Annotated in this window: 53 protein-coding genes, 3 tRNA genes, 1 pseudogene and 1 riboswitch (2 of these 58 running past the window's edge); of the genes and pseudogenes, 31 read left to right on the top strand and 26 right to left on the bottom strand. The window is 60.6% G+C overall.

Features of this window, described 5'->3' with window-relative positions:
• Positions 1–372 carry the 5' end (the start) of a hypothetical protein gene (locus WDN02_RS18210; protein WP_337294825.1) on the bottom strand. It extends 783 nt beyond the left edge of the window, so the window shows 372 of its 1,155 coding nt (coding positions 1–372); the start codon lies at positions 370–372; the stop codon falls past the left edge of the window.
• On the bottom strand, positions 369–2,246 hold the full coding sequence (locus WDN02_RS18205) for an extracellular solute-binding protein (RefSeq protein ID WP_337294824.1): 1,878 nt from the start codon (positions 2,244–2,246) through the stop codon (positions 369–371). Before WDN02_RS18205 ends, WDN02_RS18210 begins: the two co-directional genes overlap by 4 nt.
• Before the next feature lie 317 nt (positions 2,247–2,563).
• On the opposite strand from WDN02_RS18205, the gene WDN02_RS18200 reads away from it, so the two are divergent.
• Entirely contained in the window at positions 2,564–3,253 is a 690-nt protein-coding gene (locus WDN02_RS18200) for an invasion associated locus B family protein (protein WP_337294823.1), read from the top strand.
• A gap of 76 nt (positions 3,254–3,329) precedes the next feature.
• On the opposite strand, the gene hspQ is transcribed toward WDN02_RS18200, so the two are convergent.
• Positions 3,330–3,659 (bottom strand): heat shock protein HspQ, encoded by a 330-nt coding sequence (gene hspQ / locus WDN02_RS18195; protein WP_337294987.1) that lies wholly within the window; start codon positions 3,657–3,659, stop codon positions 3,330–3,332.
• 250 nt (positions 3,660–3,909) lie between these two features.
• On the opposite strand from hspQ, the gene WDN02_RS18190 reads away from it, so the two are divergent.
• Positions 3,910–5,445, top strand: coding sequence for an NAD(P)H-hydrate dehydratase (locus WDN02_RS18190; protein ID WP_337294822.1), 1,536 nt, complete (start codon positions 3,910–3,912; stop codon positions 5,443–5,445).
• Here the strand turns inward: WDN02_RS18190 and WDN02_RS18185 are convergent.
• Positions 5,442–6,773 carry a multicopper oxidase domain-containing protein gene (locus WDN02_RS18185; protein ID WP_337294821.1) on the bottom strand — a complete coding sequence of 444 codons (1,332 nt, stop codon included), beginning with the start codon at positions 6,771–6,773 and terminating at the stop codon, positions 5,442–5,444. The two genes, WDN02_RS18190 and WDN02_RS18185, sit on opposite strands and share 4 nt — an antisense overlap.
• Before the next feature lie 143 nt (positions 6,774–6,916).
• Between WDN02_RS18185 and WDN02_RS18180 the strand changes: the two genes are divergently transcribed.
• From WDN02_RS18180 to WDN02_RS18145, 8 genes are all read left to right on the top strand, one after another.
• A tRNA-Leu gene (locus tag WDN02_RS18180) sits at positions 6,917–7,001 on the top strand.
• Positions 7,002–7,101: 100 nt separating this feature from the next.
• Positions 7,102–8,505, top strand: a complete 1,404-nt coding sequence (gene tig / locus WDN02_RS18175) for a trigger factor (protein WP_337294820.1) — start codon at positions 7,102–7,104, stop codon at positions 8,503–8,505.
• 95 nt (positions 8,506–8,600) lie between these two features.
• Entirely contained in the window at positions 8,601–9,260 is a 660-nt protein-coding gene (locus tag WDN02_RS18170) for an ATP-dependent Clp protease proteolytic subunit (RefSeq protein ID WP_337294819.1), read from the top strand.
• 415 nt (positions 9,261–9,675) lie between these two features.
• Positions 9,676–10,941, top strand: a complete 1,266-nt coding sequence (gene clpX, locus WDN02_RS18165; RefSeq protein ID WP_337294818.1) for an ATP-dependent Clp protease ATP-binding subunit ClpX — start codon at positions 9,676–9,678, stop codon at positions 10,939–10,941.
• A gap of 310 nt (positions 10,942–11,251) precedes the next feature.
• Complete coding sequence (gene lon / locus WDN02_RS18160) at positions 11,252–13,675, top strand: endopeptidase La (RefSeq protein WP_337294817.1); 2,424 nt, start codon at positions 11,252–11,254, stop codon at positions 13,673–13,675.
• A gap of 77 nt (positions 13,676–13,752) precedes the next feature.
• A tRNA-Val gene (locus tag WDN02_RS18155) sits at positions 13,753–13,828 on the top strand.
• Positions 13,829–13,973: 145 nt separating this feature from the next.
• A complete protein-coding gene (locus tag WDN02_RS18150) occupies positions 13,974–14,699 on the top strand; it encodes a hypothetical protein (RefSeq protein ID WP_337294816.1) in 726 nt (241 codons plus the stop codon).
• 89 nt (positions 14,700–14,788) lie between these two features.
• A tRNA-Asp gene (locus tag WDN02_RS18145) sits at positions 14,789–14,865 on the top strand.
• Positions 14,866–15,007: 142 nt separating this feature from the next.
• Here WDN02_RS18145 and WDN02_RS18140 read toward each other — a convergent pair.
• The 12 genes and pseudogenes from WDN02_RS18140 to WDN02_RS18085 form a co-directional block, all read right to left on the bottom strand.
• Entirely contained in the window at positions 15,008–15,787 is a 780-nt protein-coding gene (locus tag WDN02_RS18140; RefSeq protein ID WP_337294815.1) for a hypothetical protein, read from the bottom strand.
• 104 nt (positions 15,788–15,891) lie between these two features.
• Complete coding sequence (locus WDN02_RS18135) at positions 15,892–16,725, bottom strand: TonB family protein (RefSeq protein ID WP_337294814.1); 834 nt, start codon at positions 16,723–16,725, stop codon at positions 15,892–15,894.
• Positions 16,709–17,150, bottom strand: a pseudogene (gene exbD, locus WDN02_RS18130) (TonB system transport protein ExbD). The gene WDN02_RS18135 and the pseudogene exbD overlap by 17 nt, the downstream one beginning before the upstream one ends.
• Positions 17,150–18,061: a tonB-system energizer ExbB gene (exbB, locus tag WDN02_RS18125; RefSeq protein ID WP_337294813.1), complete on the bottom strand. Its 912-nt coding sequence runs from the start codon at positions 18,059–18,061 to the stop codon at positions 17,150–17,152. Before exbB ends, exbD begins: the two are co-directional and overlap by 1 nt.
• A complete protein-coding gene (locus WDN02_RS18120; protein WP_337294812.1) occupies positions 18,058–18,744 on the bottom strand; it encodes a Fe2+-dependent dioxygenase in 687 nt (228 codons plus the stop codon). The genes exbB and WDN02_RS18120 overlap by 4 nt, the downstream gene beginning before the upstream one ends.
• Positions 18,745–18,751: 7 nt before the next feature.
• A complete protein-coding gene (locus WDN02_RS18115; RefSeq protein WP_337294811.1) occupies positions 18,752–19,369 on the bottom strand; it encodes a TonB-dependent receptor in 618 nt (205 codons plus the stop codon).
• 395 nt (positions 19,370–19,764) lie between these two features.
• Positions 19,765–20,859 (bottom strand): TonB-dependent receptor plug domain-containing protein, encoded by a 1,095-nt coding sequence (locus WDN02_RS18110; RefSeq protein WP_337294810.1) that lies wholly within the window; start codon positions 20,857–20,859, stop codon positions 19,765–19,767.
• A gap of 543 nt (positions 20,860–21,402) precedes the next feature.
• Positions 21,403–21,654 (bottom strand): hypothetical protein, encoded by a 252-nt coding sequence (locus WDN02_RS18105; protein ID WP_337294809.1) that lies wholly within the window; start codon positions 21,652–21,654, stop codon positions 21,403–21,405.
• A 494-nt stretch (positions 21,655–22,148) separates the two neighbouring features.
• Positions 22,149–22,568 (bottom strand): hypothetical protein, encoded by a 420-nt coding sequence (locus WDN02_RS18100; protein ID WP_337294986.1) that lies wholly within the window; start codon positions 22,566–22,568, stop codon positions 22,149–22,151.
• Positions 22,453–22,929: a hypothetical protein gene (locus WDN02_RS18095; protein WP_337294808.1), complete on the bottom strand. Its 477-nt coding sequence runs from the start codon at positions 22,927–22,929 to the stop codon at positions 22,453–22,455. The genes WDN02_RS18100 and WDN02_RS18095 overlap by 116 nt, the downstream gene beginning before the upstream one ends.
• A gap of 185 nt (positions 22,930–23,114) precedes the next feature.
• Complete coding sequence (locus WDN02_RS18090; protein ID WP_337294807.1) at positions 23,115–24,191, bottom strand: DUF4331 family protein; 1,077 nt, start codon at positions 24,189–24,191, stop codon at positions 23,115–23,117.
• Between the two features lie 168 nt (positions 24,192–24,359).
• Positions 24,360–24,803: a hypothetical protein gene (locus WDN02_RS18085; protein ID WP_337294806.1), complete on the bottom strand. Its 444-nt coding sequence runs from the start codon at positions 24,801–24,803 to the stop codon at positions 24,360–24,362.
• A 235-nt stretch (positions 24,804–25,038) separates the two neighbouring features.
• On the opposite strand from WDN02_RS18085, the gene WDN02_RS18080 reads away from it, so the two are divergent.
• Positions 25,039–25,932, top strand: a complete 894-nt coding sequence (locus WDN02_RS18080; protein WP_337294805.1) for a LysR substrate-binding domain-containing protein — start codon at positions 25,039–25,041, stop codon at positions 25,930–25,932.
• Positions 25,933–26,791: 859 nt separating this feature from the next.
• Here the strand turns inward: WDN02_RS18080 and WDN02_RS18075 are convergent.
• Together WDN02_RS18075 and WDN02_RS18070 are read right to left on the bottom strand one after the other, a co-directional pair.
• Positions 26,792–27,355 carry a cytochrome b gene (locus WDN02_RS18075; RefSeq protein ID WP_337294804.1) on the bottom strand — a complete coding sequence of 188 codons (564 nt, stop codon included), beginning with the start codon at positions 27,353–27,355 and terminating at the stop codon, positions 26,792–26,794.
• The gene (locus WDN02_RS18070; RefSeq protein ID WP_337294803.1) at positions 27,352–28,380 is read right to left on the bottom strand and encodes a catalase family peroxidase; all 1,029 of its coding nucleotides are present in this window, start codon (positions 28,378–28,380) and stop codon (positions 27,352–27,354) included. Before WDN02_RS18070 ends, WDN02_RS18075 begins: the two co-directional genes overlap by 4 nt.
• A 237-nt stretch (positions 28,381–28,617) precedes the next feature.
• On the opposite strand from WDN02_RS18070, the gene cbiB reads away from it, so the two are divergent.
• Positions 28,618–29,598, top strand: a complete 981-nt coding sequence (cbiB, locus tag WDN02_RS18065; protein ID WP_337294802.1) for an adenosylcobinamide-phosphate synthase CbiB — start codon at positions 28,618–28,620, stop codon at positions 29,596–29,598.
• On the opposite strand, the gene WDN02_RS18060 is transcribed toward cbiB, so the two are convergent.
• Together WDN02_RS18060 and cobO are read right to left on the bottom strand one after the other, a co-directional pair.
• A complete protein-coding gene (locus tag WDN02_RS18060; protein ID WP_337294801.1) occupies positions 29,582–31,045 on the bottom strand; it encodes a cobyric acid synthase in 1,464 nt (487 codons plus the stop codon). The genes cbiB and WDN02_RS18060 overlap by 17 nt on opposite strands.
• Complete coding sequence (gene cobO, locus WDN02_RS18055; protein WP_337294800.1) at positions 31,045–31,668, bottom strand: cob(I)yrinic acid a,c-diamide adenosyltransferase; 624 nt, start codon at positions 31,666–31,668, stop codon at positions 31,045–31,047. The genes WDN02_RS18060 and cobO overlap by 1 nt, the downstream gene beginning before the upstream one ends.
• Positions 31,669–31,725: 57 nt before the next feature.
• A riboswitch (cobalamin riboswitch) is annotated at positions 31,726–31,931 on the top strand.
• A 163-nt stretch (positions 31,932–32,094) separates the two neighbouring features.
• Here cobO and cobW point away from each other — a divergent pair.
• From cobW to cobJ, 6 genes are read left to right on the top strand one after another with little or no spacing between them, the layout of a single operon-like run.
• Positions 32,095–33,132 (top strand): cobalamin biosynthesis protein CobW, encoded by a 1,038-nt coding sequence (gene cobW, locus WDN02_RS18050; protein WP_337294799.1) that lies wholly within the window; start codon positions 32,095–32,097, stop codon positions 33,130–33,132.
• 6 nt (positions 33,133–33,138) lie between these two features.
• Entirely contained in the window at positions 33,139–36,468 is a 3,330-nt protein-coding gene (cobN, locus tag WDN02_RS18045; protein WP_337294798.1) for a cobaltochelatase subunit CobN, read from the top strand.
• A complete protein-coding gene (gene cobG / locus WDN02_RS18040) occupies positions 36,465–37,706 on the top strand; it encodes a precorrin-3B synthase (RefSeq protein ID WP_337294797.1) in 1,242 nt (413 codons plus the stop codon). The genes cobN and cobG overlap by 4 nt, the downstream gene beginning before the upstream one ends.
• The gene (locus WDN02_RS18035; RefSeq protein WP_337294796.1) at positions 37,703–38,329 is read left to right on the top strand and encodes a precorrin-8X methylmutase; all 627 of its coding nucleotides are present in this window, start codon (positions 37,703–37,705) and stop codon (positions 38,327–38,329) included. Before cobG ends, WDN02_RS18035 begins: the two co-directional genes overlap by 4 nt.
• Positions 38,326–39,054, top strand: a complete 729-nt coding sequence (locus WDN02_RS18030; RefSeq protein ID WP_337294795.1) for a precorrin-2 C(20)-methyltransferase — start codon at positions 38,326–38,328, stop codon at positions 39,052–39,054. The genes WDN02_RS18035 and WDN02_RS18030 overlap by 4 nt, the downstream gene beginning before the upstream one ends.
• Positions 39,051–39,815, top strand: a complete 765-nt coding sequence (gene cobJ, locus WDN02_RS18025) for a precorrin-3B C(17)-methyltransferase (protein WP_337294794.1) — start codon at positions 39,051–39,053, stop codon at positions 39,813–39,815. Before WDN02_RS18030 ends, cobJ begins: the two co-directional genes overlap by 4 nt.
• Here cobJ and WDN02_RS18020 read toward each other — a convergent pair.
• Positions 39,797–40,552, bottom strand: coding sequence for a cobalt-precorrin-6A reductase (locus WDN02_RS18020; RefSeq protein WP_337294793.1), 756 nt, complete (start codon positions 40,550–40,552; stop codon positions 39,797–39,799). The two genes, cobJ and WDN02_RS18020, sit on opposite strands and share 19 nt — an antisense overlap.
• A gap of 19 nt (positions 40,553–40,571) precedes the next feature.
• Between WDN02_RS18020 and cbiE the strand changes: the two genes are divergently transcribed.
• Genes cbiE through WDN02_RS17995 form a run of 5 tightly spaced genes read left to right on the top strand, consistent with a single transcriptional unit; the run spans position 40,572 to position 45,037 of the window.
• A complete protein-coding gene (cbiE, locus tag WDN02_RS18015) occupies positions 40,572–41,786 on the top strand; it encodes a precorrin-6y C5,15-methyltransferase (decarboxylating) subunit CbiE (RefSeq protein WP_337294792.1) in 1,215 nt (404 codons plus the stop codon).
• On the top strand, positions 41,765–42,163 hold the full coding sequence (locus tag WDN02_RS18010) for a cobalamin biosynthesis protein (RefSeq protein WP_337294791.1): 399 nt from the start codon (positions 41,765–41,767) through the stop codon (positions 42,161–42,163). Before cbiE ends, WDN02_RS18010 begins: the two co-directional genes overlap by 22 nt.
• Positions 42,160–42,918: a precorrin-4 C(11)-methyltransferase gene (gene cobM, locus WDN02_RS18005; RefSeq protein ID WP_337294790.1), complete on the top strand. Its 759-nt coding sequence runs from the start codon at positions 42,160–42,162 to the stop codon at positions 42,916–42,918. Before WDN02_RS18010 ends, cobM begins: the two co-directional genes overlap by 4 nt.
• A 23-nt stretch (positions 42,919–42,941) precedes the next feature.
• Complete coding sequence (gene cobA, locus WDN02_RS18000; RefSeq protein WP_337294789.1) at positions 42,942–43,724, top strand: uroporphyrinogen-III C-methyltransferase; 783 nt, start codon at positions 42,942–42,944, stop codon at positions 43,722–43,724.
• Positions 43,721–45,037, top strand: a complete 1,317-nt coding sequence (locus WDN02_RS17995) for a cobyrinate a,c-diamide synthase (RefSeq protein WP_337294788.1) — start codon at positions 43,721–43,723, stop codon at positions 45,035–45,037. The genes cobA and WDN02_RS17995 overlap by 4 nt, the downstream gene beginning before the upstream one ends.
• Here WDN02_RS17995 and cobD read toward each other — a convergent pair whose 3' ends face one another.
• The 4 genes from cobD to serB form a co-directional block, all read right to left on the bottom strand.
• On the bottom strand, positions 45,038–46,075 hold the full coding sequence (cobD, locus tag WDN02_RS17990; protein ID WP_337294787.1) for a threonine-phosphate decarboxylase CobD: 1,038 nt from the start codon (positions 46,073–46,075) through the stop codon (positions 45,038–45,040).
• A 2-nt stretch (positions 46,076–46,077) separates the two neighbouring features.
• Complete coding sequence (cobF, locus tag WDN02_RS17985) at positions 46,078–46,836, bottom strand: precorrin-6A synthase (deacetylating) (protein WP_337294786.1); 759 nt, start codon at positions 46,834–46,836, stop codon at positions 46,078–46,080.
• A 166-nt stretch (positions 46,837–47,002) separates the two neighbouring features.
• A complete protein-coding gene (locus tag WDN02_RS17980; RefSeq protein WP_337293870.1) occupies positions 47,003–48,097 on the bottom strand; it encodes an IS5 family transposase in 1,095 nt (364 codons plus the stop codon).
• Between the two features lie 73 nt (positions 48,098–48,170).
• The gene (serB, locus tag WDN02_RS17975) at positions 48,171–49,058 is read right to left on the bottom strand and encodes a phosphoserine phosphatase SerB (RefSeq protein WP_337294785.1); all 888 of its coding nucleotides are present in this window, start codon (positions 49,056–49,058) and stop codon (positions 48,171–48,173) included.
• A 74-nt stretch (positions 49,059–49,132) separates the two neighbouring features.
• Here serB and WDN02_RS17970 point away from each other — a divergent pair, with 74 nt between their 5' ends.
• The 3 genes from WDN02_RS17970 (at position 49,133) to WDN02_RS17960 (ending at position 52,854) form a co-directional block, all read left to right on the top strand.
• A complete protein-coding gene (locus WDN02_RS17970; RefSeq protein WP_337294784.1) occupies positions 49,133–49,477 on the top strand; it encodes a hypothetical protein in 345 nt (114 codons plus the stop codon).
• Positions 49,478–49,934: 457 nt separating this feature from the next.
• A complete protein-coding gene (locus WDN02_RS17965; RefSeq protein WP_337294783.1) occupies positions 49,935–51,146 on the top strand; it encodes an aminotransferase class V-fold PLP-dependent enzyme in 1,212 nt (403 codons plus the stop codon).
• Positions 51,147–51,300: 154 nt separating this feature from the next.
• Positions 51,301–52,854, top strand: coding sequence for an AAA family ATPase (locus WDN02_RS17960; protein ID WP_337294782.1), 1,554 nt, complete (start codon positions 51,301–51,303; stop codon positions 52,852–52,854).
• Here WDN02_RS17960 and WDN02_RS17955 read toward each other — a convergent pair.
• A complete protein-coding gene (locus tag WDN02_RS17955; RefSeq protein WP_337294781.1) occupies positions 52,832–53,827 on the bottom strand; it encodes a zinc-dependent alcohol dehydrogenase family protein in 996 nt (331 codons plus the stop codon). The two genes, WDN02_RS17960 and WDN02_RS17955, sit on opposite strands and share 23 nt — an antisense overlap.
• 205 nt (positions 53,828–54,032) lie before the next feature.
• Here WDN02_RS17955 and WDN02_RS17950 point away from each other — a divergent pair, with 205 nt between their 5' ends.
• From WDN02_RS17950 to WDN02_RS17930, 5 genes are all read left to right on the top strand, one after another.
• Positions 54,033–54,344 (top strand): phasin family protein, encoded by a 312-nt coding sequence (locus WDN02_RS17950; RefSeq protein ID WP_337294780.1) that lies wholly within the window; start codon positions 54,033–54,035, stop codon positions 54,342–54,344.
• Positions 54,345–54,612: 268 nt separating this feature from the next.
• On the top strand, positions 54,613–54,978 hold the full coding sequence (locus tag WDN02_RS17945) for an NADH-quinone oxidoreductase subunit A (RefSeq protein WP_337294779.1): 366 nt from the start codon (positions 54,613–54,615) through the stop codon (positions 54,976–54,978).
• Positions 54,969–55,538 carry an NADH-quinone oxidoreductase subunit B family protein gene (locus WDN02_RS17940; RefSeq protein WP_337294778.1) on the top strand — a complete coding sequence of 190 codons (570 nt, stop codon included), beginning with the start codon at positions 54,969–54,971 and terminating at the stop codon, positions 55,536–55,538. Before WDN02_RS17945 ends, WDN02_RS17940 begins: the two co-directional genes overlap by 10 nt.
• A gap of 12 nt (positions 55,539–55,550) precedes the next feature.
• On the top strand, positions 55,551–56,192 hold the full coding sequence (locus WDN02_RS17935; protein WP_337294777.1) for an NADH-quinone oxidoreductase subunit C: 642 nt from the start codon (positions 55,551–55,553) through the stop codon (positions 56,190–56,192).
• Positions 56,189–56,253, top strand: partial view of an NADH-quinone oxidoreductase subunit D gene (locus tag WDN02_RS17930; RefSeq protein ID WP_337294776.1) — the start only. It continues 1,123 nt past the right edge of the window; 65 of the gene's 1,188 nt are visible here — the first part of the coding sequence; it begins with the start codon at positions 56,189–56,191; the stop codon falls past the right edge of the window. The genes WDN02_RS17935 and WDN02_RS17930 overlap by 4 nt, the downstream gene beginning before the upstream one ends.

The following is a 56,253-nucleotide window of genomic DNA, read 5'->3' as shown; positions in this document are numbered from 1 at the left end:
CGGACCGGCGATGGCCGCCGCCTCGATCGCCTGCCCGTAGGCGGCTAAGGCCGTGGCGTCGAGATCGACCGGCGTCAAGGCTGGCACGAAGCCGCCGCGCAAGGCGGCAATTGCCGCCGTTACCACCGAGACTTCCGCGCCGCCGACGATGAGGATGCGCTCACCGGGCTGCAGGCCGCACTCAGCGAGAATGCGCGCCAAAGCCGAGACCTGTGCGGCGACGATTCCGAAAGGCCACGGCCCGAGGCGATCGGCGAAGGCAAGGCCGTCCGGCCGCAGCCGCGCCGCGCCCGTCACGAGCGTGTCGAGACTATAGGGCGTCAACGCCTCTCGCCGGGCGGCCAAGGCTTCGAGAGGTTGGGCAATGTTCACGGCTTCTTCCTCCACCAGGAATCTAGCGCGTCATCGAGTGTTGGAGAACCGTAGGCGGGCAATTTCACGGGTCTTGCAAGCGTCGTGGAGGTCGCAATCCACTGATTTCGCGCGTGGTAGAGAGGGACGATATAGAAACCGGACAAAAGCACCCGGTCCAGCGCCCGCACACTCATCACAAAATCGTCCTGCGATTGGGCTGCGAGCAATGAGTCGACGACTGCATTCACCGCCGGTGATTCGACCCCGGCAAGGTTGTAGGACGCCGGCTCGTCCGCCGCCTCCGAACCCCAGCGGGTGCGCTCTTCGCTGCCCGGCGAGGCAGAGGCGAGCCATGAGCCGATCATCATGTCGAAATCGAAATTCTGCCGCCGGCGCTCGTATTGGACCTCATCGACCAGACGCACGCGCGCATCGACGCCAATGCGGGCGAGAGAATCCGCATAATTGAGGGCGAGACGCTCCTGCAACCGATCCTGAACCATGATCTCAAATCGAAGTTGCTGGCCGTTGTGGATTAGCTTGCCGTCGGCCACCTGATAGCCCGCTGAACCGAGCAGCGTCAGGGCGCGAAATGGCCAGATCCGATCGTGTCCCGAGCCGTCGGTTTGCGGCGGCTGCCAGAGACCTTCGAGAAAGTCTGGTCGCACAGCGCGCGGGAACGGCTTCAGAAGCGCACGTTCGGCGAGGCTCGCGGGACGCTCGGTCGACATGAAGATCGAATCGTCGAAGAAGCTTTTCGTGCGCGTGTAGAGACCGCAGAAAAGGTTGGCGTTGACCCATTCAAAGTCGAACGTCATGCCCAGCGCCTCGCGCACGCGAATGTCCTTGAACAGATCGCGCCGCAGATTGAAGACAAAACCATCCATGCCTTTCGGGCCGCCGATTGGCAGGCTTTCAATGGCGTCACGATGCGCACGCACGGCGGGGAAATCGTATCCCGTTGTCCAGCGCAAAGGATCGGTCTCGATGCGGAAATCGATGAGGCCGGTGCGGAATGCCTCAAAAAGGCTTGTCGGGTCCCGATAATAATCGATCTCGACCGCGTCGAAGTTGAAAAACCCGCGCTGGCTGGGCAGGTCCTTCGCCCAATAATTGGGATTGCGCTTCAAAATGAGCTTTTGGCCCGGATCGACAGTCGCGATCCGGTAGGGGCCCGAGCCGATGGGAATATCGAAACTCGCGGATTCGAAATTGGCGGCGTCGGTCGCCTTGTGCGAAAGCACCGGCATCAATGCGAGGATCAGCGGAAGTTCACGATCGCCGAGACCGGGAAAATCAAAGCGGATCGTTTCGTCGTCCGGCGTTTCCACGCTTTTGACGAGCGCATAGGCGCTGCGTTGTTGCGGGCGCCCCTTCGTCTTCAGCAGATCGAAGGTGAAACGCACGTCCGCCGCATTGATTGGGCTGCCATCGGAAAAACGCGCGCGCGGATCGAGATGGAAGAGCACGTAATCGCGCGCGGCGTCGGTCTCGACGCTTTTGGCGATCAGCCCGTACATCGTGAACGGCTCGTCCATCGAACGCGTCATCAGGCTCTGGAAAACGTCAGGAACCAAGCCTTCTGCCGCCGAGCCGGATTTGACGTTGAAAGGATTGAGGCTGTCGAATGTGCCGAGAACGCCGAGCGTCAGCCTGCCGCCTTTCTGCGCATTGGGGTCGGCATAAGGAAAATGCGTATAGTCCGCAGGAAGGGCCGGATCGCCGTGCATGGCGATGGCGTATGACGACGCAGCGCGCGCGGGATTGGCGAACGTCATGACGCTGGCGGCAATCGCCGCGAGCGCTGGCGCGGAGCCCGCACGCGACCGGCGCGTTGCATAAGAAACCCGGCCCCCCAACAGGCCGCGCGGACGAATCGTTTCGGCACGCATCTGATTAGTCTAAGGCGGGGGCCGCGAAAGCGCGATGCCTTGACGACCCTGCGCCTAACATCCGGAAATTTCACCATTTGCAGCGCTGAAGTCCCGCTTTTCGCGCCTTTTCGCGAGAAATTCTCCAAAAAGGCCCACGAAAGCGGTCGTCTTGAAGCCCTAGCCAATTTGTCGCCTTATTCCCGGGCGACTTCCGGCTCCAGTTCTTGACTGACGGCCAAGCTTCGCATCTTTGTGGCCCGCAGCCGACAAATGCTGTATTCACCCACCGCGCCGGCGCATCCCAGCCGGACGTTGACCACTGGAAAGGTTTCTCTATGGCGTCCCCGTTGATGCGTCTTGGCGTCGCTGGCTTGACTGGCTTTTTTCTCCTCGCCGCCGCAGCCCAGTCCTCGGCCCAGACTCAGCAGGCGCAGGGCCCGATCAAGCTCGATCTGATCGGCACACAGAGCAAGTGGACCAAGGTTTGCGGCCATGATCAGGCGGCCAATCGCGACGTTTGCTACACGACGCGCGATTTCAGCGCCCAGGCCAATCAGGCGCCGGTGATCGCGGTCGCGGTTTATGACATCAAAGGTGACGACACCCGCATCGTCCGTCTGCTGATGCCGGTCGGCCTCATGTTGCGTCCGGGGTTCCGCTTCTGGGTCGACAAGGGCGAGACGCTCGACGGCTCCTTCGAGATCTGCTTCCCCAACGGCTGTTTCGCGGAATCCAAGATCAAGGGGCCGACGGTTGACGATATGCAGAAGGGCACGACGCTCAGCATTGCGGTTCGCAACCAGGCCAATAACGAAGTCACCTTTGCTGTCCCGTTGGCGGGTTTTGGCGATGCCTTTACCGGCCCGGCCGTCGATCCCAAGGTTCTTCAGGCCGAACAGCAGAAGTTCCAGGACGAGTTGAAGAAGCGGGCTGAGGAAGAGCGCAAGCGCCTTCAGGCCTCCAAGGCCGGCGGCGGGAGTGACGCATCTGGCGGCGCGACCGGCGGCGCTTCTCTGGGTAAATAAACGCAGATCAGTGAGGGGGAGTATGCAACTCCCCTTTTCGCCGCACGAATTCCGAAGATTGACAGGAGTGTGGCGCCTAATTCAGGCGGCCGCCCTTGACATGATATCCACCGTCTTCGGCGCGGATGAACATTTCGTCAACCTGCGGGTGACGAACCGGCGTGCCAGACGTGTCCGGGAGCAAATTCTGCTCCGAGACATAAGCGACATATTCCGTATCGGCGTTTTCGGCGAAGAGGTGATAGAAGGGCTGATCCTTGCGCGGCCGCACTTCTTCCGGAATGGCAAGCCACCATTCATCCGTGTTCGCGAACACAGGATCGACATCGTAAATGATCCCACGGAAGGGATATTTGCGATGCCGGACAACCTGGCCGATACCGAACTTGGCTTTGCGGGGCTTCATATTCACGCGTTGCGCTCAGAACAGCGAAATACGTCCGCCGAAACGAAACTATATTCCACATTTGGGTAATCGGCTTGGTTAGCCGCCGGACCCGGCGATGTCAACTAAACGACGCCCCGCAGAAGCGGCATAAATATGTTGCTGCGCCACGGCGATGTCTCGATTTTCTGCGAGTTTGCGGTCGTCTGCACAAGGCTGGGTGATCATGTTGTCGCGTTTTTTCCCCCCTGAATTATTGACGACGCGCGAAATGAGCGAGGCGGACCGCCTCGCTGTCGCGTCAGGCGTGCCGAGCACGACATTGATGGAACGCGCCGGCGCGGCTGTTGCCAAGGCGGCGGCGCGGTTGATCGGCGGCCGGTCCGCGCAAGGGGCACGCATCGGCGTCTTCTGCGGCCCAGGCAACAACGGTGGGGACGGGTTTGTCGCCGCGCGGCATCTGCGCGCGGAAGGCTTCAATGTCTCCGTCGGTCTCCTCGGCGCGCGATCGCAGCTCAAAGGCGATGCCGCGTGGGCGGCGGAAGCCTGGGGTGACGCTATTCTACCATTCGATAAAGTTCCATTGGACGAAGCGAACCTTGTCATTTCGGCAATCTTCGGCGCCGGCCTTTCGCGCGACGTTGACGGTGACGCGCGTACCACGATCCTGCGGCTTAACGATTGGACGCGGCGCACGCGCAAACCAATCCTCGCCATCGACATACCCTCGGGTATCGATGGGTCAACGGGGCTGGTGCGTGGCGTGGCTATCGAAGCAACACAGACGATCACGTTTTTTCGACTGAAGCCCGGACATCTTTTGCTGCCGGGGCAGATGCATTGCGGCGAAATCAGTCTCGTCGATATCGGTATCCCCGAGTCCGTGCTCGCGACGATCAATCCGCAGACATTTGCCAATGGCCCGGCACTCTGGGGGGCGCATTATCCGCAACCGAATGTGGATGGACATAAGTATAAACGGGGCCACGCGCTCGTCCTGTCCGGCTCGCTCGCGCATACCGGCGCGGCGCGCTTGTCCGCGCGGGGTGCATTACGCGCTGGTGCCGGTTTGGTAACTGTCGCGACCCCGACAGATGCGCTGGCGGTTCATGCGGCTGCCTTGACCGCGATCATGACCCGCGTTTGCGACAGCGCTGCAGATTTGACCGAGCTGCTTGGTGACAAGCGCAAGAACGTTGTTGTGATGGGCCCGGGTCTCGGCGTTGGCGAAGCGACGCGCGAATTTGTGCTGACCGCTTTGGCGCAACCCGATGCGCCGGGCGAGCCGCGTGCGGTCGTTCTCGACGCCGATGCGTTGACGAGTTTCGCAGGCGACGCGATGACGCTTGCGAGCGCGATCAAGGCTTCGGGAAAAATCGTCGTGTTCACGCCGCACGATGGCGAATTCGCGCAATTGTTCTCGACCAAGGAGGGTGAATTGCGCGATCATCCGCAGGTCGAACTGCTCGCCTCGCCCTCCAAGCTCGATCGCACCCGCGCCGGCGCTACCTTGATGGGCGCGATCCTTTTGCTGAAGGGGGCGGATACGGTGGTGGCGGAACCCAATGGGCGCGCCTCGATCAATCATGGCGCGCCGCCGTGGCTCGCGACCGCGGGTTCCGGTGATGTGCTGTCCGGCATTATCGGCGGTCTTTTGGCGCAGGCGATGCCCGCGTTCGAGGCTGCGAGCGCCGGAACGTGGCTTCATGCCGCCGCAGCGCGCGAATTCGGTCCCGGCCTTATTGCCGAAGATATCCCGGAATATCTGCCACCGGTGTTGCGGCGCCTGCTCGAAAACGATCTTTAACTCACCTCAAACCACGTCACCATGTCCGCCGCGGGCACATCGAGCGGCAGCATTTCGATCGCCCATTTTCCGGAATTGTCGGCGACGAAGGCGATGTGTTTGGTGTGGCCTGGCGGCGCGATCACGCTGTCGCGCCAATAAGGGTCCCAGCCGTCGTCAAGGTCATGCAGGATGCGCAGCGCGTGGCCGTGAACGCGCATCTGTTGCGCGGCGCTACTTTTATTGACGAGCGCGAGTGTCGCGGGCGCCCCGCGCTTGATCGAAAACAGCGGCGCTTTGTCGAAGTCTTTCGCCGCCGTGCCGTTGAGACTGAACGGCGCCGCACCCCCGCCGGAGACGTTAATTTGCACGTTCCTGGCCGCCTCCAGCTGAATCTTTGCCGGCAAAAGCGGATTTGGCGGCAGATTCGGGATCGGATCTATGTCTGGCCATTTATTGCCCTCCGTCCGGAAGACCATGAGCGGCCGGTCGTGCGTGGCATCCTCGCGCAGGAGCAGGCGCGCCGTGCCGGACTTGTCCGGCAGATCGAACATCACGTCGAAGCGGCCGCCCGGTCCGATCGGCAGCAAATTGCCGCCCGGTGAAAAGGCCGCGCATGGCTGGCCGTCGATCGCGAGCACATGCGGGCTTACATTTTCAAAAGCGACAAAGAGCAGGCGCGAAGCGGCCGCATTTAACAGCCGCAAACGGATGCGGCTGCCGGGCTTGTAGGTCTCTTCCGTTGCCAGCGGCCTTGAATTGAGGGTCGCAAGCGACATCCCGGCTTGCGCAGACGCGAGGATCTGGGTTTTGGCGTCAAGCTGCCAATCGCTCAGAATGGCCACGATATCTTTGTCGGCCGGTGGTGGATCGACTTCATCCACGATCAGTGCGCCATAAAGTCCGTGTCGGAGCTGGTTCCCGGCGTCAGGGGCGACAAAGGAGCGATAGCCGAAAAGGCCGGCGTCCACCGGCTTGAGCGTATAATCGTAGCTGTTGCCTGGCGGAACGGGCTTTTGCGTTAGCGGGGCAACCCCGTCGAGAGCATTTGGAATGCGCAGGCCCCAATTCGCCAGGGTCAGCGGCTGGTCCGTCTGATTGACCAGCCGAATCGCAAGCCCGTCGCCGAGCTTGCACCGCAATAATGGGCCGGGCGCGGTGCCGTCGAAACCAAGAATGTCGGTTTCGGGCGCGGCTGTCGGCATCAGGCGGACCTGTGCCTTCTGGGCGACGAGCCGACGCGGCGGGGCCTCGGGTACAGGGGGCTCTGACGGCGCGCGGCGCTCAGGATGATGGGCAATCAAGGTTGCGAGCGTCGAGCCGAGCAGCACGCGGCGGGAAAGGATCATGCGAGGGTTCCACTCATGGCCCTTTTGCTAGCCATGATTCCGGTAAAACGATAGGCGGCGTAAACGTCACTTTTTTGCTGCGGCCGCCATCGGGCGTGCTATAGACGCGGCCCGAGCGGTAAACGCCGCGCTCTGCGGCGCGCGCGGGCGTGGCGGAACTGGTAGACGCGCCGGATTTAGGTTCCGGTGGTGAAAACCGTGGGGGTTCGAGTCCCTCCGCCCGCACCAATCGCATGATTTCTCGCGCCCTGTCCGAAGCTTAACGGCGCCGGTCGCGGCTTTTGTTTTGAAGGCAGCGGTCGAAAATTTAAAGAAGGTGGATGAGCCGATGCAAGTGACGGAAACACGCTCCGAGGGCCTGAAGCGCGAATATAAGGTCGTGCTGCCAGCGGGCGATCTCGCCTCACGGGTCGAGAACCAACTCAACGAGATCAAGGCCAAGGCGCAGATCAAGGGTTTCCGTCCCGGCAAGGTGCCGGTCACGCATTTGCGCCGCCTTTACGGCCGCTCGATCATGGCCGAGGTGATGCAGGAGGCCGTCAACGACGCCAATCGCAAGATCATCGAAGACAATTCGCTGCGCCTCGCCGGCGCGCCGCGGATCGATCTGCCGAAGGATCAGGACGAAATCGAAAAGGCCTTCGAATTCAAGGCCGATCTCTCCTATGTCGTGGCGCTTGAAGTTCTGCCGAAAGTTGAAGTCGGCAGCTTCGACGACGTCCAGATCGAACGTCTCGTCGCCGATATTCCCGATGTCGACGTCGATGCCGCGATCAAGACCATCGCCGAGCGCAACCGCCCGTTCACGCCCAAAGAAGGCGAGGCAGTTGCCGAGAACGGCGACAAGGTAACGATTGATTTCGTCGGCAGGGTCGGCGGCGAGGAATTCCAGGGCGGCAGCGCGCAGGATATCGACATCGTCCTCGGCGCTGGCTCGTTCATTCCCGGCTTCGAGGAACAGGTGGTCGGCCTGAAGGTCGGCGAACAGCGCACGATCAACGTCACCTTCCCCGAGACCTATGCGGAAGCCACGCTCGCCGGCAAGCCAGCCGAATTCGACGTGACGCTGAAGGCCGTCGCGGCGCCGGGCATGCTCGACATCGATGATGAGTTCGCCAAGGGCCTCGGCTTCGAGGATATCGAAAAACTGCGTCAGCAGATGCGCGGCTCGCTTGAGCGTGAAGCGAGCGTCGTCTCGCGCCGCAAGTGGAAGCGGGAACTGCTTGACGCGCTCGACAAGAAATATTCGTTCGAACTGCCGCAGGAACTGGTCGACCGCGAGTTCGACGCGATCTGGCAGCAGGCCGAGGCCGAGCTGAAAGCTTCGGGGCGCACCCTCGCCGATGAAGGCACGACCGAAGAGCAAGAGCGCGCCGCCTATCGCCGCATTGCCGAACGCCGTGTGCGGCTCGGCTTGGCCTTGGCCGAGATCGGCGACAGCGCCGGCGTTAAAGTTTCGGATGAGGAAGTTGCTCAGGCACTTTATGAGCGTGCGCGCCAATATCCCGGAATGGAAAAGCAATTCGTCGATTTCTACCGCAACAATGCCGACCGCCTTTCCGAGATCCGCGGGCCGCTGTTTGAGGAAAAGGTCATCGATCACGTCCTCGGCCAGGCCAAGGTCGCAGACCGTCATGTCAGCAAGGACGACCTGGTGAAAGAGGTCGAGGCGGCGGAGAAGGCGGCCGAAGAAGAGGCTCAAAAGGGGCTGGCACCTGCGGCTGCGGGTTAAGGCTCCCGCAGGCGTTGCGAAAGCGGCGGAAGCGATTATCTTCCTAAACCGAAGCGTCTGACGTCTAGCCGAGACGGCATAGAAAAGGTTCTACGATGCGCGATCGCGATCCCGTTGAAATTTATGATAATTACCTGATTCCGCAGGTCATCGAGAACACGAGCCGGGGCGAGCGCGGCTTCGACATTTATTCGCGTCTCCTGCGTGAGCGGATCATCTTCCTGACCGGCCCGGTCGAGGACAACATGGCCTCGGTCATCGTGGCGCAATTGTTGTTCCTTGAGGCGGAGAATCCGAAAAAAGAGATCTCGATGTACATCAATTCGCCGGGCGGCGTGGTGACCTCGGGTCTGGCGATCTACGACACGATGCAGTTCATCCGTCCGAAGGTTTCGACGCTCTGCATCGGGCAGGCGGCTTCGATGGGCTCGCTGCTCCTCGCCGGCGGCGAGGCGGGTATGCGCTATGCGCTGCCGAACGCCCGCATCATGGTGCATCAGCCGTCTGGCGGCTTCCAGGGCCAAGCATCGGACATCCTGCGCCATGCCGAGGACATCATGAAGATCAAGCGGCGGCTCAACGAGGTCTATGTTCGCCACACTGGCAAGGATTATGACACGATCGAAGCTACGCTCGACCGCGATCACTTCATGACGGCTGACGAGGCGAAGTCCTTCGGGATCGTCGACCAGGTGATCGAGAAGCGGCCGGACGAGACGCCGGCTGGCAAAGCCGCGGCGGCCGCAGCCGCTTAAGCGCGGCTTTTACGCTGAATTGTGTCCACAGGAGTCGAGCGTCCCCGGACGGGAATGCTCGCCCGTATCGGCAGCATGTATGTGGAGAAGCGGCAGCAAACCTTGGCAACTCGGCCACTGGCACATAGATTGCTGCTTGGCGGCACACTCGCCCGCTTAACTTAATAAACGCAAATTGATGACAGTGTGAAGTCAGTTGGATGCGCCGATGTGGCATAAAAGCCGCGTCCGACGCGTCAAATTGGACCGGGGCTTGATCCCGGGCCTCCCGCGTGATGCACTTGCGTTTACCAAAAACGACGCAGATGCGAATGGGCGGGGGGCGTAAAAGGCGGGCGAGAGGTTCGAGATCGAGCTTTCGCCCGGCGCAAGAAAACAGGGTCCGGCTTCGGTCTGGCCCATAAGGAGATAGGCCATGACGAAGGTCGGCGGCAGCGACTCGAAGAACACGCTCTACTGCTCATTTTGCGGCAAGAGCCAGCACGAAGTCCGCAAGCTGATCGCGGGTCCGACGGTATTCATTTGCGATGAATGCGTTGAACTCTGCATGGACATCATCCGCGAGGAAAACAAATCCGCGCTGGTGAAGAGCCGTGACGGCATCCCGACACCCAAGGAAATCTGCAAGGTCCTCGACGATTACGTCATTGGCCAGGCGCAGGCGAAGCGTGTCCTCTCGGTCGCCGTCCACAACCATTACAAGCGCCTCAACCACGCGACGAAGCACAACGACGTCGAGCTGGCGAAGTCCAACATCCTGCTGATCGGCCCGACGGGTTCCGGCAAAACGTTGCTGGCGCAAACGCTGGCGCGCATTCTCGATGTGCCGTTCACGATGGCTGACGCAACGACGCTGACGGAAGCCGGCTATGTCGGCGAGGACGTCGAAAACATTATCCTGAAGCTGCTCCAGGCGTCCGACTACAACGTCGAGCGGGCGCAGCGCGGCATCGTCTATATCGACGAGATCGACAAGATTTCGCGCAAGTCCGACAATCCCTCCATCACCCGTGACGTCTCGGGCGAGGGCGTGCAGCAGGCCTTGCTCAAGATCATGGAAGGCACGGTTGCGTCCGTGCCGCCGCAGGGCGGCCGCAAGCACCCGCAGCAGGAATTCTTGCAGGTCGATACGACCAACATCCTGTTCATCTGCGGTGGCGCCTTCGCCGGTCTCGAAAAGATCATCGCCTCCCGTGGCACGCAGACCTCAATTGGTTTCGGTGCCACCGTCGTATCGCCGGATGAGCGCCGCACCGGCGACATCCTACGCAGGGTCGAGCCGGAGGATTTGCTGAAGTTCGGTCTCATTCCGGAATTCGTCGGTCGTCTGCCGGTTCTGGCGACGCTCGAAGACCTGGACGAGGAGGCGCTGAAGCGGATTCTGGTCGAGCCGAAGAACGCGCTGGTCAAGCAATATCAGCGTCTGTTCGAAATGGAGAATACGGAGCTGACTTTCCAGGACGAGGCGCTGAACGTCGTTGCCAAGAAGGCGATCGATCGCCGGACCGGCGCGCGCGGCCTGCGTTCTATCATGGAAGCGATCTTGCTCGACACCATGTTCGAGCTGCCCGGTCTCGACAGCGTCGAGCAGGTCGTCATCGGACCGGATGTGGTCGAAGGCAAATCGCGGCCGCTCTATATCCACGCCGAGCGGAACGAGAAGAGCGCCACCAGCGCTTAAGTCTTGGTTGAGTTTGCAGCGAGGACGACGCCCTATGTCGTCCTCGATTCTGTCTCCCCTTTTTCCTTTTAGTCGGGTTCGTTTGAGAGAGCTGCATAGCAGGCAGCGGCGTTGGAGTGGCGACGCTTGAAAGCTGGCTACTCCCTCGCCATCTTGTTTTTACGAAAGCCCCTTGGGGGCCTCCAGAATTGCGGAGTGTAGAACTGCGGAGCCGACTTGTTCGCGTGTCGTAATGAGCGCAAAATCAAGTCGGGCTCAGGATACGTCTCGGATTCTGACTTTTGAGCGAAAGCTCGGATAGGATAAAGCGATGACAAACAAAAAGCGCGAAAGCGTGCCACCGGGAAAAATCGAGACTTATCCGGTTCTGCCGTTACGCGATATCGTCGTTTTCCCGCATATGATCGTGCCGCTCTTCGTCGGCCGCGAAAAGTCCATTCGCGCGCTGGAAGAGGTGATGAAGGCTGACAACCTTATCCTTCTCGCGACGCAGATCAATGCTTCCGACGACGATCCCAATCCCGATGCGATCTTCAAGACGGGAACGCTGGCCTCTGTTCTACAGCTTCTGAAGCTGCCTGACGGCACTGTGAAAGTGCTCGTCGAAGGGCAGGTGCGCGCCCGTGTCCATGGTTATACCCGCACCGCCGATTATTACGAGGCGGAAGCCGAAGTGCTGGTCGAGGACGCCGCCGACAAGGTGGAAGTCGAAGCTCTGGCGCGTTCGGTGATGGCCGAGTTCGAGTCTTATGTGAAGTTGAACAAAAAGGTCTCGCCCGAGGTGATCGCGGCGGTGAATCAGATCGACGACTTCTCCAAGCTCGCCGATACGGTCGCTTCGCATCTTGCCGTCAAGATTCTCGACAAGCAGGCCGTGCTGGAGACAAGTTCTGTCGCCAAGCGGCTCGAGAAGTGCCTCGGCTTGATGGAAAGCGAAATCTCCATACTGCAGGTTGAGAAGCGCATCCGCACGCGCGTCAAGCGCCAGATGGAGAAGACGCAGCGCGAGTATTACCTCAACGAACAGATGAAGGCGATCCAGAAGGAACTCGGCGACGAGGACGGCAAGGACGACCTCTCCGAGATCGAGGAACGCATCAAGGCGACTCGTCTGTCGAAAGAGGCGCGCGACAAAGCCACAGCCGAGTTGAAGAAGCTGCGGCAGATGTCGCCGATGTCGGCCGAGGCTACGGTCGTTCGCAATTACCTCGACTGGCTCTTGTCCATCCCGTGGAACAAGCGCAGCAAGGTGAAGAAGGATCTGACCATCGCCGAGGAAATCCTCGACAGCGAGCACTTCGGCCTGGAGAAGGTCAAGGAGCGCATCGTCGAGTATCTCGCCGTGCAGAGCCGCGCGAACAAGCTCACGGGCCCGATCCTGTGCCTCGTCGGTCCGCCGGGCGTCGGCAAGACCTCGCTCGGCAAGTCGATCGCCAAGGCGACAGGGCGCGAGTTCGTGCGCATGTCGCTCGGCGGCGTGCGCGACGAAGCGGAAATCCGCGGCCATCGGCGTACCTATATCGGCTCGATGCCTGGCAAGATCATCCAGTCGATGCGCAAGGCCAAGACGTCCAATCCGCTCTTCCTGCTCGACGAGATCGACAAGATGGGCATGGACTTCCGCGGCGATCCGTCTTCGGCGTTGCTTGAGGTGCTGGATCCTGAGCAGAATTCGTCGTTCAACGATCATTACCTTGAGGTCGATTATGACCTCTCTGACGTGATGTTCGTGACGACGGCGAATACGCTCAATATTCCGCCGCCTTTGATGGACCGTATGGAGATCATCCGCATCGCCGGTTACACCGAGGATGAGAAGGCCGAGATCGCGAAGCGTCACCTGATACCGGCCGCGCTGAAAAAGCACGGTCTGGCGCCGGTCGAGTGCGAGATCGAACAGAGCGCGCTCGTGTCGATGATCCGCAGTTACACGCGGGAGGCGGGCGTTCGCAACCTTGAGCGCGAAATCTCCAATATCGCGCGCAAGGCGGTGAAGCAGATCGTTACCGGCAAGACATTGGCGGTGAAGGTGACCGGGGAGAACATCAACGACTTCCTTGGCGTGCCGCGCTATCGGCATGGCGAGGTGGAGGCTGAGGATCAAGTCGGAGTGGTCACCGGTCTCGCCTGGACGGAAGTCGGTGGCGAGCTGTTGACGATCGAAGGCGTCATGATGCCGGGCAAGGGTCGCATGACCGTCACCGGCAACCTGAAAGAGGTGATGAAGGAATCGATCTCCGCGGCCGCTTCGTATGTGCGGTCCCGCGCCGTCGATTTCGGCATCGAGCCGCCGCTCTTCGACCGGCGTGACATCCACGTCCACGTGCCGGAAGGCGCGACGCCCAAGGACGGCCCTTCGGCGGGCGTGGCGATGGCAACAGCCATCGTCTCGACGCTGACCGGCATTCCGGTGCGCCGTGACGTGGCGATGACGGGCGAAATCACGCTGCGCGGCCGCGTGCTTCCGATCGGCGGCTTGAAGGAGAAGCTGCTGGCGGCGTTGCGCGGTGGCATGAAGAAGGTTCTCATCCCGGAGGAGAACGCCAAGGATTTGGCGGAGATTCCGGACGCGGTGAAGAACAATCTCGAGATCGTCCCGGTCTCGCGTATGGACGAGGTGCTAAGGCACGCTCTCCTGCGTCAACCGGTGCCGATCGTGTGGGAAGAGGATGTGAAGCCGATCAAAGGGTCGGTTGCGGCCGATGACGAGGCTTCCGGTCTCATCGCCCACTAAGCGCGGCAATATCTTAAATACAGCCGGGTCCGGAATTTCCGGGCCCGGTTTTTTATGTTAGATGGGCGCGCCTGATGGGGCGGTTAGCTCAGTTGGTAGAGCGTCTGCTTTACACGCAGAATGTCGGCGGTTCGAGCCCGTCACCGCCCACCAGTTTTCGGACCGCGATCGGACCAGCGCGCCCGGCTATTTTCCATTAATTCTGCGTGCATCCGTCGATTGCGTTGGCCGCGCGAAACATTATCCTGTGAGGCTCAGGCAGCGTCGTCCGGATCGGACAAGGACGCGAGGGCGGATCATGACGGAACGTGCCGGCAAAAGCTTCTTCGTTGATTCCAGAGCTGTGAAAGCGTTTTGCGGGCTTTGCGCCGGCGTTCTCGCTCTTCTTGGATTGGTGATGCCGTTCGCAGCCGCGCACGCCGACGACATGACGTTTTCTCTCATTTCGGTTGGCAATCCTGCGCAATGCGGCCGACGCTGCCCCGCTGTGATCGAGGCCGAAGGCGAGATCGGCGATCAAACCCCGGCCCAATTTCTTGAATTCGTGCAGGAAAACGTCGGCCAGGGAAATCTCCACGCCGTCGTCTTTCTCGATTCGCCGGGTGGCAAGGTCGCTGCCTCCATGGAACTTGGCCGCGCCTTCCGGCGAATCGGCGCCGCGGTCATCGTCGCTCGCGCCGATCCTGATGGCTCGCACGGTCTCAACTCCTTCGTTGGCGCGCGCTGCCTCTCCGCCTGCGTCTATGCTTTGATCGGGGCTCGGAAACGCGTCATTCCGCCGGAAAGCTTCGTCGGCATTCATCGCATGTTCGCCTATGTCGATGGCGTCGATGCGCGTGGCGACACGGAGCGCTATCGGCTCTACGACAATGGCGCAATGCGTACGGTGCTCTCGCGCTACACCGGAATGATGGGGGTCAGCCCGGCGCTTATCACCATGGCGGAGCACATCTCCTCCGACCATATTCACATCCTGTCCCGCCGCGAAATCGCGCGTTACCGGCTAGGTTCCTCGCGATTTTGAGCGGCCTCGGGGTAGCAGGGTTTTGCGGGGTTGACTTGCCGGACCGGCTCCCTTATCCGGCATGTCTCCGCCGGATACGCGCGATCCGCGGGGGAGTAGCTCAGCTGGTTAGAGCGCCGGCCTGTCACGCCGGAGGTCGCGGGTTCGAGCCCCGTCTCTCCCGCCATTAAATCAATGATTTAAAGGCTGTTAGTCGAAACGGTTTCACTTTTGTTTGGAACCAGTTTCAACTTTCTGAACTCATTCTGTTTCGATGCGAGCTTGCGGCGGCCTAACAGCCTGACTGCATCATTCTCGCCACGCTTGCGTCATGACGCGAAGTCCCTCAGCACATGAACGAGCGGCGTCGGCGCTTCTTTGACGCCGCCCGCGAACGGCCTTTCGATCGCGATGACGATGACCAATTCGGAAAAAACCAGAAATGCCAGCAGCCCGGTCATCAGTGTCTGGGCGCGCAGATTTTTCGTTCCGAAGAAGAAGGTGAAGCCGATAACCAGAAACGCGCATATGAAAACGATCGCCCAAACCGGATCAGGGACGACGCCGTCAGCGGCCATGAGCCTGGCCCGGCGTGCCTGTGTTATGATTGAGAGCTGATTGAAAACTTCCGACTTTATCGACACATCGCTTTTATCAACGGCTTCCGGCGTAAGCATCGCGGCGTAGAGCCCGCCGAGAGCCTCCCATGTGGGCTTGTTGGCGTGGCCCTTTTCCATCGCTGGCCATTCATCGTTGATCGTGGACGTGAGATATTTGGTCATAGCGATCCTAACGGCCGTGCTCTTCGGCGCGCCGAGTCCATCGGACAAGCGATAGATTGTCGCCGCGGCGCCGGCCTCTTTTTCGACCGTTGATTCGGCGTCGCTGGCCTTCTCCCAGACGACCACGATCGAAAAGGCGAGAAGGACGGCGTATGTCACGCCAATGGTCGCAAACTTGAAGCCGGCGACTTCGTTATTTATGGCCAGATGTTCGAGCTCTACGAAACGTCGGATCAATACGGGTCCGAGCATCGCGAGCGTGGTCGGCACGATAACCACGAGCAAAATTTCGACCCAAAGCGGCGCGGTTGTCAGAAAATCAATCATGTCAGGCCACCCAGTTCCAAGGGAGGCCAATAAAGCACCGCTTACGCTAACTCGGCAATTCCCGAATGTGTGTCTATTCGTCGGCCGAAAAAGCTCGCTCGCGACTAATTCCTGTCGTGTGCTTTGAAAATAACCGGCAGCGTGAATGTCAGGCCCTTATCGGCCACGACTGCGGGCGGGGCAGGGACTGGATCGGAATTGTGCATCATCACCACGGCAGCCTGATCGAAAGCGGGATCGCCCGAACTCGTCACGACGTTCGCTGACATGAGATGGCCGAGGCGGTCGATCGTGAAGCTCAACGTCACTTGCACGTTCCGGCTCTTGGCGCCCGTCGGATAGCGCTTGTGCTTGTTGAGATGGATGCCGAGTTCGCGCTCCCAGGTCATCGCGACGCGTGTCTCGCTTTCGCCGGTGCCCTCGACCGGCGCGGTCGATTGCTGAGATTCTTTGGCAGCATCGGCAACGGGCGGCGCCGCGGCCTCGGAGGCAATCGATTCCTCCGACGGCATCGCCTCCACCGCCTTGATCGTCGGATCGTCCTCCTTGGGCTTCGACGAACTATCGGGTGTCACGAGGCGGTCCGGATCGTCGCTCTCGATCGGCTGGTCTGTGGGAAGCTGCGTTTCCTCGACGTTGGCCTTTTGCGCGACCACTGCCGGCGTTGCCACGGCATCGTCTGCCGGTGGCCCGGGTGGTAGATCGACGGGTTGAAGGTGCGGCGCGGCGAATTCGATCCCGACCTCGACAGCCGGTGCGCCGAGATCGTCCTCGACCTCGGCGGGTTTCATGTAATAGGCTGCCGTCGCGATCGAACCGGCATGAAGTGCGAGCGCCGCGCAGGCCGAGATCAGCCAGATCGGCAATGCCGTCGCCGCCTGCAGGCCATCGGGTTCATCTTCGCCAGGATTGCGCAGTATCTCACTTCGACTGGGCATCTGGCACGCCTTCGAGTGCGACGAGCGAAACCTTGAGGTAGCCGCCCCGGCGCAGGATTTCGAGCACACTCATCATTTCACCGTAAGGCACGGTGCGGTCGGCGCGCAAAAAAATGCGATGATCCTTGGAATTATTGACGGCGGTATCGACCGCGCCGATCAAGTCTTGCCGTTTCACCGCTGTTTCGCCGAGCGCCAGGCTCAGATCGCTTTTAATGGTGAGATAAGTCGGTTTATCCGGGCGCTTCAGCGGATCCGCGGTCGATGTCGGTAGATCGACCGGCAGGTCGACCGTCGACAAGGGCGCCGCGACCCATGAAGATAATGAGCAGTACCAGCATCACGTCGATGAACGGCGTGACGTTGATCTCGTGCGCCTCCTCCAGATCGTCGTCGAGGTCGGAATCGGCGAGGGTGACGCCCATTATTCCGCCGCCCGGCTGATCGGCGCGCCCATATGCCGTCGCTCAAGATCGCGCGACAAAAGCCGCGTCAGCAGCCCCGAGGCGCGGGCGACGAGTTCGAGATAGCTTTTGGTCGACCGCGTGAAGTGATTGTAAATGATGACGGCGGGAATGGCGGTGACGAGGCCGATTGCGGTGGCCAGCAGCGCTTCGGCGATGCCCGGCGCGACGACGGCAAGATTGGTCGTCTGCGCTTTCGAAATGCCGATGAAAGAGTTCATAATGCCCCAGACCGTGCCGAACAGGCCGACGAAGGGCGCCGTCGCGCCGATGGTTGCGAGCAGCCCAGTGCCGTGACGCGCCGCGCGCGCATCGGTGCGGACCAGATCAGTAAAGGACGAAGCGACACGTTCTTTGACACCCTCGTCGTCCGGCAAATCATGCGATTGCGCGATCTCGTGCAAAGTGGCGCGGAGCAAGCCAGAGACAACACTGCGATCTTGCGCAAGTGCCGCTTGCGCGTCCTCAAGACTACTGACGCCGCGCAATCGCTTCAGCGCATTTGCGACACGGCGGCGCGCGCGACCAAGCTCGGCGGATTTGGCGAAAAAGATGGTCCAGGTCGCCAGCGACGCCAGAGCGAGGCCGATCATCACGGCTTTCACGACAATGTCCGCCGCGAGGAACATCGACCACGGCGATAATTCATGCGGCAGCGTGTTCGCGCGCGGCGCATCGTCTTCGTCGGATGCGGACGTTTGCGGGGCAGGCGGCGTCAGGACCGCCTTCGGCATCGGTGTTGCGGGAGCGGCCGGCGCTTGCGGCGGCGTGGCGAGCGATGCCGGTGCCGCCGCGGGCGTAGCCTGTTGCGCGGCCGCCGGGAAGGCAACCAGCAGCAGCGGAATGCAAATAACAAACCTCACGCGAATCATAGCTCGGCCCAATAGCGGATCAGGTTGTGATAGACATTCGTCAACCGCCGCACCTCCGGATCGTTGCGGCCAAGGCGCGCAACAAGTTCCTGAATCGAATTATCGAGATCGAAGATCAGGCTGCGCGCCTGCGCATCGCGTATCATACTTTGCAGCCAGAAAAAGGATGCCGTCCGCACACCGCGCGTGATTTCGGTAACGAGGTGGAGGCTCGTCGAGGGGTAGAGCACGAGGTCGCCGGCCGGCAATTTGACCTCCTGCGTGCCGTAATGATCCTCGATGACGAGATCGCCGCCGTCGTATTCGTCCGGTTCTGACAGAAAGAGCGTCACTGAAAGATCGGTCCGGATTCGCGCGCCGCCCGTCAAATGATCGCCGCGAATGGAATTGTCGACATGCGATCCGAAATATTGCCCCTCGCCATAACGATTGAACAGGGGCGGAAAAATCTTGAGCGGGATCGCCGCCGAGACGAAGAGTGGGTTGGCTGTCAGCGCGGCGACGATTCGTTCGCCAAGTTTGCGCGCCAATTCGCCATCGGGTGGCAATTGTTCGTTTTTCTTGACCATCGCGGATTGAGAGCCGGCCGTCGAGCGGCCGTCCTCCCAATCTGCTTTGTCCATGATGCGGCGGAAGTCCGCCACATCGCTTTTGCTCAATACTTCAGAGATACAAACCAGCATACCGACCCTAAAACTTCACGTCCGCGATTAAGGTAACTGTGCGGCCCGGCGCAACACGAATGAAGGGCACACCACTCTGATAGATCGAATCGTAATAGGTACGATTGAAGATGTTCTGGCAGTTCAGTTTGAGGCTCGAATAGGGTCCGATCTTGGCTTCGACGAACCCGTCAAAGCGCCAGTAAGACGGCAGGACGGTCGGGTCAGGTGCTTGACCATAAGCGACGCCACCGTTTGCCGCCAACAGAGAGCCGCCAAGGATCTTCGAATTGTAGACTGCCTGGCCGCCGACCGCGAACCAATCCGTGAACTGGTAACGCGTGAGGAGATTGAACGATTGATTGGCGATATTGGCGAGCGGTAGTCCGATGTTGGTCGGCACGATCGAATTGGTGACTTTGGTCTTCATCAAGACGAGGCCACCCATCAGGCTCCACTTGTCGGTGATCTTGCCCGAAGCTTCGAGATCAATGCCCTGGACACGATAGGCAGCGCCCGGAATGACTGTACCAGAGACGTAGCCGGTCGAGGCGGGAATGCCGTTTGGCGCTGTTTCACGCGCATTTTCGACATTGGTCTGGACAGTGCGCCGCTTACCAACAGACGGCGATCGAACAATTCCCACTTGTTGCCGAGTTCAATCGCTTGGCTTCGCACCGGACTAAAGACCTGGCTCGCCGGCTGTGTCGGGCTCAGACCGCCGTAAGAGCTCGCCGTCGCGTCGAGTTCGTCGCCAACAGGATCGGCCGCCGTTGCATAGGCGACTAAAAGGCTCGTGATGGGAATGGGCTTGTAAACAAGACCGGCATTGAACGTCGGGATGTTGGGATGTGTCTTCAGCCGAACTCGTATTGTTCGTCGAAGTGATCTGATAATTATCGAATCGAATGCCGGCGTTGGCGATCAGCCAATCATTGTAATTGGCGGTTTCGAGCAAATAGACGGCCTTGGTATCGACATTGTAGATTTGCGGGTTGCCGCCAGGTGGGCGTGCTGAGGCCGTTGAGGTAATTGGTCGGATCATAGATGCTGACGATCGGCGCGCCGGTCGATGAGACAAGACCCTCCGAACCGAGACCCTCGGAGGTCAGGCCAGTATAGCTGTTGATACTGATTGCGTTCGTGGTCGAAATCACCGCCGAAGACGACAGCGTTTTTGACCGGGCCTGTGTAGAAGTCAAAATTCACCTGCGGGTCATCCGCAAGCACGGCGACCGTTTCAAAACGGCTTTGCGCATTGAGCTGCGTGTAACCGGAGAGGCAAGTCGGCGTCGAGCTCGCCGTTCCTCCGCAACCGCCCGGCGCACCCGGCGGCAAGAGCACAGTGGCGGCGGGGTTCTCCGGAATCGTCCCAATATAATTCAGGATCGAATATTCTTGACGCATCTTGTTTTCGAGCGTGACCACGTCATTGACGTGATATTGCAGATCGATCGTGCCGATGTTCTGCGTCGTCTTGGTGAAATCGCGATTGACGATGCCGTAATAAGTATTGCGGGGCACGGTGCCGTTGGTGACCGGCGTTTCAGCGGGCAGATTGTAGGGGACGCCGAAGTCGGGCAGACCCGAGAGATAGGTGTGCGAATAATCCGCCTTGATGGTCAGGTTCGACAGCGGCCGGAAAGTTAGGGCGCCCCCGAGGCCGTTGCGATCGTCGGTGGTGAAATCGCGTCCAGCAATGCCCGCGCCCTGGATTAGGCCGTCGAGGCGCACGTCAAGGATCGAGCTGATCGCCTTGTTGACATCGAAGGTGAAACGGCGCGTTTCGTCGCTGCCAAGTTGCGACTGTGCCGAGTAAAAGTCATCGTCCTCAGCCTGTTTGGTGACGATGTTGATAGCGCCGCCGGACGTCCCGCGGCCGGCATAGCTCGAAGCCGGTCCGCGCAGAATCTCGACTTCTTCCGTAAAGAAATTCTCGCGAATGCTGACACCTGGGTCGCGGATGCCGTCAACGAAAATGTCGTTGCGGGCGTCAAAACCGCGGATGAAGAATCGATCGCCGAAGGCGTTGCCGCCTTCGCCGGAGCCGAGCGTCACGCCCGCCGTTGTGCGGCCGATATCGCGGAGCGATGTCGCGTTTTCATCCTGCAGCACCTGTTGTGTAAGAACGGTCACCGAGCGCGGTGTATTGAAGATCGGCTCGCTGAATTTGCTCGAGGAAAAGCGCTCGGCCTGATAGGGCGCGTTCGGATTGGCGTAGGGATCGCTGCCAGGAACGTGTCCTGTCGTCTGGCCCGCAGCGCTGGCGCCGGGATTAGCGGGTGATTGCGCGTCGTCGTTTCGCGCAGCTTGTGGCGCAACGCTGTGCGTGCCCGCAGATGCGCTTTTGCCGGCTTGGCCGCGACGTGACGATGATGCGCCACCGGCGCTGTGACCGTGACGGGCGCGAGCGCAGGTGCGGCGCCAGTCGCCTGTTGGGCTTCTGCCGCGCTCACCGAGCCTGCCGCCATCAGAAAGGCCGTTGTAAGAGTCGCGCCGTCTTTGACGTCAGACCGCTTTCTTGTCCTCGCCCCAGAATCGCGCATGCGTAAAGAACCCGGAACTTTCACTCCGCTCATTTCAGCCCCCATTCCCGCGCTTGACGCGCGCCCCAGATAAATTTCGAACTTCGGTTGTTGTCGTTTTCTTATTCGTCGCTTCGATTGATGCTTATCGAAGTCAGTCTTCCGCTTCGGCGGTGCTTGGCGGTTTCATCAATCCGAACAACTCGTCGGCTGTCGCCAAAGCTGATTGCCGGACCCGCGTTGTGTCGTGGGAGCCCGAAATCCGAATCTGGTTGATGACCGCGCGAACCTCATCGCGGAATTCCGTCAGAAACCGCAAAGGCTCGGGGGAATTATTCGCGACTTTAGCGATGAGCCCTGTCAGAAGAATCTGACATGCGATCATCCGCCCATTGAGTTCGTCCAAAGCCCCACGTCCACTACTTAGAATAATTATAGAAATGACTTTTTTGTCAGGGGCGTTTTGACTCGGCTGGTGAGGTTTAACAACACGCGGCCGCTAAATAGTAATTAGAATAACTCTAGTTTTGGGGCGCTGGCCTACTGATATAGAAGCCGTTTCGGTGGTAGTTTAGAAAGAATTGCCGAGGTGCATCCATCCTTTGATGGGGGAGTGTGGCTGATTGCCCACATGCTCGCGGCTATCTCAGCTCCGCGAGCCCGTCTGTATCAGGGCGCTGTAAGCCGATCCTCGATCCGGCCCCATTTCCAGGTCGCCACCGCGACAATCCATGTGACGACGAATAGCCCGACAATGACGAAGCCGATATTGCCGAGATCGGCTGTCCTGACCCAAGCCCAGATGGCGCCGTGAGATCCAGCGTATCGCCGAGCAGACCCATGATCTCGATCGTGCCAATGACGAGCGCCACGGCGATCGAAAGACCGGTAATGACAAAATTATAATAGACCGCGCCGCACGGGCTTTGTGAGCGCCCATGCGTAAACGACAGTCATGAACGATCCATCGATCGTGTCGAAAAGCGACATGCCGGCGGCGAAAAGAACGGGAAGGCAAAGGATCGCGTACCAGGGCAGTCCGGACGCGGCGCCCGATCCCGTCAATACGAGGAGTGCAATCTCAGTCGCCGTGTCAAACCCGAGGCCGAAGAGAAGGCCGACGAAATACATCTGCCAGGGTTCGTTCACGAAGTTCATCACGCGCCGTAGCAGCGTGCTCATAATGCCGCGCACATGATGCGTGTCAGAAGCGCTTTCCGACCATTGGCCGCGCCGCATCTGGCGAAACACTCTGATGATGTCGAATAGAACCATAAGATTGAAAATGGCGATCACGTAAAGAAAGCCGCTCGAGACAATCGTGCCGATCAGGCCCGTGATTTGATGAAGCTGAGAATTTGTCGTCGAGAACCGGCGCCGCGATGCTTTTCACGCCGAATGCAAGCAGCAGCGCCAGCACGAAGACGACGGTCGAATGGCCGAACGAAAACCAGAAGCCGACCGAAAGAGGACGTTTGCCGGTCTGCATGATCTTGCGGGTGGTATTGTCAATGGCTGCGATGTGATCGGCATCGAAGGCGTGGCGCATTCCCAGCGCGTAGGCGGCAAGGCCGATACCGAAGCCGAAGACAGAATTGCCGATGCTCAGATGCTGGCGTGCGACGATCCCCAGCAATGTGCCCCAACCGGCGACATGCAGAAGCAGAATAAAGGCGCCCATGGCCGACCATGCTCCAACGCGCGCGATTGCTTTGACTTGAATCCGCACGCGGTTGGGATGACGAGGACTCGTTAATCCCGGCTATCGGCATAGCCGCTCCTTCGGTTTATGTCGCTGAGACAAAAATCGGCAATTTGGCGCGCGAACCTAGAAATTCGGCCTGGTTCGCGCGCCGATACTCGCGTTTACGACGCGCCCACCGGTGCGCCGTGGATCGGTGTGTGCTCTCTGCCCACATCGGGAACATAGGGGAAAGTCGCCGACGGCTTTGGCGAAACCGACTCCTTGCCGATCTCGAGTCGGACGGCCGCGTTTGCCGCAATCGAGAACATCACGTCGGGCGCATTGTCAGCGAGCGAGCGGCCGTTCCATTCGGCGAAGCCGAATGTCGCGGATGTCCCGATCTTGTAAGGCAGCACGTTAGGGAAGAAGCGCCGCGCAACCCGTTCGCCATAGGCCTGCGGGTCCGCGGACGTGCCGATCGCCGACACGGCCCCCGCGATGGACTTCGCGACGAGCGCGCCGTAGGTCGCAAAATCTTCGGACGGGTGTCCGGCGTTGAGCCGATTGCCGAGGTCCTCATTATATTGCGTGAAGAGCGGGTGAATCATAGGCAGGCCGATGCGGTTGATCGAGCGCCAGCCGCCGGCGTCCGTTGCCAGTGTCGCGACCGCCCAGACGCCGATTTTATGCTCGCCATGCGTGGCGGCGAGTAGCTCGGCGTCCGGCACTTCCAGCACGATCGAATAAATCGTGTGGCCGGCAAACAAGTTCTTTGCCTTGCTTGGCGTCCAGTCGCCGAGGTTGATCGTCGTGCCATCCTGGAAAGCATGACCGACCGCGTGCAACACATCGGGTTCGATCCAGAACGGGTCACCGGCCTTACCGGCCCAGACACGCAGACCGGAGTCCGTCGTGGTCGTTTTGTCGGTTGTGCCCTCGGCGATCAGAGTGCCGGGCGCGTGCGGATCTGTTGCCTCCGCGCCGGTGATCCGACGCAAAACGTAGCGTTGATTGCCCTGCGGGTCGCGCTTGTAGAACTGAATGCGATAAGTAATCTCTTCGCTGGCATCGCCATTTGAATCGATTTTGAATTCGTACATCCCCTCGGGATGATAGCCCGGTTCGGGAATAGGGCCTGCGATCGAGTGGCAGACGTTGATGACGAACACAGTCCCTACTTCGCCGCGGAATAGGTAAAGGTCGGTAATATCGAGACGGATGTCCTGGCGTGCGATGGGTGAGTCGAGATGATGTGACATGGCTGGTCTCGCGTTAGATGGAGCTGGAAATTCTCTTAGCTTTGCCGACAGCGATCATGTGGGCCTCGCGCGAACGATGGCCCGTTTCCATGTTTGCCGCGTTCTTCTTGCGCGGCTGTCTTCTTGCTCTTCGCTGTTTATATGCTGCGCCGACCGCGTGAGCCAGTGTTATTGCAAGCGTGAGATCATCTGGTGAAGGTAATCGGTCGCCTGGTCCGCGGGGATCATAACCATCATATGGCCGTTGATATCAGCGGCCGCGACGGTCATTTCCTTGCCACTATGTGTCATAACTGTGAATGTCATTTGGTGTAGGAAGTCAGGCATCTGGTCGTCCGGCACCATTAGCATCATGTGGCCGTTCACGTTCGTTCCGACGAGCCGAAAGTGCTTGCCGCTCGCATTCATGACCTCGAAAATCATTTGATGGAGATAGTCCGGCGCCTGCTCGGCCGGCAGAAGCGCCATCATGTGGCCGTTCATGTTCTCCACGTCGAGACGCACCTTTTTGCCGCTGTGCGTCATGGCGGATATCGTATGATCGGTTGCAATCGCCAGGACGGGACTGAGAGCGAGAGCAATCGCCAGTGCGGCCTTCGCGGAAAATTTCATAGTCAGTTTCCCTCTATAATCATGCGTTCCCGGCCGGGAACTTAAACATTACGATTCAGAACGCGGCCGACGAAGAAATATTCGCGCCGTTCAGTCCGCCAATTTGGCGGCCGGACCATAAGGGGCCACTGCACGCTCATCTTTCAAAATCCAACGGCGCGTTTCATAATCGAACGATGCAAGGAAGATGACCGTCCGGTGACTTGCGCGCGCCGATGTATTAAAGACTAGGTTCATGACTCTTGAGCAGCTCCGTATTTTTGTCGCCGTTGCCGAGCGTGAACATGTGACGCGGGCTGCCGAGGCGCTTAATCTCACGCAATCCGCGGCGAGCGCCGCGGTTGCTGCGCTGGAAGCGCAGCACGGCTCGAAACTTTTCAATCGTGTCGGGCGTGGGATAGAACTGACCGATGCAGGGCGGATTTTCCTGGACGAGGCCCGCGCCGTGCTGGCCCGCGCTGAATTGGCGGAACTGAAACTCGCCGAACTTGCCGGCCTGAAGCGTGGACGCTTGCTCATCCAGGCGAGCCAGACGATCGCGAGCTATTGGCTGCCGCGTCATCTCGTCGATTTCCGTCACGCGCATCCGGGCATCGAAATCAGGTTGAGTGTTGGCAATACCGCCGATGCGGCGGAAGCCGTCAGTACGGGCGCGGCCGAACTCGGGTTCGTAGAAGGGCCTGTCGAGCGGCCATTACTCAAGGTCACCGAGGTCGCGCGTGACCAATTGATCATCGTTGTCGCGGCCGATCATCCGTGGGCGATGCGCAAGAAGCTCACGGCAGACGATTTCGTTAAAACGGAATGGGTGCTGCGCGAGCCGGGTTCTGGCACGCGCTCTGTTTTCGAAGGCGCGCTCGCCAAATTGGGCGTCCCAGTTGCCGCCCTCAATGTCGCGCTCGAATTACCGACCAATGAAGCCGTCCGCGCCGCGGTTGAGGCGGGCATGGGCGCGACAGCGATTTCGGCTTCGGCCGCTGTATCGAGCCTCGAAGCCGGCTTGCTCAGCCGGGCGCCGTTCGATCTGCCCGCGCGGCCGTTTAATCTGATCCAGCAAATAGAACGACAGCCGGGGCACGCCGCGCAGGCGTTGACCGCAACGATCACGCGAAAACGCAAAGAGCGCTAGAGCCGCGTGAATGGACCGCCGCGACCTCGTTATTTTTCGGGCAAAGAGGGCCGGGTAAACGAAACGGCCCTCCACCCCAATGGAGAGCCGCCTAGGTCAATAACGCATCCCCGGCTAATGAGCACCGGATGCAGCACAAATATACCCAAAGCTGCTTGTGCCGAGGTGACAAAAATCACACTTGAATAAGCCCCAAAAGAAACGGCCCCAAGAGAGCCGTTTCCCAACCAGCTAAATATAAAGCGATCCTTGGCTAGCTAAGGCCAAGCCGCGTCCAAGTCCTAAAGGTGGTTTGATAAAACTGTAAATAGAATGATTTTCCAAATTCTACTCTTGGTAAAGCAGGAAGTGTTTGGCATTGTTTCCTTTACCGCTTTTACTGATCAAATTCCGCTCTCTATACAGATAACAAAGAAAAGACTTCCGGCTTTTGCATCTTGAGATCGCGTTACTGATCTGAAACCGGGAAGCTAAAAGGGTCGTCATGCGTCGGCGAGGGCATGCGGAGCCTTGCGGCATCCGCCGACGCCGAAGACGAGCTCTGCCCGACAAGCGCATAATAATGGTTCATGTGCTGCGCGCTTTCGCGATGGTCTGCGTGGTGCGTCCCCGCGAACGCTGAGGAAGCGGAGAGGCTCGCCAGAAGGATGGCCGCACATGCTGCAGGAACGGAAAATGACTTGATCATAATAATCTCCTTCGCTTTGGAAGACGCACGTGAGCGCCGTTGCCGCTGCTTATGCGCCGCGGGCGCGCGCAACCAACGCGAAGATCAGATCATATCGTTCCAGATTTTTTGTTGATTGAATGCCGTGCGCCTAAAGCCACGCGCGGGCGCCGCAGGCTTAATCAATTGCGATCACTCGGCCGGTACGCCGTCATCGCTGAAGGACGCGGACGCCATCGTCTCGAAAACACCATCGCGCCGGATCAGTGCGTGGAACAATGCGGCGGCGATATGCATGAGGATGAGCGCAAAGAAGGCAAAAGCCAGATAGTAATGCGCGTTCCAGAGTAGAGTATGTACGTCATCGCTGGGTGGGAGGATCGGCGGCAAGTGGATATCGCCGAAGAGCACGACTGGGTAAGAACCGGCCGACATCATTCCCCAACCGAGCAGAGGCATGGCGATCATTAATGCGTAAAGCCCGTAATGCGATAGATGCGCTGCAAGCTTCATCGGTTCGGGCAAATTCGGTGGCAGCGCAGGCGCGCCAAAGCGAGCGCGCACGCCGAGCCTGATCAGTGCGAGAGCAAGGATCGCAATGCCGAGCGTTTTATGTGTTGCAAGCAAAGGTACATATTTCGGCATGACGGTCGAGACCATGCCAACGCCAATGAAGAGCATTGCGAGAAGGCAAAGTGCCATCAGCCAGTGCAGCACGCGCTGAAGAACGGTGAAACGCTGACGGTCTGTGCTCATGGGTGCGAACTCGATTGGGTATACGGATAATACTTAGCCTCCGCCGTGCGGGCGTCGTAGGAGACCGCATATGCGGAGGAGCGCGCGGCCGGAAACGGATCATCGGAGACCGTGACGCCGTTTGGCAGGATCGTCGGATCGAAATTGATATCTCGGCAAGGGCCGTCTGCCTCGGCCTCGACCTTCTGCACAACAAGCTCTCCGGCTGTGATCGTTCGGCGTCCCTTCGGCCAGGGCTTGCTCGGGTCGGCTGTCTGATCGCTGGAATCTGCAACGGTCAACGTCAATGTCCAACGCTGCGGTGCCTTGCCGACGCGCTCTGCGATTTCCTGTTCGAGATAATTGGGGCCGCGTTTGCTAAGTTCGGCTTGCGTGATCGGTACGGCTTGCGCCTGTGGACTATATGACCAGCGCACCGCGCGCTTTGCACTCGACTCGTCTGTAAAGATGAAGGAGTCTAAGCTATTATAGGGCTCTTCGGCGTAGCTTCCTGTCCATGGAGTGCTCTTTGCCCAGCCGCCAAAAGCTTTGACTTCCGGATGCGACGCCACAAATGTCCTCATCGCGCTGGGATCTTTGCTTTTCGACGCTAATTGCAGAGCATAAAAACCTTCCACCGTGGCGACGGGAAAGAAGGGTGGGTCGATCATGGCCGAGCGCCAGACTTCGCCGTTCGGTGCTGAAATCTGAAGTCCAAGGCCTCTCACGCGAACCATCGCATCGGCCGCGTTCGCGTTCGGAGTCGCGAGGTTGAAGCGCCCGAGCGCCGGATATTGCCCGCGGGTGAATATCTGCGATGAAGAGAGTACCGCGCCGTTGCCGTTCGAGTCGAACACGCCAGTAAAACAAATTCCCTTTGCGTGGTTACGCCGATGCCCGAGCGCGGGGCCGCCAGGCGGGGCTAAAGCGGCGATGATTTTACGAGCGGTGAGACGGTCGGGGGATAGCCAGCCCGCCGTATAAGCGAAGGCGCCAGCACTCGCCGCGATAATCACGGCGATGAGCGCGAATGAGCCGAGAGGCAATGGAGAGGATCGGCTCGGAACGGACAATGCTCTACTCCAGAAAAATACTTGCCGAACATGCAATGCGCGTTACACGAATTCAACCATAACATTTTAAAATCCATGTCATGCCCCTTCGAATACGGTCAATCCTGCATCGGCACTTATTCATCACCAGTCTCGGCAAGCTTGACCGCACGGTATCCGATCGGCATTTAGCGGACGTCGTCATGTCGATTTCGCCAACCGGACATAAGAATGACGTTCACGAGTACGTTTGGTCTCACGGCGGCGGTACTCGCGCTTGAAGCGATCTTCGGCTATCCGGCATTTTTATTGCGCGTGATCGGCCATCCAATCATGTGGATCGGCGTGTTGATTGGTGCGACGGAATCGCGGCTCAATCGGCAATCTACAAACGCGCAAATTCAAAAGCTCTCTGGCGTTGTTGCTTTGGTCTTCTGGCTGGCTTGCGTCGGAATTTGTGGCGTCGTCGTCACGCGGCTGCTCGGCACGTCAATCTTCGGCGAACTAGTGCTCGCGCTCCTCGCAACGAGCTTGCTGGCGCAACGCTCTCTCCACGATCATGTGCGAGCCGTCGCCACAGCGTTGGAGCGCGAGGGGGTTGAACCGGCGCGCGCGGCGGTCGGCCGGATTGTCGGGCGCAATGCGGCTGACCTCGATGAAGCGGGCATTGCACGGGCCGCGATCGAAAGTCTCGCCGAGAATTTCTCCGATGGCGTCGTTGCGCCGGCGTTCTGGCTCGCTGTTGGCGGTCTCACCGGCGCGATGCTCTATAAGACAATCAACACTGCCGACAGCATGGTCGGGCATCGCACGCCACGCTTTGCAAATTTTGGCTGGGGGTCGGCGCGGCTCGACGATCTTGTCAATCTTCCAGCGGCACGGCTTGCGGCATTGCTTTTCGCCGCTGCCGCTGTCTTTGGCGGGTTTGCGTCCGCGCGCGAGGTTTGGCGTGCTACGCGGCGCGACGCACCCAAGCATCTGTCGCCCAATGCCGGATGGCCGGAGACAGCGATGGCCGGGGCTCTCGGCCTCAAGCTCGGCGGTCCGCGAGTCTATGGCGAAAATGTCGTTGATGGCGCCTTCATGGGCGATGGCCGTTGTGACGCGAATGCCAAAGATATTTTCCGCGCGCTCGAATTGTTTCGACGTGCCGCCGCGATTCAGATTTGTTGCTATGCGGCGCTGGCACTCGTCTTCATTTGGCGAGGCTGAGCAAAAGATCGAGATCAAGGTGAGTTTCGAGATGCGTGGCAAGGCCGTCGAGCGTTCGCTCGATCTGGTCTTCATAGGCGAGATCGGAGCCATTGCCGCCCAGCGACGTGATCCATGCGCGGCGTTGATGATCGTCGGCAAAAAGGCCATGGACATAGGTGCCGGCGACGAGGCCGCTCGCTGAACGCGCGCCTTCAACGCGGCCGTCATCAAGTCTGTGCATCGGGCACATACAATCCGGTCCATAAGTTTGGCCGATGTGCATTTCATAGCCTTTGAACGGCGCGCCGTCCGCCGTGTCATGACCGGCGACAGCCAAAAGCGCCTTGTCGCCGCCGAGCACGGTCTCGACATCGAGCAGGCCGAGGCCTAGCGTTTCGCCGGGTGCGCCTTCAATACCGTCCGGGTCGGCAATCCGCCGCCCAAGCAATTGAAAGCCGCCGCAGAGGCCGAGAACTTTACCGCCGCGCCGCACATGCGCCTTGATATCGATGTCCCAGCCTTCTGCGACGAGCGCATCCATGTCGGCGCGCGTCGCTTTCGATCCTGGCAGGATGATCAGGTCGGCATCGCCGGGGAGGGGCGTGCCATGCCGCATCATCATGAAATTGATGTTAGGCTCCGCAGCGAGCGGATCGAGATCGTCGAAATTCGCGATATGCGGCAGAACCGGCGTCACGATCTTGAGCGGCCGGTTTTTGCCGCTTGGCATAAAACGTTGGTGCGGAACACTGTCCTCGGCAGGCAGAAGGGCAGCATCGGCGAAATAAGGAATGAGTCCGAGTGCCGGCCAACCTGAATAGGTTTCGATGTCGCGCATCCCGGCTTCGAAGAGCGTCGGATCGCCGCGAAATTTATTGACGATGAAGCCCCGGATCAGCGCCGCATCGTCGGCATCGAGCACCGCTTTCGTGCCAGCGATCTGGGCGATGACGCCGCCGCGGTCGATGTCACCTATGAGAACGACGGGACAATCTACAGCCCGGGCGAAACCCATGTTTGCGATATCGTTGGCGCGCAGATTGATTTCGGCGGGGCTCCCGGCGCCCTCGACGAGTACCAGATCCGCCGCAGCCGCAAGTGTCGCAAAACTTTCGAGCACGGCGGCGCGCAGTTTTGGTTTCCAAGCCTGATATTCGCGCGCTTTGGCGGTCCCCACGACGCGGCCTTGCACCACGACTTGCGAACCGACATCGCTTTGCGGTTTCAATAAGACAGGATTCATATGCACGCTTGGCGCAAGCCCCGCCGCGCGCGCCTGCAAAGCCTGCGCCCGGCCGATCTCGCCGCCGTCTGCCGTCACGGCGGCATTGTTGGACATGTTTTGCGGCTTGAATGGCGTGACCGCGAGTCCGCGTTTGCGATATGCCCGCGCAAGCCCGGCGACGATCAGCGATTTGCCGACGTCAGAGCCCGTGCCCTGAAACATCAGACGTCGCGCTATCATTAAAACTCGATTCCGGCCTGAGCTTTGACGCCCGCCGCGAAATGATGCTTGACCGCATTCATTTCGGTCACGAGATCGGCGGCGTCGATCAGGGTCTGCGGCGCATTACGTCCCGTGACAACGACATGCAGGCCGGGACGCCGCTGGGTCAGCGCCGCGACGACATCATCGACCGGCAGATAATCGTAGCGCAAGGCGACGTTCAGTTCGTCGAGGATGACAAGTCCGATCTGCGGGTCTTCCATCAGCGTTTTCGCCTTCGCCCAGGCGGCTTCGGCGGCGGCGATGTCGCGGGCGCGATCCTGCGTTTCCCAGGTGAAGCCTTCTCCCATCGTGTGCCAGGAGACGAGATCGGCGAAGCGCGTCGCCAAGATGTCGCGTTCGCCCGTCGACCACGCGCCCTTGATGAATTGCACGACACCGACGCGCCATCCATGTCCGATTGCGCGCAGCAGGAGGCCGAAAGCCGCCGTCGATTTGCCTTTGCCACGTCCGGTATGGACGATCAGCAGACCTTTTTCGATCGTCTTTGCGGCGACTTCTTCGTCCTGCGCTTCCTTGCGCTTGCGCATCTTTTCCTTGTGCCGCGCGCCGGAATCAGGCGCATCTTGCGCAATTGTCATGGGAAATCTCCAGCCGCCGCGGCGGAAGGCGCTGTTTTGACAAGGCTGCGGGGCGATGGCAAGGTGCCAAACGACGGTCCTTCTTCGGAAGGAAAACAGGGAATGCGGTCTGAGCGTCTGCTCAAAGCCGCAGCTGCCCCCGCAACTGTGAGCGGCGAGCTTTCGCCCGAAGCCACTGGATTGCCGAAAGGCGATCTGGGAAGGCGGGCGACATATGTGTTGAGCCGCGAGCCAGGAGACCTACCGTCTTCGTTGACCGTTTGCGTCGGGCGGGGTGCCCCGGGCGAATGCTGCAGCCTTTGCTAAGCTGCGTTGCGCTGAAGTGCGCCGGTCCTTTCACCCCACGGAATAGAGCGTTTTCGAGCGAAGTGGATTCCGGTTCGCGTGAAGAAAACGCGTCGAAGCAAAACTGACGCGGAGCATGGAATGGCGGCGCTCGACACGCATAAAATCCCGACAACGATCGTCACCGGCTTTCTGGGCTCCGGCAAGACGACGCTGATCCGCCATCTGCTCGAACGTGCGCAAGGCCGCCGCCTGGCTTTGATCATCAATGAATTCGGCGATGTCGGCGTCGATGGCGAAATCCTGCGCAGCTGCGGTGTCGCGTCATGCCCCGAAGAAAATATTATCGAGCTCGCCAATGGCTGTATCTGCTGCACGGTCGCAGACGATTTCGTGCCTGCCATTGAGGCGTTGCTCGGTCGCGGCGAGAAGCCCGACCACATCATCATCGAGACGTCGGGTCTGGCCCTGCCCAAGCCGCTGGTGAAAGCCTTTGATTGGCCGACCATTCGTTCGCGCCTCACGGTGGATGGTGTGATTGCCGTGGTCGATGGCGCTGCCGTGCTCGCAGGCACATTTGCCGATAATCCGGAAATGATCGCAGCACAGCGCGCCGCCGATCCTTCGCTCGATCACGATAATCCGCTTGAGGAAGTCTTCGAGGATCAACTTCTGTGCGCTGATATGGTCGTGCTCAACAAAAGCGATCTGCTGACAGACGATGAGAAGATGCAGGCGCGTGAACAGATCGCCGCAGTTCTGCCGCGCGCGGTCAAAATTGTTGTCACGAGCGAAGGCAAGGTCGATCCCGAGCTGCTGCTTGGGCTTGAAGCTGCGGCGGAAGACGAGATCGACGCGCGCAAGTCGCATCACGATGACGAGCCCGAGCATGATCACGACGAGTTCGAAAGCTTCGTGCTCAATGTCGGTCCGGTCAGCGATCAGGAGCAATTCATCGCCAGGCTGAGTGCTATCGCCGAGCAGCATGACGTGTTGCGGATGAAAGGCTTTTTCGAGGTCGCGGGCAAGCCGATGCGTCTTCTGGTGCAGGGCGTCGGACGGCGCTTCCGGCAGAATTTCGATCGTCCGTGGCATAAGGACGAATCCCGCCAGGGCCGGCTGGTCGTCATCGGCGAGACGGGGCTTGATCGCGCGGCGATTGCCGCAGCGGTCGGCTGAGCGCCCATGCATCTTCTGCGCACGACGACGCGGACGATCGACGAAGCGGAGAGCGCTGTCGATCTTGGCCAGACGCCGGGCGCGATCGTCTTTTTGTCTTTTTCCGATAGCGATCTCGGGCTCGCCGCGGCGGCGCTGGAAGATCGCCAGACCGCCGATGTACGCCTCGCGTCATTGGCGGCGCTACGCCATCCTTATTCGGTCGATCGTTATATTGAATCTGTCGCGGCTCATGCGCGCTTCGTGCTGGTGCGTCTTCTCGGCGGTCTTGATTATTGGCGTTATGGCGCGCAAGAGCTTGCGGCAGCCGCGCGTCGGCATCGCTTCGATCTCGCTCTCATTTCGGGTGATGGCCGCGCTGACCCGCGGCTCGACGATCTCTCGACGTTGCCCGTCGAAACGCTCCGCGCGATATCAAGCAGCTTCGATTGCGGCGGTCCCGGCAATCTTGCCAATCTTTTTGCCTGGATTGAACGGCGCAGCGAGGGCGAGACAGGCCAATTGCCCGAGCCGCAATCGACGCCAGCCTGCGGGTTTTTCGCCGCCGCCTGCCGATCTGGTGCGAGTGATGCGCCGCTCGCAATCATTGTGTTTTATCGCGCCTATCTTCTCGCCGGGGATGTCGCGCCAATCGTAGCTGTCGCCAATGCTTTGGTCTCGCGTGGCCTGCGCGTCTTGGCGGCGTATGTGCCCAGTCTCAAGGATGGCGAAGCAGGAATCTGGCTTTCCGAGCTTCTGACGAAAGAGAGGCCCGACGTTATTCTGAATTCGACGGCATTCGCCGCGCGCATGGATCAAGCGCACAGCCCGCTTGAATCTGCGGACGCGCCGATCCTGCAAATGATCCATGCCAGCAATTCGCGCGCGTCCTGGGACAGCGATATGCGCGGGCTCGGCGTGGCTGATCTTGCCATGAATGTCGTCCTCCCGGAGCTTGACGGCCGCATCATCACGCGGACGATTTCCTTTAAGGAGGAGACTGAACGCAGCGTGGCGTTACAATTCACGCGCGTCGTTCATCGGCCGGACGCTGCACGGATCGCATTCGTCGCTGATCTTGCCCAAGCATGGGCGCGTTTGCGCCGCACCCCGCGCGGCGGCCGGCGGCTCGCCTGCATATTGTCCGATTATCCGGCCAAGGCCGGGCGTGCGGCCTACGCGGTGGGGCTCGATACGCCCGCGAGCCTTGTCGAGATCGCAACGCAGCTCAGGGCGGCAGGTTACGATATTGAGGCGATCGATGACGGCGACGCGATCGTCCGCACTTTGGCGGAAGGCGCGCCGTGCGAATTCTTATCTCTGGCAATGTATGAAGAAGCATTCGCCGCGCTGCCGGAAACATTGCGCGCCGCAATTATCGCCGCGTGGGGCACACCGGATGCCGATCCGCATGTCGAGCGTGGTGCTTTCCAGTTTCGCGCCATGCGGCTCGGCAAGATGATCGTCGCGATCCAGCCGGATCGTGGCGGCGCGGCGCAACGCAAGGCGGATTATCACGACGCGCGGCTGCCGCCGTCGCATTTCTACGTCGCGTTTTATCTGTGGCTGCGTCACGTCGAGCGGATCGATGCGATGATCCAGCTCGGCACGCATGGCACGCTCGAATGGCTGCCGGGCAAAGCGACGGCGCTGTCTGAATCTTGTGCGCCGGAAGCGCTTCTCGGGCCGGTGCCGCTGATTTATCCGTTCATCGTCAACAATCCCGGCGAGGCAGCGCAAGCCAAACGCCGCGCTGGCGCAGTGATCGTCGGCCATTTGACACCGCCGCTCGGGCCGGCCGGGAGCGCTGGCGATCTTGCGGAATTCGAGGCGCTCTTCGACGAATATGCCTCGGCGCAGCAAATGGACCCGAAACGCGCCGCTTTGCTCGCCGAGACGATTTTGGCGCGCGCCGGCGAAACGGGACTCGCGGCGGAAGGCGGCATCACGCTTGACGCGCCGCAGGAGGAAGCGTTGGCCAAGCTCGACGCATGGCTTTGCGATATCAAGGATATGCGCATCGCAGAAGGTCTGCACACATTTGGGCGGCCGCCAACGTCCATGGCGCGCGTGTTGGCGGACACGCAGGCCGATGCGGCCGACTTAGCGCGGCTCGATGCTTGTGCAGAGCGCGAAATGGCGGGACTTGTTGCTGCGCTGGACGGTCGCTTTGTCGAACCCGGTCCATCGGGCGCTCCGGCGCGCGGGCGGCTCGATGTCTTGCCGACCGGCCGCAATCTCGTGACTATCGATCCGCGCATGGTGCCGACGCGCACGGCGTTCGAGATCGGCAAGCGCGCCGCGGCGGCCGTAATCGCCCGGCATTTGCAGGATCACGGTGACTGGCCACGGCGGCTTGTGATCGATCTTTGGGGTTCGGCGACGATGCGCACCGGCGGCGAGGAGCTGGCACAGATTTTCGCCTATCTCGGTGCGGTTCCAGTCTGGAACGACGCGTCGGGCCGTGTCACCGGCTTCACCATCCTGCCCCCGGCGGCGCTCGATCGTCCACGCATCGACGTGACGTTGCGGCTCTCGGGGCTTTTCCGCGATGTGTTTCCGTCGCAAATCGCGTTGATGGAACAATTGATCGACGCGGTTGCTTCGCTTGACGAAACTGCGGACGATAACCCGCTCGCTGCCACGCGCGCGACGAGTGGCGACATGCGGCGCATTTTCGGTCCCGCCTCCGGCACTTACGGCGTTTCGCTTGGCCGGATGTTGGCAGAAGATGCGGCTGTAGCCGAAAGCGCTCTCGCCGGCGCTTATCTCGCTGACAGCGGCACGGCGCTCGGGCGCGACGAGCGTGCAGCGCCGGATGTGTTCCGCGCACGTGTCGCCAGCGCTGACGCCTTCGTGCATGTCCAGGATTTGCCGGGTCAGGACGTGCTCGATTCGAGCGCCTTCTTCGAACATGAAGGTGGCTTTGCGGCGGCAGCAAAACAAACCGGCGGTCATGCGAGCCTCTATCATCTCGACGCGACACGTACTGAGAGGCCAGTGGTTCGCGCTCTCAGCGAGGAAATTGCCCGCGCGGTGCGCGGCCGCGCGTCCAATCCGAAATGGATCGCGGGCCAGATGCAGCATGGCTATCGCGGCGCGGCGGAAATCGCCGAAACGGTCGATAATCTCTACGGTTTCGCGGTCACGAGCGGCAGCGTGACGCCGCGCCAATTTGATCTCGTCTTTGACGCGACGCTCGGCAACGACGACGTTCTGGCCTTTCTTAAGCAGGCCAATCCGGAAGCGGGAAGGGCGATCGCGCAGAGATTCGATCAGGCGATGCGGCGCGGACTTTGGGCCTGCCGGCGCAATTCTGTCGCGATGCGCCTCGCAAACCTCCTGGAGGCCGCATGAGCGCGCTTCGCAAAGGCTGGTGCCCGAGCGTGCTGCGGCCGATGGCGAGCGGCGACGGGCTGATTGTGCGCGTCAGCATAAAAGACGGGCGCGTTTCGCCCACGATTGCACGAGCGCTGGCCACGCTATCGCGCCGTTTCGGCAATGGACTCCTCGATCTCTCGGCGCGGGCGAATTTGCAATTGCGGGGTGTCAGTGACGCAACGCTCGTGCCTTTGCAGACGGAGCTTCGGGCGCTGGGTGTCGCCGAGGCCGATGGTGAGCCTGCCGTCGCGCGTAATATTATCTCACATCCGCTCGCCGGAATCGATCCGCAAGCCGTCGTTGATACAGGGTCGTGTGTCCGTGTGCTGCGCGATCGGCTGGCGCAGGACCCGATCGTGCACCAGCTTCCGCAAAAATTCGGCTTCGTGATTGATGATGGTGGCGCACTCTCGCTCGCCAATGAAAAGACCGATGTCAGTTTTCTCGCGCAGCGTGGGGCGGACTGCCCTCGCTTTCTCATTCGCCTTGCCGGCCAAATTGCGGGTGAATGCGCGATTGGGGAACTTGCAGATGTCGGTCTGCGCATCGCGCATGCATTTCTGCAACTGCGCGATGAACCTGCGGAACGTATGGCTGCGCTTGTGCGGCGCGTCGGTATCGAGAAAATTATTGCAAGCGCTGGGCTAACCCAAACAGCGCTGATAATCGAAAATCACGCACCGCACCCGATCGGCACGTACCGCGTCGGGGCAAATTGCGTACTCGGCGTGGGTATTCCGTTCGGACGGCTCGACGCGTCCACGCTGAAACGATTGGCGGATCTTGCCGAGGCAAGTGGTGGCGAGATGCGTCTGACGCCCTGGCGCGCAATCCTGATCGTCGGGGCCGATCAACCCGATGCCGCGCGTCTCAGCGATACAGGATTGATCTTCAACGAGGACGATCCTCTGCGGTCTGTCGCCGCCTGTCCGGGGGTGTCCGGTTGCAGCAGCGGGACGACGGCGACACACACGGACGCACGGCGGCTTGCGCCCTTCGCCCGACAATTGCACACACACGGCATTTCTTTGCATGTCTCGGGCTGCGCTAAGGGCTGCGCCCATCCGGCGGCTGTGCCTTTTACGCTGGTCGGCCACGACGGCCGCTATGATCTTGTGCGCGACGGAACGGCGGCCGATAAGCCAATTGCCACCGGCCTCGAAGTCCATCAATTGGATCTCGCTTTGCAGCAATTCGCGGAAATCGACGCATGAGCTATTCCTATATCCGCGACGGCGCCGAGATTTACCGCCGTTCCTTTGCTATCATCCGCGCCGAATCCGATCTCGCCCGCTTTACCGCCGAGCAAGAGCCGGTCGCGGTGCGCGTCATCCATGCGAGTGGCCAGGTCGAAGCGGCGCGCGATCTTGTCTTCTCGCCCGATTTCGTCAGCGCGGTACGTACTGCCCTGCAAAATGGTGCGCCAATCCTCTGCGACGCGAAAATGGTCGCGGGCGGAGTCACGCGCACGCGGCTGCCCGCCGATAATCAAATCATTTGCACGCTCGCCGATCCATCGGTCCCCGTGCTCGCAATCGAGATCGGCAACACGCGCTCCGCCGCCGCGCTTCATCTCTGGAAAGAGCACATCGCTGGCGCTGTCGTCGCCATTGGCAACGCGCCGACGGCCTTGTTCCACCTGCTTGAACTTTTCGAGGCCGGCTGGCCGCAGCCCGCGGCCATCATTGGCATGCCCGTCGGCTTTGTCGGCGCGGCGGAATCGAAAGAGGCCTTGATTGAGTTCGACGAAGTACCATTTCTCGTTGCGCGCGGGCGCCGTGGCGGAAGCGCCATGACAGTGGCTGCGATCAACGCGCTCGCGAGTACCAAGGAATGAGCGCCGGAAAATTGATCGGCGTGGGGCTTGGGCCGGGTGATCCCGAGCTTTTGACCGTGAAGGCGGTGAAGGCAATCAAATCTGCGCCGGTCGTTGCCTTCTTTGCGAAGGCCGGGCGCCGCGGCAATGCGCGCGAAATCGCCGATTGCTGGATCGTGCATGAGCAGACGGAAGTGCCACTCTATTATCCGATGACGACGGAAACACGGTTCGATCATCCCGTCTATATCGAAACATTGCGCGCGTTCTATGAAACTTCTTGCGCAACGCTCGCCGCGCATCTCGAAGCTGGCCGCGATGTCGCGTTGTTAGCGGAGGGCGATCCGTTTTTCTACGGTTCCTTCATGCACATCTATGTGCGCTTGCGCGAACGGTTCGAGACCGCAATTGTCCCCGGCGTGCCCGGCATGGCCGGCTGCTGGAGCGCGGCGGAAACGCCAATGACCTGGGGCGACGACGTCCTTATCGTCTTGCCAGCGACGCTTTCGGAAGATGAGATCGTCGAACGCCTGAGCCATTGCGATGCCGCCGTCGTCATGAAGCTTGGCGCCAATCTTCCGAAGGCGCGCAACGCCGTTCTTCGCGCGGGCCGCGCCGCAAATGCGCTCTATGTCGAACGCGGCACGATGTCGGGGGAGAAAGTGCTGAAGCTTGTTGAGAAGACCGACGATTCCGCACCGTATTTTTCGCTGATCCTCATTCCGGGCAAGGGCCGGCGGCCATGAGCGCAGGTCATCTCGCCATCGTCGGTCTTGGACCCGGTCCACATGATCTGATGACCTTTGAGGCCGAAGCGGCTTTGCGCCGTGCGACCGACCTCGTAGGCTATGGACCTTATGTCGATCGGCTCTCGCTCGCGCCGGGCCAAATACGCCACGGAAGCGACAATCGCGTTGAAATCGACCGGGCGCGCCACGCGCTCGATCTGGCGCTTGGCGGCGCGCGCGTTGCGGTCGTATCGGGCGGCGACCCAGGTGTCTTCGCGATGGCTGCGGCGGTCTTTGAGGCGATTGAGCAGGGCGATCCGCGCTGGCGCGATCTTGATATCGAGGTGCATCCTGGAATCTCCGCGATGCTTGCCGTCGCGGCACGTCTCGGCGCGCCGCTGGGTCATGATTTTGCGGTGATCTCGCTCTCGGACAATCTGAAACCGTGGGCGGCGATCGCGAAACGGCTGACGGCGGCCGCAGAAGGCGATTTTGTGATGGCATTCTACAATCCGGCCTCGAAGGCACGGCCGTATCTCATTCACGATGTCTTCGAATTGCTGCGCGGGCTGAAAGCGCCGGACACGATAGTTGCTTTCGCGCGTGCCGTCAGCCGGCCGGACGAAAAGATCGAATTGACCAATCTTGCAGAGGCCGATCCATCCATAGCCGACATGAGCACGCTGATCCTTGTCGGCTCCAGCGAGACGCGGCGCATCGCTCGCGGCGATGGCGGATATTGGGTCTATTCGCCGCGCAGCTATGGCATCGCGCGATGAAGTTGAATCTCAAGAAATCGCAGAATGGCATCGAGCGTCTCGAACGCCGGGACATTAGGGCTTTGCGGCCGCGCGATCATGTAGACCTCAATGCCAAGCGCACGCGCGGCGTCGAGCTTGGCGCGCGTCGCTTCGCCGCCGCTGTTCTTGGTGACAAGAATTTCGATGCCAGCGTTGCGCATCAGCGCTTGCTCGTCTTCGAGCGTGAAGGGTCCCCGCGCCAACAGAAGTTTGGAGTGCGGCAATGCGGGCAAGGGCTCGGGCGCGTCGATGCAGCGAATGAGATAATCGTGCTGTGGCACGATTTCGAACGCTGCGAGTTGTTGGCGACCGATTGTGAGAAAGACGCGCCGTGGCTTCTTCCCGAGGGAGCGTGCGGCGCTTATCGCGTCGGGAAAGTCACGCCACTTGTCGCCTGCGCCGGGCTTCCAGGCAGGGCGCGTGAACACGGCAAGCTGCGTATTTGTCTCGCGCGCAGCGATGAGGGCGTTCGCCGAAATCTGCTCGGCGAAAGGATGTGTGGCATCGATCAGGACATCGATCGCTTCCGCGTGCAGATAATTTGCCAATCCCGCGCTGCCGCCAAAGCCGCCGATGCGATGGCGAAGATCCGGCAATGTTGGATTTTTGGTGCGTCCCGCAAGCGACAGAATCGCGTCGTAACGCCCATCGCCCACAAGCCGCGCCGCCAGGGCGCTGGCCTGCGTCGTGCCGCCGAGAATCAAAACGCGCAGCATGATTTTGCCGGGTGGCTCCATGGATAGTTCGTCACCGACGCGCTGGCTCAGGATCATCGGCATCGGCGAGGACGGGCTCGATGGCCTTTCTCCTGCCGCGAGACGGCTTTTGTCGCAAGCAGAATTCATTATCGGTGGCGCGCGCCATCTTGCCTTGCTCGGCGAGACAAAGGCCAAGACTCTGGTGTGGCCGACGCCATTCGAGCGCGGCATTGACGAGATTGTCGCGCGTCGCGGCACGCCGGTCTGCGTGCTGGCATCCGGCGACCCGTTTTATTACGGCGTGGGCGCGACATTGGCTGGGCATATCAGCCCAGACGAAATGATCTGCCTCCCGGCGCTGTCCTCGCTCTGTCTCGCGGCAGCGCGATTGGGTTGGCCGTTGCAGGATTGCGATGTGATTTCGCTGCATGGTCGCGCGTTTGAACGGATCATCCCGCATCTACGTCCGAACGCACGTCTCCTGGCTCTCTCCTGGGATGCGTCCACGCCGGAAAAACTTGCGCGCCTTCTTGTCGCGCGCGGGCTCGGCGGGTCGCGGCTTGTCGTGCTGGAGGCGTTGGGCGGCCCGAAGGAACACATTCGCGAAAGTACCGCGGACGCTTTCAAGCCACGCGAGATCGCGGCACTCAATCTCATTGCCGTTGAAATCAACGCGGCGCACGGCGCAGCCTTCATTCCTTTGACGCCGGGCCTGCCGGACGAATGGTTCGAGTCCGACGGGCAATTGACCAAGCGCGAGATTCGCGCGGTTACGCTTTCGGCACTCGCGCCATGGCCGGGTGCAAGGCTTTGGGATATCGGTGCCGGTTCCGGTTCGATTGGTATCGAGTGGATGCTGGCGCATCCGCGGAATAGAGCTGTCGCCATCGAAGTTCGCGAAGATCGTGCTACACGCATTGCCCGCAATGCGGCCGCGCTTGGCGTTCCGGACTTGGAAATTTTGACAGGCGATGCGCTTACGCTGATGCAGAATTTGCGATCCCCCGACGCGATCTTTGTCGGTGGTGGCGGCGGCGCAATGATCGACGCGGCGTGGACTTATCTTGCAAGCGGACGCCGTTTCGTCGCCAATGGCGTGACGATCGAAACGCAATCGCGTCTTGCAGAGCTTCATACGCAAAATGGTGGAGAACTTGTTTCCTTGAGCGTCGCGCATCCGCAGATCGTCGGCGGCTATCGAAGCTGGCGCCCCGCGATGCCGGTCGTGCAATGGGCGGTGACGAAATCATGATCGCCATCGGCATCGGCTGCCGCCGCGGAATTGCCAAGGAATCCTTCGTCGAGATGATACAACGAGTGCTATCGCAAATCGGAGACGCGGCCGAGGTGATCGAATTGTTCACGATCGAGGATAAGCATGACGAAGCGGGATTGCTTGCGGCGGTGGCGGATTTGCGCCTGCCAATCCGGTTCTTATCCCGCGCGGCCCTGCAAAGCGTCGAGGCGAGCGTCATGACACCATCACGCAAGGCCGAAACGGCGCTCGGTGTCGCCTCCGTTTCGGAAGCGGCCGCACTGGCCGGCGCCGGGCGCGATGGCGTGCTCGTGATGTCGCGCATCGCCAGCGAGGGCGTCACATGCGCGGTCGCGCGTGGAGCGGGTAGATGACGATACATTTCATCGGCGCCGGGCCGGGGGCGCCCGATCTCATCACCGTGCGAGGTCGCGATCTCATTGCGCGCTGCAACGTCTGCCTTTATGCCGGTTCACTGGTGCCGCGCGAGCTTCTCGCTTATTGCCCGCCGGGCGCGCGCGTCATCGATACCGCGCCACTGGCGCTCGACGCGATTGTCGCGGAATTCAAGCGCGCGACCGACGCCGGCGAGGATGTCGCGCGGCTTCATTCCGGCGATCTCAGCATCTGGAGCGCGATGGGCGAGCAATTGCGGGAATTGGATGTGCTCGGCATCCCCTATACGGTGACGCCGGGCGTGCCGAGTTTTGCCGCCGCCGCGGCGCTTCTCCAGCGCGAACTGACGCTGCCGGAAGTCGCGCAATCTCTGGTGCTCACGCGGACCGGTGGCCGCGCCTCATCCATGCCACCGAAGGAAACCTTGGCCAATTTCGCCGCGACTGGCACGACGCTGGCCATTCATCTGTCGATCCACGCGCTCGACCGGGTCGTCGAGGAGCTTTTGCCCTATTATGGCGAGGCGTGTCCGGTCGCCATCGTTTATCGCGCGAGCTGGCCGGACGAGCGCGTGATCGAGGCTGAGCTTGGCACGATCGGCATGGCAATCGGTGCTGAAAAACCGGAGCGCACCGCGCTGATCCTTGTGGGCCCTGCGCTTGCCGCGCGGGATTTTCGCAACAGCGCATTGTATGACATCGACTATCAGCGCCGCTTCCGTGGTGCGCAGTAAACAGATATGGGTACACGGCCAGAATGAGCCAGGGTGAATACGAAGATCTGCCGTTCGAGCCGGGAACGGTCTGGCTCGTCGGCGCCGGGCCGGGTGATCCGGGGCTGTTGACGCTCCACGCGCTGAGCGGTCTGCGGCGCGCCGACGTTATCGTGCATGACGCGTTGGTATCAGATCATGTGCTGACTCTTGCGTCGCCGAGCGCAAAGCGCGAATTTGCCGGCAAGCGCGGCGGACGGCCTTCGCACAGCCAAAGCGATATTTCATTGCGGCTTGTCGCACTCGCCAAGCAAGGTTTGCGCGTGCTGCGATTGAAAGGCGGCGATCCTTTCGTTTTTGGTCGCGGTGGCGAAGAAGCGCACGCGTTGGCGGAGGCGGGGATTCGTTTTCGCATCGTGCCGGGGATTACGGCGGGCATCGGCGGTCTCGCTTATGTCGGCATTCCGGCGACATCGCGTGCGACCAATCAGGCGCTCGTTCTTGTGGCCGGTCATCCCGCCGCGGATGGCGAAGACCGCGTCAATTGGGAGGCGCTCGGCGCGCTCGGCCAGCCGTTGGCGATCTATATGGGCCTGTCGCGCTTGCGCGAAATTGGCGCACGCCTGATCGCCGGTGGTCTTTCACCGGTGACAAAACTGGCGATCGTGACCGATGCGACTCTGCCGAGCCAAAATGTCGTCGAGACAACGCTCGCGGCAGCGATGGATATTTATCAGGACGCGCATGCGACGTCGCCAACGCTTGTCGTCATCGGCACAATCGTCGATCTGCGCCAGGCCTTGTTGCCAAATCTGATTTCGCTATGAGCGCGCGCGGGCTGATTGTCGCGGCGCCGCGCTCGGGGAGTGGCAAGACAACGCTGACGCTCGGCCTCATGCGCGCACTGCGCCGCCGTGGCATCGCTGTGTCGGGCCTGAAGTGCGGACCGGATTATATCGATCCTGCCTTTCATGCCGCCGCGACGGGCCGCCAAAGCTTCAACCTCGATTCATGGGCTATGTCGGCGCCTCTGTATCGGGCGCTGGCAGGGAAGGCGGCTGAGCACAGCGAGCTTATCATCTGTGAAGGTTTGATGGGCCTGTTCGATGGGGTGCCCACGCCGACCGGCTCGACAGGTTCGACGGCGGATATTGCCGCGGCTTTCGGATGGCCGGTTCTCCTTGTGCTCGATGTCAGCGGCCAATCGCAATCCGCCGGCGCGCTGGCCTTAGGCTGCGCTCGTTTCGATCCACGTGTGAAAATCGGCGGTGTGGTGCTCAATCGTGTGGGCAGCGAGCGGCATCGAAATCTTGCGTCGCGCGCGATCGAGCAGGTGGGGTTGAACGTGCTTGGTGCTTTGCCGCGGTCCGGCGAGATCGCTTTGCCGGAGCGTCATCTCGGTCTGGTGCAGGCGGGGGAAACCGCGGGCCTTGATGCCGCGCTGGACAGACTCGCCGACTTTGTCGAGGCGCATGTTGATCTCGACAAAATCCTCGCCGCCGCGGCGCCCGGTGCGGGTGATGCGTTGCCTGCCGATGCGAGTTTCACACCGCCGGGACAGCGCATCGCGATCGCGCGCGACGACGCATTTTCATTCCTTTATCCGCATGTTCTCGAAGGCTGGCGCGCGGCCGGTGCGGAATTCTCGTTCTTTTCGCCATTGGCCGACGAAGCGCCGGATGAGGCTTGCGATGTGTGCTGGCTACCGGGGGGCTATCCAGAGCTTCACGCTGGCTGCCTCGTGCAGGCGACGAATTTTCTCTCCGGCGTCCGCAGCTTCGCCGCCACGCGGCCGGTCCACGGCGAGTGCGGCGGCTATATGGTTCTCGGCCGCGCGCTCATCGATGCTCAGGGCGTGCGGCACGAAATGCTTGGCCTGCTCGATCTCGCGACATCCTTCGCTGTACGCAAGCTGACGCTGGGCTATCGCGAGGCGCGTCTGCTCGGCGATGGCATTTTAGGTGCGGCAGGGACGCGCCTGCGTGGTCATGAATTTCATTATGCGACGATTGCGGAATTGGGCGCCGATGTGCCACTCGCCGAAGTCACCGATGCTTACGGCTCACCTGCCAAGGCCAGCGGCAGCCGTCGCGGCCATGTTTCGGGAAGTTTCTTTCACATGATCGCGCCAGTGGCCTGATCACGACTTGAGCGCTTCCGCCAGACGCGCCCAATCCGCTTCGGCGCCGGGAAGGCCGAAGCGCAACCAATCGGGGCGTTCAGGAAACGGCCGCGTCAGAATGCCGTGACGGCCGAATTTTTGAAACCATTGCGCAGCGTGTTGGTGCCGCGCGAGACGAAACAAGGGCGTGCCACCGAGGATCGAAAAGCCGGCTGCCGTCAAAAGCGCATCGAGGCGTGCAGCCAGCTGGGCGAGCCGCGCCGCAGCATTTACGAGCCAGTCTTTATCCGCGAGCGCGGTTGCGCCAATCTCAATGGCCGGTCCCGATACCGCCCAGGGACCGAGCGCTGTACGAAGCTTTTCGGCAAGATCGAATCCAGTGATTGCGAAGCCAAGCCGAATTCCGGCGAGGCCATAGGCTTTGCCGAACGAGCGGAGCACCAAGGCGCCACGCTCTGGCAGAAGTGGAATGAGGCTCGTCCCCGGCGGTATTAGATCCATGAAGGCTTCGTCGACGATTAACAGACCACCGCGCCGTGCAAGACGCGTTGCGATCTCCGCGAGGTTTTGAGGATCGATAAGTCGCCCATCGGGATTGTTGGGGTTGACGACGATGGCGACATCGACGCCTGGGCTAGTCAGATCAGCTACATCGTCGGTGACAAAGGCCTCCGCGCCAGCCGCGCGCCAGAGCGTCGGATATTCCTGATAGCCAAATCCCAAAATCGCCACGCGCCGGGCGGGGAAGAGCTTCGGCAGCCATTGGATCAAAGCCTGCGTTCCCGGCGCGGCCACAATCTGCTGCATATCCCTCGCGCCGTAAGCGCTCGCAGCGGCTGTCAGCAGTCGCATCAACGCATGGGCATCTGGCAGACGCGTCAACGCGTCTTGCGAAAAAGCTTCAGTTGGATAGGGAGTGGCATTAATTCCCGTGGAAAGATCGAGCCACGGCGTTGGTGCATCTGGGAACAACGAACGCGCTGCGCCGAGATCGCCGCCGTGATAGACGGCGCCATCTTCGCCTTCGATCTCTGCCGCTCGTGCTGATGGCCTCACGATCACTTCTCCGGCCGTCGGATCAGATAGCTATCCATGATCCAGCCGTTGCGCTTTCGCCGCTCCGCGCGGATTGCAGCGATCTCGTTCGCAACATCGGGAAGCTGGCCTGAAACAAGAACTTCTTCATCGGTGCCGACGTAAGCGCCCCAATAAATTTCAAATTCACCAGCAAGCTTTTGGAATGCCTGCTCGCCGTCGAGCATCACCACCACGCTGTCGGCGTCCGCCGGATATCCGCCCGCAAGCTTGCGTCCTGTGGTGATGTGGATCGACTCGCCGATACGGTTCAGCGGGACGCGATGGCGTGCGGCGAGGGCCTGGACAGCGCTGATGCCGGGGATGACTTGATAATCGAATTCGATTTCATCGCGCGTCCGGATTTTCTCGATGATCCGCAACGTGCTGTCGTAGATCGCCGGATCGCCCCAGACGAGAAAGCCGGCGCATTCGTTCTCGCCAAGTGCTTCGCGAAGCAATCTCGCGTAATTGGTTTCAATCTCGGCATGCCAGTCGGCGACATTGGATTTGTAATCGAAAAAGTCCTCGGCGCGCTTCGGCACCGGCATTTCGACGAAACGATGCGCTTTCGTTTTGATAAAGCGCGCGCAGATGTCGGTGCGCAATTTTCGCAACGCGGCTTTCTCGGTTCCCTTGTCGGGGATGAAGAAGACGTCTACCTTGTTCAGCGCATCGATGGCCTGAACGGTCATGTAGTCGGGGTTGCCGGCGCCCATACCGATAATGAGGATTTTCCGCATCTGGTCAGTCTAGCCGATCCCGCGACGATGTTGAAATCGAGAGACTTAGCAGGCTGCTGAAAATTGTCGTGCTTCAGGCGCGGCCAGGCTTGCTGACGCATTTCGGAAAATGGCCTGGGCGATGGCGCGTAGGACGCTGCCGTGACGAGCGGGGCCTTAGGTGGCATCATGGTGTCATCTCCTCAATCAATTTCGGTAGTCTGACGAGGTTGTAGGCTGCGGCGGCGAAGGCGAAGGCCCAGCCCACGCGATCGACGCCGCGAAACTTTGTCTTGCGCTGCCCGGCGATGGTCTTCATCCAACCAAAGGCCTCCTCGATCCGTTTACGAATGCGCTGGCTCGCCGAATAGGCCTGATGGCGCGTTGTTCGCCGGTCGATGGTTGAACGCCGGCCGCTGATATTTTGCGCGATGTGCGGACGCACATTCATGGTTCGCAGTTCATTGACGAAATCGGCCGCGTCATAACCCTTGTCGGCGCCGAGCGTGATGGCTTTTGGCCGATCGGCGCGCGGCTCGATCATGGCCAGCGCCGCGATGCGTTCGCCATGGCCGTTGGCGGGCGTGAGACAGGCATCGACGATGAGGCCGCAACGGTTCTCCATCAAGGCGTGGCCGAGGAAAGCGAGTTTTGCTTCCATGCCCGGCCCCTTGCGATAAAGTCGGGCCTCGGGGTCAGTGGTCGAGGCATGTGTCTCGTTCGAGCGCTTCTCACCCTTGAAATCCGCCTCGGCGTTGCGGCCAGGACCTGACGGCGGCTGATCCCCTGAATCGTCCTTCGGCTTGAAGCTTTTCATCGAGGCCCAAGCCTCGATCAGCGTGCCATCGACGGAGAAATGATCCGACGAGATCAGCCTTTTGACGCGCGGCTGGGCCAGCACGGCGGCGAGGAACTTCGCGGCGATCGCCCCATCGAGCAGACGATCGCGGTTCTTGGAAAACACCGTCGCATCCCACACCGGATCGTCAATGGCGAGCCCGACAAACCAACGAAACAGCAAGTCGGTATCCAATCGCTCCATCAACTGGCGTTCCGAGCGAACTGAATAGAAAGCCTGCAACAGCATCGCCCGCAGCAGCCGTTCCGGCGGGATCGACGGACGGCCGACCTTCGAATAGAGCGCCGCGAAATCCGCCGCCAGGGCTCCGAGCGCCTCGTTGGCGATCGCGCGGATCACTCGCAACGGATGATCACGGCGCACCCGCGCCTCCAGATCAACATAACTGAAAAGCTGTCCCGAACCTTCGTCACTGCCGCGCATGCTGCTGTCTCCCAACGAAATGGAATCACGATCAGCCCCGCAAAGGAAGAGGGTTTTTCAGCAGCCTGCTAGCTCAGGCCACGAAACTCACGCGCGAATAGCCTTGCGCGTAGAGCAGGGCAGTGAGGTCACCGTAGACGACGCGGGCTTGCGCTGCCGCTGCGACCAATGGCTTGGCGTGGAAAGCGACGCCCAAACCGGCGCTTTCGAGCATGTCGAGATCGTTGGCGCCATCGCCCACCGCGATGACATCTTCGGCTGAAATATCGCGCCTTCGGCACAGCTCTTCGAGAATTTCGCGTTTTGCCGCGCGGCCAAGGACTGGCTCTTCGACATGCCCAGTCAATTTGCCCCCGGCGACGCCGAGGACATTGGCCATATGGTCGTCAAAGCCGATCATCGCGGCGATTTTTTCGGTAAAGGCGGTAAACCCGCCAGAGACGAGAACGCTAAAGGCGCCGTGCGCACGCATCGTGGCGACGAGCATTTTGGCGCCGGGGGTCAGTGTAATACGGCTGGCGACGATTTCATCGATCACGCCAATGTCGAGGCCCGTCAGCAGCGCGACCCGCTCGCGCAGTGCCGGCTCGAAAGCGATCTCCCCGCGCATGGCACGGGTGGTGATCGGCGCGACGTGGTCCCGCAGCCCGGCAAAATCGGCCAGCTCGTCGAGGCATTCCTGTTCGATCATCGTCGAGTCCATATCGGCGAGGAGGAGTTTTTTGCGCCGGTGGGCGACGGGCTGCACGAAGATGTCGATGCGTGTCTCTGCAAGTCCGGCCCGCAGCGCGCCTAGGAGTCCCGCGGAGGCGGGTGCGTCGAAGAAGATGTCGGCAGCGATGCGCGCGTCGAGCCACGCGGTTTGCTCGACACCGGGAATTGACCGGGCAACATTCTGCAAAGTCCGGTCATCCAAGGCCGCCAGGCCGGGAGGGGAGACGAGAGTAGCGACACTCAGCATGGGGTTCTATAAATTCTGGCGGCGCCAGCTTTTCCGGCGAAACTTTGCTACGCTAAGACCTTAAGGGTTCCGCGATGAAACGGCGAATTTGCATCTTCATTTTCCTGATGCTCTCTGCATCCGCAGCGCGTGCGTCCTCGTGCGGCGCGCAGATCGACAAGGTTCAGGCGCGGGTCGATGCCCGCCTCGACGCCGTTGCGGGGACCGATCCGGGCGCGCGTGAATCCCGGGCGGCACTTTTACATCATGAGCCGACCCCGGCTTCTATCGCTGCCGCGGAGCGCGGTCTGAAAGGCCAACATGGTGTCGAACGGGCGTTGGCGGCGCTAAAACGCGCGCGGAAAGCCGAAGCACGGGGCGACAGGCAAGGTTGCGAAGCGGCGCTCGTTGAAGCCCGCGCGGCGATTGCGCCGAAATAGACTCGCTTGCGCCCAACCGCGTTTTCCGAGGCTGAGTAAACGCCCGGGGCTGCGCGTCAAATGAGCACGGGTGAGGAAATCCGCCTCATGACACGCCACGGCTGCAGATAAAAATCGAGCGCCAAAATGCGTTTCCCGAGGGTGCTGCGGGGCGAAATGTTCTATTGCAGCGCACACCGGACGTGTTTGCCAAAATACCAGATTTGTGTTGAGCCGCGTTCTTTTTGATCTTATTCATGCGCCAACCGCGACGGTGCCGGTGGGATGCGCGGGAATTTCTGCATCCGTTGGCGCCTTCTCGAGTCCTTACTCGATGATCAAATTTTTCTCGCCGGTCATGCCGGCCGGGAAGATAGGCGCGAGGGGTCTGCGCACGTGGGCCTGCCTAAAAATAAACCACGAAGCATTTGTCCTTTGTTTGGGCAAAGGCGGCATTTGAGATTTGGAGAACTAGACAATGAGCAACAAGCCGCGGAGCCCCGGCCGCCATTTCCTGCAAATTCCAGGCCCGACGCCGATCCCGGATCGCGTGCTGCGCGCGATCGATCAGCCGGTCGTCGATCATCGCGGTCCGGTGTTCCAGAAGTTGTCGAAGCGGGTGCTCGAAAAGGTCAAGGCTCCCTTCAAGACCAAGAATCCGGTCATCATTTTCCCGTCGTCGGGCACCGGCGGCTGGGAAGCCGCGCTCGTCAACACCCTGTCGCCCGGTGACAAGGTGCTCATGTTCGAAACTGGCCAGTTCGCGTCGCTGTGGAACACGATGGCCAAGAGCCTCGGCCTCAAGCCGGAGTTCATCGAATCCGATTGGCGCATCGGTGCCGACCCGGCTCAGCTCAAGGAACGCCTCAAGGCCGACAAGAACCACGAGATCAAGGCGGTCTGTATCGTCCATAACGAAACGGCCAGCGGCACGACCTCGCCCTTGCAGGAAATCCGCGAGGTTCTCAACGAGTTGAAGCACCCGGCGCTGTACTTCGTTGATGCCGTCTCGTCGCTCGCATCGATCGACCTGCGTCACGACGAATGGGGCATCGACGTCACCATCGCCGGCTCGCAGAAGGGCCTGATGCTCCCAGCCGGTCTCGGCTTCAATGCTGTGAGCCAGAAGGCGCTCGAAGCTTCGAAGACCTCGAAGTTCGCGAAGTCCTATTGGTCCTGGGCCGACATGCTCGGCGCCAATGCCAGCGGCTTTTTCCCCTATACGCCGGCGACGAACCTGCTTTATGGCCTCGACGTTGCGCTCGATATGCTTGAAGAGGAGGGCTACGATCGCGTCTTCGCCCGCCACAAGCGCCATGCAGAAGCGACCCGCCGCGCCGTGGTTGCGTGGGGTCTCGAAGTCCTCTGCAAGGACCCGAAGTACTATTCGCCTGTCGTGACCTCGGTCCTGTTGCCGCCGGGCCATGATGCTGATGCGTTCCGTGCCCTTGCGCTCGATCACTTCGACATTTCGCTTGGCACCGGCCTTGGCCGCGTTGCGGGCAAGGTGTTCCGCATCGGTCATCTTGCCGATACCAACGACCTGACGATCCTCGGCGCTCTCAGCGGTGTCGAGATGACGCTTGAGCTCGCTGGTATTCCGCACAAGAAGGGCGGCGTCCAGGCGGCGCTCAACTACATCGCCGAGCAGACGCGCGATCATTCGCACAAGCTCGCAGCGGCGGAATAATTTTCTCGTCGTCGGGCGGATGAAAATCCGTCCGGACTTTTTTGAACATTCCGGGCGGCGCATATGTGCCGCCCGAATTTTTTGGAATATTGAGGTTGGCATGAAGTGCCGGCCACTCCCGTCCGGCACTTCATGCTTTACGTGAAGAGCAGCCATGGGCGCGCAAATTGCCAATCAGGACGACATATTCGCGTTTCTCGCGAGCCCCGCGACCTACGGCTTTGATCAGTCACAACAAAATTCGATAAAGCGCATCGACACGCATGGCGCTGTGGTGTTTCTCGCGGGCACTGAAGCCTATAAGCTCAAGCGCGCCGTCTTCTTTCCTTTCATGGATTTCTCGACGCTGGAGAAGCGTCGCGCAGCTTGCGAAAACGAAATTCGTGTCAATCGCGAGAATGCGCCGGACATTTATCTCGGAACCCTGCCGATCCGTCGTACAGACAAGGGGCTGCACCTCGGCGGCGAGGAAGGAGACATCGTCGAATGGGCGGTGCACACGCGTCGCTTCGATGACGAGAGCACGCTCGACAAACTTGCTGCGCGTGGGGCACTCGATCTAGGCGTCGCTGCCGACCTTGCCGAAAGCGTTTCCGCCGCTCACGCGCGTGCGGACCGCAGCGATCTCGAGACGACGCAGCGATTTCATAACTGGATGATCGACACGCTCGACGGTCTCGCCGGCGCACCAATTTTTGCGCCGAATGACGTTGCGGCTCTCAGATCGAGCTTTCTTGCGGCCTATTCCGCCACCGCCGCGTTGCTCAAACAGCGGGAGGCGCAAGGGAAGGTGCGGCGCTGCCATGGTGACGTTCACCTGCGCAATATCGTTCTCGAAAACGGCAAGCCGATCCTGTTCGACGCCATCGAATTCGACGACCTGCTGGCGACGATCGATATTCTTTATGACCTTGCCTTCGTACTGATGGACTTCTGGCAGCGCGGCCTCCACGCCCATGCCAATCTCTTGTTCAACCGCTATTTGTGGCGCGCGCCTGAACTTGAGGAGGAGCTTGAGGGACTGGCCGCGCTGCCGATGTTTCTGGCATTGCGGGCGGCGATCCGCGCTCGGGTTGTCGCCGCACTCTCAGACATTGCCGATGCAGATCACAGCGCCGAGGCGAAGAGCTTTTTCGCTGCTTCGGTGGCGTTCCTGTGTTCCGAACCGGTCCGGCTCGTGGCAGTCGGCGGTCTGTCGGGGACCGGCAAGAGCACGCTCGCCACTGCGCTTGCCGGCGCCATCGGCCGGGCGCCGGGCGCGGTGCATCTGCGTAGCGACATCGAGCGCAAGCGGCTCCGTGGCGTCAGCGAATACGAAAGGTTGGCCCCGGATGCCTATGCGCCGGAGGTGACGACGCGGGTTTATGACCGCCTGCTCGATCTGGCCGAGACCGCTTTGCGCGCCGGCCAGAGCGTCATCGTCGACGCCGTTCATGCCAAAGAGGACGAGCGGATCGCTTTAGCGGCGCTCGCCAAAAAACTCGGCGTGCCTTTTACAGGCCTGTGGCTCGACGCGCCGGTCGAGACCCTTGTCGCGCGTGTTGAAGCGCGCCAGCACGATGCTTCCGACGCCAATGCAGCTGTTGTCCGGCAGCAAACGACATTGGCGTTGGGCGCAATTGAATGGACGCGGCTCGATGCGAGTCAGGGTTCTGACGTCCTGCTCGGGCAAGCGCAGGCCGCACTCAATCCTCCTGCGGCGGAATAAGCACTGCCGCGCCGTGCAAGCGACCATGCTTCAAATCGGCCAGGGCTTCGTTCGCCCGGTTGAGCGGGTAGGCCGTCGTGTAGGTTTTGATATCGGCGCCCGCAGCGATCTTCAGGAAGTCGATGCCATCCTGACGCGTCAGATTGGCGACCGAGAAAAGTTTCCGTTCTTCCCAGAGGAGATCGTAGGGAAATTCGGGAATGTCGCTCATGTGAATGCCGGCGCAGACGACGGTGCCGCCCTTTTTTACTGCCGCCAGTGCCAAAGGCACGAGCGCGCCGACCGGCGCATAGATGATCGCCGCATCGAGCTTTTCCGGAGGCGGCTGATCTGAGCCGCCGGCCCAAACAGCGCCCAGGCTCAGCGCGAAGTCTTGCGTCGCGCGGTCGCCGGGGCTGGTGAAGGCAAATACCTTCCGGCCGAGTTTTATCGCGACCTGTGCGATAATATGCGCCGCTGCGCCGAAACCGTAGAGGCCCAGCGTTTTGCCTTCGCCCGCCATGACGAAGGATCGCCAGCCGATCAGCCCGGCGCAGAGCAAGGGCGCGAGTTCCTGATCCGACCCATGTTCGCCGAGCGGAAATGTATAATGTGCATCGGCGATCGCATGCGTGGCAAAGCCGCCGTTGCGGGTATAGCCGGTGAAGATCGGATAATCGCAGAGATTTTCGTGGCCGCTTAGACAAAACGGGCAATGGCCGCACGTATGGCCGAGCCACGGAATGCCAACGCGCTCGCCGAGACTCAGATGGGTGACATCGGGGCCAATCGCATCGATCCGTCCGACGATCTCATGTCCGGGGACCATCGGAACTTTCGGATCAGGCAATTCGCCGTCAACGACATGAAGGTCGGTACGGCAGACGCCGCAAGCGCTGACGCGAACGCGAATTTCGCCGCGGCCAGGCACGGGGTCCGGTAGCTCTTCATAGATAAGTGGTGCACCGATTTGGTGGAGAACCATAGCTTTCATGTATCACCGGGAATTGTCGCCAAAATCTGCGAGGGTGAATTTTTCGTCACATGCGTTGAATATGCTTTCGTCGGCCGAGTTAAGTTCTTAGGCTACGAAAATTCAAGGACGCAGCGAGGGCTGGGCTGCTGCGTGACGATGCCAGTTTGGCATCGCTGAATCTGCAAATCCAAACGTGCGAGGCATCGCCTCGGTGGAGGACGTCATGGAAACGCAAGCCATTAGCTCTGAAATACAAAACGCGCAGAACAGTCTTTTTTCGGCGACGGCGCCGCTGCATGACGTGTGGCGCCAAACGTGGATTGAATGGCCAGTTGCTCTGGCTTCGGAATCCTTGCGTTTCGCCGCGCATCGTCTGCGCGCACACAGCGATTTCTACGGCAAGATCCAGAATTGCGGCTCCGTGCCGGAATTCATCGAGGCGCAATCCAAGTTCGTGCGCAGCGCCTTCGATGACTATGGAACGGAAGCGACCAAGGTCATCAAAGACGCGACTCAGCATACGCCACTCTCTTGATGTGTCGCTGCGCGTTGCTGGCCACGGGCGCGACGGCGTCCGGGGCGCGCGACTGAAGTCCGCCGGGCCTGACTGGCGGGCAATGCTGATTTTGGTCTAATATGTTGAATTCATTTGCATTGACCGATTCCTGCCTCAACGAAAAAGAAAAGTTTGGCGAGAGCGGTAAATCTCACGGGCATGTGCTTGCGCCGAAGATTGCACTGCGGTAGGGAACGCTTGGTTGGAATTAGAAGTCTCCTAGTCTACCGCCTAGGATATATGGACCATGCCAAACCTGCTCGCACAGTATCTGCCGCTCGTCATCTTCATGGTCGTCGCGGCGATCATCAGCGCGGCTTTGGCCGTGGCGCCTTTTTTGCTCGCTTTCAAGGCCCCGGATACCGAAAAGCTCTCGGCCTACGAGTGCGGCTTCAACGCCTTTGACGACGCACGCATGAAGTTCGACGTGCGGTTTTATCTCGTCTCGCTGCTGTTCATCATCTTCGATCTTGAAGTCGCCTTTCTCTTTCCCTGGGCCCTGGCCTTCAAGGCGATCGGGAGCGCTGGCTTCTGGGCCGTCATGATCTTTCTGGGCGTCCTGACGATCGGCTTTGTGTACGAGTGGCGAAAGGGAGCGTTGGAATGGGATTGAGCGCCCTCTCGGACAGCGCTTCCGGCACACTCGTTCATCCCGCGACGGGCAGGCCGGTACGCTCCGACGACCCGAGCTTTCTTGCGATCAGCAACGAACTGGCCGACAAGGGTATGCTGGTGACGACCGCCGACGCCCTGATCACCTGGGCGCGCACCGGCTCGCTGATGTGGATGACATTCGGTCTCGCCTGCTGCGCTGTCGAGATGATGCAGGTGTCGATGCCGCGCTACGATGTCGAACGGTTCGGCTTCGCGCCGCGCGCGTCGCCACGGCAAAGCGATGTGATGATCGTCGCCGGTACGCTCACCAACAAGATGGCGCCCGCGTTGCGCAAGGTCTACGACCAGATGCCGGAGCCGCGCTACGTCATCTCGATGGGCTCGTGCGCCAACGGCGGCGGCTATTATCATTATTCTTATTCGGTGGTGCGTGGCTGCGACCGGATCGTGCCGGTTGATATTTACATCCCGGGCTGTCCGCCCTCAGCCGAGGCCCTGCTGTACGGCGTGCTGCTGCTGCAAAAAAAAATACGCCGGACCGGGACGATCGAGCGCTGAGGAATTGTGTGGATGAGCGACGAACTTCAGGCCCTTGGAAATTCGATCGCTGCTGCACTCCCTGGCGCCATCGCCGCGAGCGTCGTGGCCTATGACGAACTGACGCTCGATGTCGAGCCGGCGCGGCTCATCGAGACCGTGCGTTATCTGCGCGACGACCCGTCCTGCCTCTTCGTTTCCTTCATCGATCTCACGGCCGTCGATTATCCGACGCGTGTGCCACGCTTCGATGTTGTGACGCATTTGTTGTCGCCGAAGCACAACCGTCGCATCCGCATCAAGGTCGCGACCGACGAGGATGTGCCGGTGGCCTCGCTGACGGCGCTTTATCCCGCCGCCGATTGGTACGAGCGAGAAGCCTACGATCTTTTCGGCGTGTTCTTTTCGGGTCACCCGGATTTGCGGCGCATTCTCACCGACTACGGGTTCGAGGGGCATCCTTTGCGCAAGGATTTCCCGATGACCGGCTATGTCGAGGTTCGTTACGACGATGCGCAAAAGCGGGTTGTCTACGAGCCGGTCAATTTGCGGCAGGAGTTTCGCAGCTTCGACTTTCTCTCGCCATGGGAGGGCGCGGTCGATTACGTGCTTCCAGGTGACGAAAAGGCCAGTACCGTGCCGCCCGTTCAGGACCCGCAAGTCAAACCGCAATGACCGATCAGAACGTCCGCAATTTCTCGATCAATTTCGGCCCGCAACATCCCGCGGCGCATGG

It is taken from the genome of Methylovirgula sp., from assembly GCF_037200945.1.
Lineage (GTDB): Bacteria > Pseudomonadota > Alphaproteobacteria > Rhizobiales > Beijerinckiaceae > Methylovirgula.
The sequence above is the reverse complement of the archived record's forward strand: the minus strand, read 5'-3'. Positions and strand labels throughout refer to the sequence as shown.

Bases quoted from the DNA above. Each gene is read 5' to 3' on its own strand.
- WDN02_RS17970 (WP_337294784.1), top strand. From the start codon at position 49,133: ATGAAACGGCGAATTTGCATCTTCATTTTCCTGATGCTCTCTGCATCC.
- WDN02_RS17980 (WP_337293870.1), bottom strand. From the start codon at position 48,097: ATGCGCGGCAGTGACGAAGGTTCGGGACAGCTTTTCAGTTATGTTGAT.
- clpX (WP_337294818.1), top strand. From the start codon at position 9,676: ATGACGAAGGTCGGCGGCAGCGACTCGAAGAACACGCTCTACTGCTCA.
- cbiE (WP_337294792.1), top strand. From the start codon at position 40,572: ATGGATAGTTCGTCACCGACGCGCTGGCTCAGGATCATCGGCATCGGC.
- WDN02_RS18080 (WP_337294805.1), top strand. From the start codon at position 25,039: ATGACTCTTGAGCAGCTCCGTATTTTTGTCGCCGTTGCCGAGCGTGAA.
- WDN02_RS18010 (WP_337294791.1), top strand. From the start codon at position 41,765: ATGGGCGGTGACGAAATCATGATCGCCATCGGCATCGGCTGCCGCCGC.
- WDN02_RS18035 (WP_337294796.1), top strand. From the start codon at position 37,703: ATGAGCTATTCCTATATCCGCGACGGCGCCGAGATTTACCGCCGTTCC.
- WDN02_RS18185 (WP_337294821.1), bottom strand. From the start codon at position 6,773: ATGATCCTTTCCCGCCGCGTGCTGCTCGGCTCGACGCTCGCAACCTTG.
- WDN02_RS17935 (WP_337294777.1), top strand. From the start codon at position 55,551: ATGAGCGACGAACTTCAGGCCCTTGGAAATTCGATCGCTGCTGCACTC.
- WDN02_RS18135 (WP_337294814.1), bottom strand. From the start codon at position 16,725: ATGCCCAGTCGAAGTGAGATACTGCGCAATCCTGGCGAAGATGAACCC.
- WDN02_RS18205 (WP_337294824.1), bottom strand. From the start codon at position 2,246: ATGCGTGCCGAAACGATTCGTCCGCGCGGCCTGTTGGGGGGCCGGGTT.
- exbB (WP_337294813.1), bottom strand. From the start codon at position 18,061: ATGATTCGCGTGAGGTTTGTTATTTGCATTCCGCTGCTGCTGGTTGCC.
- cbiB (WP_337294802.1), top strand. From the start codon at position 28,618: ATGACGTTCACGAGTACGTTTGGTCTCACGGCGGCGGTACTCGCGCTT.
- WDN02_RS18095 (WP_337294808.1), bottom strand. From the start codon at position 22,929: ATGGGCGCCTTTATTCTGCTTCTGCATGTCGCCGGTTGGGGCACATTG.
- tig (WP_337294820.1), top strand. From the start codon at position 7,102: ATGCAAGTGACGGAAACACGCTCCGAGGGCCTGAAGCGCGAATATAAG.
- WDN02_RS18140 (WP_337294815.1), bottom strand. From the start codon at position 15,787: ATGATTGATTTTCTGACAACCGCGCCGCTTTGGGTCGAAATTTTGCTC.
- cobW (WP_337294799.1), top strand. From the start codon at position 32,095: ATGGCGGCGCTCGACACGCATAAAATCCCGACAACGATCGTCACCGGC.
- WDN02_RS17950 (WP_337294780.1), top strand. From the start codon at position 54,033: ATGGAAACGCAAGCCATTAGCTCTGAAATACAAAACGCGCAGAACAGT.
- cobM (WP_337294790.1), top strand. From the start codon at position 42,160: ATGACGATACATTTCATCGGCGCCGGGCCGGGGGCGCCCGATCTCATC.
- WDN02_RS18150 (WP_337294816.1), top strand. From the start codon at position 13,974: ATGACGGAACGTGCCGGCAAAAGCTTCTTCGTTGATTCCAGAGCTGTG.
- WDN02_RS18020 (WP_337294793.1), bottom strand. From the start codon at position 40,552: ATGCTGCGCGTTTTGATTCTCGGCGGCACGACGCAGGCCAGCGCCCTG.
- WDN02_RS17995 (WP_337294788.1), top strand. From the start codon at position 43,721: ATGAGCGCGCGCGGGCTGATTGTCGCGGCGCCGCGCTCGGGGAGTGGC.
- WDN02_RS18120 (WP_337294812.1), bottom strand. From the start codon at position 18,744: ATGCTGGTTTGTATCTCTGAAGTATTGAGCAAAAGCGATGTGGCGGAC.
- WDN02_RS18030 (WP_337294795.1), top strand. From the start codon at position 38,326: ATGAGCGCCGGAAAATTGATCGGCGTGGGGCTTGGGCCGGGTGATCCC.
- WDN02_RS18200 (WP_337294823.1), top strand. From the start codon at position 2,564: ATGGCGTCCCCGTTGATGCGTCTTGGCGTCGCTGGCTTGACTGGCTTT.
- WDN02_RS18060 (WP_337294801.1), bottom strand. From the start codon at position 31,045: ATGATAGCGCGACGTCTGATGTTTCAGGGCACGGGCTCTGACGTCGGC.
- WDN02_RS17955 (WP_337294781.1), bottom strand. From the start codon at position 53,827: ATGAAAGCTATGGTTCTCCACCAAATCGGTGCACCACTTATCTATGAA.
- WDN02_RS17965 (WP_337294783.1), top strand. From the start codon at position 49,935: ATGAGCAACAAGCCGCGGAGCCCCGGCCGCCATTTCCTGCAAATTCCA.
- WDN02_RS18190 (WP_337294822.1), top strand. From the start codon at position 3,910: ATGAGCGAGGCGGACCGCCTCGCTGTCGCGTCAGGCGTGCCGAGCACG.
- WDN02_RS17960 (WP_337294782.1), top strand. From the start codon at position 51,301: ATGGGCGCGCAAATTGCCAATCAGGACGACATATTCGCGTTTCTCGCG.
- hspQ (WP_337294987.1), bottom strand. From the start codon at position 3,659: ATGAAGCCCCGCAAAGCCAAGTTCGGTATCGGCCAGGTTGTCCGGCAT.
- serB (WP_337294785.1), bottom strand. From the start codon at position 49,058: ATGCTGAGTGTCGCTACTCTCGTCTCCCCTCCCGGCCTGGCGGCCTTG.
- cobJ (WP_337294794.1), top strand. From the start codon at position 39,051: ATGAGCGCAGGTCATCTCGCCATCGTCGGTCTTGGACCCGGTCCACAT.
- cobG (WP_337294797.1), top strand. From the start codon at position 36,465: ATGAGCGCGCTTCGCAAAGGCTGGTGCCCGAGCGTGCTGCGGCCGATG.
- cobA (WP_337294789.1), top strand. From the start codon at position 42,942: ATGAGCCAGGGTGAATACGAAGATCTGCCGTTCGAGCCGGGAACGGTC.
- WDN02_RS18170 (WP_337294819.1), top strand. From the start codon at position 8,601: ATGCGCGATCGCGATCCCGTTGAAATTTATGATAATTACCTGATTCCG.
- lon (WP_337294817.1), top strand. From the start codon at position 11,252: ATGACAAACAAAAAGCGCGAAAGCGTGCCACCGGGAAAAATCGAGACT.
- WDN02_RS17940 (WP_337294778.1), top strand. From the start codon at position 54,969: ATGGGATTGAGCGCCCTCTCGGACAGCGCTTCCGGCACACTCGTTCAT.
- cobO (WP_337294800.1), bottom strand. From the start codon at position 31,668: ATGACAATTGCGCAAGATGCGCCTGATTCCGGCGCGCGGCACAAGGAA.
- cobN (WP_337294798.1), top strand. From the start codon at position 33,139: ATGCATCTTCTGCGCACGACGACGCGGACGATCGACGAAGCGGAGAGC.
- WDN02_RS18085 (WP_337294806.1), bottom strand. From the start codon at position 24,803: ATGAAATTTTCCGCGAAGGCCGCACTGGCGATTGCTCTCGCTCTCAGT.
- WDN02_RS18075 (WP_337294804.1), bottom strand. From the start codon at position 27,355: ATGAGCACAGACCGTCAGCGTTTCACCGTTCTTCAGCGCGTGCTGCAC.
- cobF (WP_337294786.1), bottom strand. From the start codon at position 46,836: ATGCGGAAAATCCTCATTATCGGTATGGGCGCCGGCAACCCCGACTAC.
- WDN02_RS17945 (WP_337294779.1), top strand. From the start codon at position 54,613: ATGCCAAACCTGCTCGCACAGTATCTGCCGCTCGTCATCTTCATGGTC.
- WDN02_RS18090 (WP_337294807.1), bottom strand. From the start codon at position 24,191: ATGTCACATCATCTCGACTCACCCATCGCACGCCAGGACATCCGTCTC.